The organism is Microcoleus sp. PH2017_05_CCC_O_A, from assembly GCF_020738785.1.
Taxonomy (GTDB): Bacteria; Cyanobacteriota; Cyanobacteriia; order Cyanobacteriales; family Microcoleaceae; genus Microcoleus.
This window is the reverse complement of sequence record NZ_JAEQCB010000004.1, coordinates 1-57671: the sequence shown is the minus strand read 5'-3', so window position 1 is coordinate 57671 and position 57671 is coordinate 1. Positions and strand designations below refer to the sequence as shown.

The window sequence follows — 57671 nt, the reverse complement described above, 5'->3', positions numbered from 1 at the left end:
CCTTAGCAATTCGTCCCAAGGTGCTGATTTTAGACGAACCCTTTGGTGCTCTCGACGCAATTACTAAGGAAGAATTGCAGGAAGAGTTGCTGAAAATCTGGAACGATCACCGCTGTACCGTGTTGATGATTACTCACGATATTGACGAAGCGCTGTTTTTGGCTGATCGACTCGTGATGATGACTAACGGCCCATCAGCAACGATTGGCGAGGTTTTGGAGATTCCTTTCCCACGTCCGCGCGATCGGGTACAAATGATGGAAGATCCCGAATATTACAACTTGCGGAACTACGCCCTAGACTTCCTCTTCCGCCGCTTCGCTCACGATCACGACGCTTAAACCCTTGGAGATTGGGGATTGCTGGCAAAATAAAGCTCCAGCATTTCCCCACTTGCAGGGAAACATCGCTGTGTGCGAAATTTTCCCGATCTGCTTGGGTAAACTGGAGCTTAATTGTTGAGGATAAGTTTTTCCGGAAGATTTGGATCTTTTTCTCAACTTTTACGTCAATCGGCTAAGAGACCCGATTGCCTAGCTGTCTGTAAGCTGGCATGAATTTAGCCCACCTTTGACTGAAGGCGGGCTTCTTTCTTATCTTATTAACAGTTTTTCCTAAATTGATGGTTTGTGCATTCCACCATTTTAAGTGGCACAGGGCCAATGTTGATTAGTGTTTTATGGATTAAGTTTTTGGCAAAGATATCAGTTTTCTGTAGGGAAACGGCACTGCCGTGTCCTGCGCGGGGATCTGCCACTGTTAAGAATTGGTCTAAGATTGATGATTCTAGCAAGACTTTTTTAAATTCGTATTAAATCAATTAATTTTCAACCAATTAAACAACTCGGCTGCGGATAACTGCCAATCGCCCAACACGCTAAGAACAGATAAAATATCCGTATCTGATTTAACCTCAGGCAATTGATTCGGTTGAAAAACTATTACTGATTTATCGCTCGGATCGGCAAACCAACCCAATTTAGTACCGTGATTGATCGAAAAAATTATTTTTTTTATCACCTGATTTGGAGATTGGTCAGGTGACAAAATTTCAATTATCCAATCCGGTGGAATTTCAAAGCGGTTGGCAATTTCTCCATCTTCATCAACGGGAATGCGAGACCACTCAAAAACAGCAATATCGGGAACAATTGACCAATCCGCAAAAGTACAGCACAATTCTGGAAGAGCACAGACTAACTTTTGGGGTTCCCCAACCTCAGAAATAGTCAACAATAACTCACTTTGAAGTTTGCTATGTTTTCCTTGCGGCATAGGTTTTTGATAGATTTGACCGTCTGTGTACTCGCTTGCGGGTTTAGTTTCGGGCAACTGCAAAAACTCTGCAAGAGAAATCGTTGATTTTGTTGCAACTACCATATATCGTATCTCCTGAAATCATCTTAACGAACAAATAATCTAAGGTTCTTGTATTTCTGCTGCTTGCATTCAAGTTTGCACGGAAAAATCTTCTGAGTCAATGTCCCAGTTTACCCAGCGAATTGCCTCTTTTGCTGATACTACATTTGGCGGCACTCGCAACGAATGAATGTGTCCGGTGCTCGGACAGGTCATTTTTAACAAATGAATCGGCTCGACATCGGCGTTATCGATTTCTAAGAGCGTGTATTCTTGCCAATTATCTAATTCTACGGCTTGGAGTTGTTGGCAAATGCGATCGCACCCGAGGCATCGAGATGGATTGTTGGTAGTTGATGTGATTGATTGTTGAGTGGGATGATTTATTTGAAGGAACGAGGCAGAGCCTTTGGATATGCGTTCCCAGGCAGAAGAGCCGGGGAACGAGGGATATCTAAAAATGCAGGATTTAATTACCAGCCAAAATTTCTTCCAGAGCTAACTTCAGCATCGGATACTGATATTGAAAACCGCTAGCCAAAGTTTGTTTCGGCAAAACTTTCTGCCCTTCCAAAACAACTTTAGCGCCGTCTCCCAACAGCATTTCTAAAGCAAAACCTGGCACCGGCAACCAAGAAGGCCGACTTAAAACTTCCCCTAAAGTTTGGCACAATTCATTCATCCGCACTGGATTCGGTGCTGTCGCATTCAAAACGCCTTGAACTTGCGAATTTTGCAAAGAATACAAAATTAAATCAACCACATCCTCGCGGTGAATCCAAGAAAACCACTGTTTTCCTGTGCCAATTGGGCCGCCTGCAAATAGTTTAAAAGGTGGCAGCATTTTTGCTAGCGCGCCTCCCATTCCCAAAACTATTCCCAAGCGCAAAATTGCTAGCCTTGTGCCTGCATTTTTGGCAGGTTGGGCCGCAGCTTCCCAGTCTTTGCAAACTGCTGCTAAAAAATCGTTTCCCGCAGGGCTGCTTTCGTCAAACTCAGCGGTTTCGCTGGTTCCGTAATAGCCGATCGCCGATGCGCTCACAAACACCGATGGTTTAGGATTAGCATTGACGATCGCCTCTACCAATTTTGCCGTCGTCAATCTGCGACTGTCGAGAATCGCTTGCTGGCGCGCCTCCGTCCACCTTTCCTCCGCAATCGGCACCCCAGCTAAATTAACCACAGCGTCGCAGCCCGCGATCGAATTTTGCCAATCACCAGACTCCGCCGGAGTGTAGGCGACAACTTCCAAATTCGGATAAGCCGAAGCTGGGAAAACTCGCCCAGCTTTCGCCGCATCTCTACTCAAAACCACCACTTGATGTCCGGCTGCTTGCAGCTTCTCCACCAGCCGGCTACCTACAAATCCCGTTGCTCCCGCGATCGCTACTTTCATATTTCTTCCCGCACTTCATCTCAACAGCAGTTTACACGATCGCCCAAACCCGTTTTAAATTGTATAAAAATAAATAGCAAGCTCGATCGGCTCCCCACAAGCCCAGTGGATTTTCATTAAACTGATAAAGGACGCTAGGATCGAAAACAATGCCTGCAAAAAAACCAAAGCTTCTAATTGCTGCCGCCATCATTGCAGCAGGTAGCGCCGCGGTGTACCTTTACTTCCACGGTTTGAGCCAACAAGTCTCCAACCCCCAAGACAGCGCCAAAGTTGTACCCGACGAAGCAATGATGGCCGCCTTCATCTCCCCCAATCCCCAAGCACTGTCACAGTTGCAGCAATTCGGCACCCCGGGCGCTCAAAAGTTGGTCGGTGCGGGTTTGAAGGCCTTTCAAGAACAAAGCTTGGCAGGCACTCAAATCGACTTTGAGAGAGACTTAAAGCCCTGGCTGGGGGGCGTGATGGTGGCTTTGTTACCCCCAGATGCTACCGCTAAAACAGAGCCTCCTAAACTGCTCGTTGTAGTCAGTGTCAAAAATAAAATTAGTGCTTGGAATTTTGCTAATAAATTAAAATCTCAGGAAGGTGCCACAACTCAAGAAACTGAGTATAAAGGAGTTAAAATTTCTGAGATTGCAGAGCCAACGGGCAAGCGCTACAGTGTGGCTTTGTTGGACGATCAATTAGTGATGGCTCCTTTGAGAAAGCCTGTGGAAATGGCGATCGATACTTTTAAAGGACAGCCCTCCCTCGCTACCCAGAAGAGTACAACTAAGTTTTTTGCAGAGAGTGCTGGCGTACCGAATCCGATCGCAACTATTTACATTGCTGATTATCCTGCTGCAATCGAGCAATTAAAAACTAATTTGCCCGATGATTTTCAATTGCCTTCGACAGTGCTTTCACAGTTTAAACAAGTCAAGTCTTTGGTAGCGGGAATAGGGGCCGACAGTTCGGGATTGAGGGTGAAAACTATCGCTCGGTTAGATCCTAAATTCGGACAGCAAAAGCCGCCAGTCGGATCGAAATTGTTGCCCAAATTTCCCGGCGAAACCATTGCTTTAGTAGGGGGTAAGGGACTCGATCGCATTTGGTTGCAGGCGACGGCAGAGGCAAAAGATAGCCCGGAAGTTGACAGGGGCATTCAGCAGGTGAGAAGTAGTTTTAAACGCTTGGATTTGGATGCCGATCGTGATGTTTTTGGCTGGATGAATGGGGAATTTGCGATCGGGGCGATCGGTTCGGAGCAAGGTATTTTGTCTCAGTTGGGGATGGGGGCGGCGATGATTTTTGAAACGAGCGATCGCCCCGCAGCGGAAGCCACCCTCAAAAAACTCGATGCGATCGCCAAAAGCAATCCTACAGTCAGCGTCGCCCCCAGACAAGTCCAGGGAAAAGAGGTTACAGAGTGGCAAATACCGCAGCAAGGCACTTTATTCGGGCACGGTTGGCTGAATGAAAATTCTGTATTTGTCGCCTTCGGCGGCCCTTTAGTTGATGTCATCACCACAGCGCCACCGCAACCATTAAGCAGCAGTCCGAGTTTTCAGGCGATCGCCACTGCTGTACCGCAGGCGAACCAAGGTTACTTTTATATAGATATGGAAAAAACCATGTCATGGGCGAACCGTTATTTGCTCGCTGTACAGCCCAATTTAGTTTCGCCGCCCGTTGCTGAAGTGCTCAATTCTCTCCGAGGAGTCAGCGTAGCCACAACTTCGACAGAACCGACAACTGCTCAGCTCGATCTGCTTTTTGCCTTCAAATCTAGCAATTAGGCGATCGGGAATTGGTCAACAGTTGACAGTTGACAGTTGACAGTTGACAGTTTGAGATCGACCTCTACCTAGAAGGAACAGGATTGAAACAGTGAATAATTTTGTTTTATTTCCTCCTCGAACGAGGAGGCTTTAAACCCATTATTCTTGGTAATCGGTAATTTGTAATTTTTCTATCAAATCTAGCAATTAGGCGATGGGGAATTGGGAATTGGTAATTGGTAATCGGGAATTGGGAATTGGTAATTGGTAATTGGTAATTGGTAATTGGTAATTGGTAATTGGTAATTGGTAATCGGTAATCGGTAATCGGTAATCGGTTATTGGGAATTCTATCCGTTACATCCGCTACACAACCCGTTGCCGAACTTCCTTACATTGGTTAGATCTCAATACGGTTTACTTAACGTTTTTTGTCATTGCGAGCGTCTTCGCGAAGCAATCGCAGGGTCTGTTTGTCAAATCGTTTTTCCTGGTGTACTGTCTTAAGTGAACTGTATTGGGTTAGATCTAGTACACTTCTGACTGATGACTGATGACTGCCCGACGGCAGGACTAATGACAACTGACAACTGACAACTGACAACTGACAACTGACAAAAAAAAGTTGCTGCCTCTCCAGGGAGGGCAGCTACTCAAATAAAGCATTTTAATGTCTCTCAAAACTTCTGGATTAACCTTCAGACATTCCCGACTTATTCGGCAATTGCAAGTCATCAGGATCTACATAATGACAAACTGCTTTGTCCATGCAAATCAAGGCCCAGCCGGATTTATCGATGCTCATCAATTTGTAAGAAGCAGGCTGAATAAAGAAACCTTTGTGGTTGCGGGTTGCTGGTTTGATGTTAACGTGGCTGTCAGTGCTCATGTTCTTACAACTCCTAGTATTTATGGTAGTCAAGTCTGAAAACCGCTGTGCCGGTTTGTCGATCGTCTAAGTTTTCAAATACTAGCACTGACTTCCTGAGTTTTCCATAAAGTTATTTATTGATTTATTACGAGATCGTAATAAACCACAAACCCGATTTCCTTGATCCCCGCCCCCAAATCGACATTGTTTGCGGGCTTACGCTTCCAGAAGCCACTGTTTCACGCGGGCGAGACTCTTCCAGTCCGGTTTGCGGCTTAATCCTTCTTCAAAATTTTTTGTAACTTCCTCTAACAACTCTTCGGAAGCCATCAGGAGTTGCTGAGCAACTTCTACGTGGGGGCGCACCCCTTTTTCTTTGAGATCCAGAATCGCGACTGCTAGGTTGATGCGAGCTTGGGCGTCGTGAGGGTTCAATTTAACCGCTGTTTTCGCTGCTTTTTGAGCCGATCCGGGTTTATTTTCCAAAAGGTAGAGCCACGCGAGGCTAGCCCAGGCATTGCCATTTTTGGGAGATTTCTCGCACAATTCTTTGAACACGGGGATCAGATTAGCAGGGGCTTCGCCAGCTTGGTAGCGATCGAAACCGTCTTTAAACATTTCTTCAGGGGTCATTCGATTTTGGATTTTGGATTTTAGATTTTAGATTGCTCGAAAGCATGGGGTGCGGGACAAAGGAAGCGCATCCGAGGCTAATTGTCGATCGCGATTGTCAGCAATTAGCTGGAGACCAATTACCAATGCCCATACCCATGCCCCAAGCAATTTTCCCATTTAAGCAGAAAAAGAACTGCCGCAGCCACAAGTTTGAGTAGCGTTGGGGTTGGTGAACTTAAAGCCACCGCCGATCATCGAATCGCTGAAGTCGAGCACCAAACCGTAGAGATAAAGAATGCTCTTGCGATCGCACACTACCTGAAAACCCTCGTAGTCGAACACTTCATCGTCAGATTTCACAGTGCTGGGGTCTGCGAAATCCATCACGTAAGACATACCAGAACAGCCGCCCTGCCGCACCCCTACGCGCAAGCAGAGGTCTTTACCTTGTTTTTCTCGAAGAGCTAAAACTTGACGAACAGCAGAGTCCGTCATTTGAATGCCCCGCTGTTGGGAAATCGCTTGAGTCATAATCTGTCGAACTCCTGAGACTGTCGAATGTTAAGAGTTTAATCTTATACCTCCATTGTACAGGGAAGGAAGAAGGAAGAAGGAAGAGGGAAGAAGGAAGAGGGAAGAAGTCATTAGTCATCAGTCATTAATTAGTGCGAGCGTCCCCGAAGAGCGAACGTTATCAGTATCAGTCATCAGTCAGTCACCTACTTTCCTGCCAACTGCCAACTGCCAACTGCCAACTGCCAACTGCCAACTGCCAACTGCCAACTGCCAACTGCCAACTGCTTTCGGAGTCAACTGTCAACTGTCAACTGTCAACTGTCAACTGAACGTTGAAGGCAGAATTTTTAGCCGGAAATTTTTAATTACGGTGAGACCTCATTTCCAAGCTTGATGTCCTCTCCCCCTATAGGGTTTATGATTGAGAAGCAGCGGTTGACCCTTTGTGGCACCGCAACAATGCTTCACCCAACGGGCTTACTCTATGGCAGCGCTGAATCGCTCTACTCTTCGTCGGCTACAAAACTTACCTCAAATTCCCAGCGTGTGGGAGGGCGACCGCCGACCGTTATCAAATGCTGACTCGCACATGATGCTAGAGGACGACGACGATCCAGAAGCTGGTGGCGAGTGTATTCTCTGGGTGGACGGCTCTGAAGGCATCGTCAGAGCAATGGACATGGTAGGCCCAGATGCGGGCCCAGAGGCGATCGTCCGCGCTCTCCTGCGGGCAATGGAACATCCCCAAAGTCCGGCCCCCGCAGTCCGCCCCCAAAAAATCGTAGTCAAAAATCGAGAAATTCAATTTTACCTGCGGGGAATACTTCAAGATTTAGGTATTTCCATTGACTACGTACCGGAATTGCCCTTAATTGATGAAATCTTTCGGGGCATGGAAGAGGTCGCTGTGAATCGGCCTCCCGAATTACCGCCTGAGTACGCCGAAGTGCTAATGGAAAAAGCCGCTCAAATTTGGCACGATGCTCCGTGGCGGACTTTGAGCGAACATCAAATTATATCTATTGAAATCAATCAGTGGGATGTCGCCAGCCTCTACGTATCCGTATTGGGCCAAGGGAGAATGGATTACGGAGTTTTGCTGTACCGATCTCTAGAATCCTTGAAGCGGTTTCGAGAGCGAGTTGTCAACGATGACTCTTTTGAAGATTTAGAACAGGCTTTTTTAGGGCAAGACTGTTTGTTTCTCACCTTTGAAAGCGCCGGCGAGCTTGATGAGGATGACGATGACGAAATTGATTTAGCCGATTTGCCTCCATCGGAAATTGAACCGAATTTTGGCAACCTGCATCCTTTAGAAGGATTGCGATCGATTCTTTACGAAGAAGAAGCCCTGACGATGTTAGTTGCTCTCGAAGCATTCCACCGCTTTTTCCACAACGGCCGCCGGAAATTGGCAGCAGACACATTTCCCGCTCTCAACAGTCGCTACCGCATCCCTGTTCCGCAGTCTGATGGAGAAATTCAACAGGTATCGGTTAAAGTTTCGACGATGCCTGAGGTGTCAGACGAATTATTACAGATGCTGGGCGATGACGATGACGATGAGGATGATGAATTTGAAATGCCACGGCTGCGGGACGATTTGGTGCCGCAAAATTCATTCTTGAGTCTGGGTGTCGTACCTTGGGAAACGGTAGATTTTCTACGCGGAAGTGTCCAGTTTCACGAAGGTGCAGAAGTCGATATTAATACCGCCGGGGATGGTTTGCCTGTAGTGATGATTCAAACTTCCAATCCCAAGGCTAAAACTATGATTCAAGATTTGAAAGAAGCTGGAGGGGTGAAGGCAATTTGTTTTAATCCGGGCGAAGATCCTTTTCAAGACGAGCAATACGACTTGGGTATTTTGCAAACAAAAAATGGGGAATTGTATTTGTTTGGCGAGTTTAATGAAAACGACCCGGTGCATCAGGAAGCTCGCAAAAAGTGGGAGCGCCGCTGTAAATCAACTAACGGTTGGTGCGGTTTGGTGATTGCTAAAGGGTTGATGGGTGCTTCTCGCGGTCAGCCTCAGTTTAAGGATATGGTCGCTTTGTTTGAGGTGCGCTGGGTTTCTCCTAAAGACTTAGGAATTGGGCCACTTCAGTTGATGCCGATGTTTTAAAGTCAGTTGTTAGTTGTTAGTTATTTGTTATTTGTTATTTGTTATTTGTTACTCGTGTGATGCTGCTAATAACCAATAACTAACAACCAATGATATTAGTCGCCAGTCAACAGTTAGCAGTCATTTTTTTTATTTGAATTGGCAAGGAGAACGAACGTGTCAAATTCTACTCAAAAGCGAGAAGTGTTGGTCGCCCTTGATGCCGAGTTTGCTGATAAAATAGACCAGCTTACCGATAATTGGACGGAGGCGATCGAACAAGCTCTCCGTCTCTGGTACGCCAAGCAAATAGAAGATAAATTGCGGAAATTTTATCTCAACCGCAGTCAAGAAGATATTCAGGATGAAAAAGAGTGGTTTGATTTTGTAGAAGAACAGATAGAGGAAGCATGGAACGCCGATGGACTCTAATTCAATAACTACAACTTATCCCAGACAAGGGGAGATTTATCTTTCAAGGGCTTTGCGTCAGTTAGGAGATACAAAAAAAAAGACCTGTAGTTGTGGTTTCTCCTGACATCCGCAACGAGTTTAGCGATTCTGTGATTGTTGTTCCTTTCACAAGTAACCTTACAGGCGTAGATAATCCTAATCGCATCTTAATTCCGGCTGGTGAGGGAGGATTACAAGCTGATTCTTTAGCTGTCTGCGAAAATGTGTCTGCTTTGCGCCAGACTTATCTGGAACAAAGCCCTTACGGTGCAATTAGTGCGGATTTTTTGGCAAGAATTCAGAGAGGGGTGCAAGTGCCGATCGGCATTTACGCACTTTAGAATGTTTCGGAAACTCTAAAACTTGTTACAATTTGTAAAAATACTGGATAAGGATAGGTAAAATGCGGGTTGCGATCGCAGGTGCGGGACTGGCTGGAATGACCACAGCAGTCGATTTAGTGGATGCCGGCCACGAAGTAGAAATTTTTGAGTCCCGCCCTTTTGTCGGCGGCAAAGTCAGCAGTTGGGTAGATCCCGACGGGAATCACGTTGAAATGGGTTTGCACGTATTCTTCGGCTGCTATTATAACTTATTTGCCCTAATGAAAAAGGTGGGAGCTTTTGACGATTTGCTCCTCAAAGATCACGTCCACACTTTTATCAATCGAGGCGGCGAAACTGGTTCTTTGGATTTTCGCTTTCCCGTGGGTGCTCCTTTGCACGGTTTGAAGGCATTTTTCACTACATCCCAGCTAACGGTACAAGACAAAATTCAAAATGCGATCGCCCTGGGAACTAGCCCCATCGTCCGTGGTTTGATCGACTTTGAGGGAGCAATGAAAACTATCCGCAATTTGGATAAAATTAGCTTTGCTGACTGGTTTCGCAGTCAAGGCGGCAACCAAAACTCCCTCAAAAGAATGTGGAACCCGATCGCCTACGCACTAGGTTTTATCGACACTGAAAATATTTCAGCCCGGTGTATGTTGACAATATTCCAATTCTTTGCATCAAAAACCGAAGCCTCTGTCATGCGGATGCTGTCCGGTTCTCCCAACGAATATTTGCACAAACCAATTGTCGAATATTTGGAAAGTAAAGGAACCAAAATTTACACGCGGCGCCGAGTCCGAGAAATTCAGTTTGAAGAAGGCACAGAAACGCGCGTAACAGGTTTGCTAGTAGCTAACGGCGAAACTGAAGAACATATTACCGCAGATGCCTACGTTTTCGCCTGCGACGTGCCTGGAATTCAGAAAATATTGCCTCCAGCTTGGCGCAAATGGTCGGAATTTGACAACATTTATAAGTTAGATGCGGTACCTGTTGCGACAGTACAATTGCGGTTCGACGGTTGGGTAACGGAACTGGAAGATGAAGCCAAGCGCAAACAGTTGAGCCACGCTGTAGGCATCGATAATTTGCTATATTCAGCAGATGCAGATTTTTCTTGTTTTGCCGATTTGGCGCTGACAAGTCCTAAGGATTATTATAAAGAAGGACAAGGTTCTCTGTTGCAGTTGGTGCTGACACCGGGCGATCCGTTTATCAAACAAAGCAATGAGGCGATCGCCCAACACGTACTCAAGCAAGTTCAGGATTTATTCCCCTCAGCACGGGAATTAAATATGACTTGGTACAGTGTGGTTAAGCTCGCTCAATCTCTGTATCGGGAAGCGCCGGGAATGGATCTTTTCCGCCCTGCTCAAAAAACTCCTGTTGCTAATTTCTTTTTAGCTGGAAGTTACACTCAGCAAGACTACATTGATAGCATGGAAGGTGCGACTCTTTCCGGTCATCAAGCGGCTAAGGCTATTCTGGAAACTTACAGTTAGTTGGCAGTTGATAGTTGGCAGTTGGCAGTTGGCATTAGTCGCTCCAGTGAAAAATGCTAAAAGCTAAAAGCTAATGATTTTCTCTCGTTTCCAGGCTCTGGCTGGGAATGCCTTGGAGGAGGCTCTGCCTCTGATATTCGCTTTTGAAAACCGAGGCGGAGCCTCTGGATATGCGTTACCAGGCCGAGCCTGGAAACGAGAAGAAACAATTCTTCAATCTAAAATCTAAAATCTAAAATCTAAAATCGAATGACTGATTGGTTAGAGCATAGTGTACAAGTAGAAGTGGCAATTCCTATCGAATTAGCGTGGGAACTTTGGTCTGACTTAGAGCAAATGCCGCGCTGGATGAAGTGGATAGAATCAGTTCGAGTTCTCGAAGAAGATCCAGAATTATCGCGCTGGAAACTTGCAACCGGGGGGTTAGAATTTAGCTGGCTTTCTCGGATTCTCAAATTAGTGCCGAATCAGATAATTCAGTGGGAATCGGTAGATGGTTTGCCCAATCGGGGTGCGGTGCGGTTTTACGATCGCAAAAACAGCAGCATTGTCAAACTAACCGTGGCTTATGGAGTTCCCGGCTGGCTGGCAACATTGATGGACAATTCATTTGTAGGGCGAGTTGTTGAATCGACTATTCAGGCTGACTTGGAAAGGTTTAAAGAGTATGCTCTGAATGTTAAAGCTAGAGCTTAAATGCTGCGGACTGAAGTCCTCACTACAAACTGGTTTGATCGTTCGGACTTCAGTCCTTTAATTTTAAATTGTAACGCGAAGGTCGATCGCCCTTTTGGCTCAGTATCATAGAAATATGCTGCTGATTGCTTCCCGGTTCAGTTATGAGTTATTGCCTAAACCCCGCCTGTCAAACCCCCCAAAATGCCGATCGAACTCAATTCTGCCTGAATTGTGGCACAAAACTGTTGCTGAGAGAGCGTTACCGCGCCATCAAACCCCTCGGGCGCGGCGGTTTTGGCCGTACTTTTTTAGCCGTTGACGAAGACAAACCCTCAAAACCGCGCTGTGCAATCAAACAGTTTTTCCCGCTATCCCAAGGAACCAGCAGCGCCGAAAAAGCAGCAGAATTATTCAACCGAGAAGCGGTGCGGCTGGACGAATTGGGAAAACACCCGCAAATTCCCGAATTGCTGGCGCACTTTCAGCAGGAACGATATCAGTATTTAGTGCAGGAATTTATAGAAGGTCAAAATTTACAGCAAGAATTGGCGGGGGCTGGGGCTTTTAGCGAAAATCAGATTCTCGGTATGCTGAATGATTTATTGCCAGTATTGCAGTTCGTGCACGATCGCAATGTAATTCACCGAGACATTAAACCACCTAACATTATCCGCCGCCGCGTTTCTCAAACTCCGATTATTTATACTTACCCAACACTAACCGGGGAATTAGTTTTAGTTGACTTTGGTGCTGCAAAACTTGTGGAGGGTTTGAGAGAAACAGGTACAGTGATTGGTTCGCCTGAATTCGTGGCGCCGGAACAAATTCGAGGTCAAGCGGTTTATGCTAGCGATTTGTATAGTTTGGGCGTAACTTGCATTTATTTACTGACTCAAATATCTCCGTTTGATTTGTTCGATATCAATCAAGATGTTTGGGTTTGGCGAGATTTTTTGAAGGTTCAAATCGATCCGAAATTAAGCCGCATCATCGACAGAATGATCGAACCGAGTCTCAGTCGCCGCTACAAATCTGTAGCTGAAGTTCTCCAAGATTTGCAGCCGCAGCAGTCGGGGGCGGGCACGCACCATCCACCGCCCCTACCAGCGCCTGCAATTCCCGTGCCACAGAGGATGCCTGCGGTGCAGAATGCCGTGCCACCAACGGTTGCAGGCACTATTATACCTGTGCCACCGATGCAGCGGGTTGTGCCAGCGCGCGCGCCTACTTGGAGGTGCGTTCATACTTTGGTAGGTCATTCCCATGCTGTTACGTCAGTAGCTTTCAGTCCTGATGGCGCGACTTTAGCTAGCGGGAGTGAGGATAAAACGATCGAGATGTGGAATTTGCACGGGGGTAAGCGGTGGTATACTCTCACGGGTCATTCTGACTGGGTGACTTCTGTGGCTTTTAGTCCTGATGGGGCGACTTTGGCTAGCGGTGGCCGGGATAAAACTATTCAAATTTGGGATTTGAATAAGGGTAAGTGGTGGTATGCTTTGCGCGGTCATGAGGATCGGGTTTATGCTGTGGCGTTTAGTCCCGACGGTCAGGTTTTGGCGACGGGGAGTCGGGACAAGACTGTGCAGTTGTGGAATTTGAATAAGGGTAGGCCGATGTCGGCTTTGAATGGTCACGTCGGTGGGGTGGAGGCGGTGGCTTTTAGTCCTGGTGGGGAGTTTTTGGCGACGGGGAGTCGGGATAAGAGTTTGCAGTTGTGGGATTGGCGCAATGGTCGATCGATTTGTACTTTAGCAGAGCACGGGGATTGGGTGCGGGCGATCGCCTTTGCTGCGAACTTCCCCAGCCAGGGCGGGCACGGGGGCACCGCCCCTACAAGGGGGGGAGTAGGAGAAGGATCGATTTTGGTTAGTGGGAGTCGGGATGGTACAGCGAAGCTGTGGCGGGTGGACGCACAGGGGCGAGGTACGCTGCTGCGGAGTATGAGGGACAATTCTGGGGATGTTTTGTGTGTGGCGTTAAGCCGGGATGGTGGGTTTTTGGCGACGGGGAGTCGGGATGGTTCGATTTATTTGTGGGATACGGCTACGGGGGGTTTGCTGGAACTTCTGACGGGACACGGGGGGGAGGTTTTGTCGGTGGCCTTTAGTGCTGATGCGGGGTGTTTGGCTAGCGGTTCGGGCGATCGAACTGTGAAGATTTGGCGGGTTGGGAATTAGGGCGGTGGCTGTGGGTGGCTTGAAAAATTTTATATTTATGCTTGACAATTCATCTAATGTTCTGCTACATTGGTAATTCGTGAGGACGCATAGCTCAGTTGGTTAGAGCACTACGTTGACATCGTAGGGGTCACTGGTTCGAGTCCAGTTGTGTCCATAGTTTTTTAAGCCTTATGGCTACGACATTTAGGACTCTGACTTAATGTATAGTAACAAAATATTTATCACTGATAACATACTTAATCGCGCTGGCAGCGATCGACTCTTGTTGGTCTGTGGGTTTGAGCTTTGAAATACTGGCAGCGCTCAAACGCCTTTATGAGAAAGAACTGGAGTTTACTCACCCTGCTTCAGAGATAAGGAAATGGATTTAGAAACATTACTCGATCGCATAAACCTTGGAGAAGACCAAGACATTGAATTTAAGTCTGCTGACGGTGGTTTTCCCAAAAGTAGTTGGGAAACAGTATCAGCATTTGCCAATACAGATGGTGGTTATATTGTTCTAGGTGTCACGGAAAATCGAAATGGGTTCGAGATTTCAGGTGTCCGTAACCCCAGTGTACTATTAAAAGAATTTTGGAACAATCATAACAATCTGCAAAAACTCAGCACTCCTATCTGTTTTAACTCCGATCTAGAACAACTAGAGATTGAAACTAATAAGTTAGTCATTATTAAAGTGCCAAGAGCGACTCGGACACAGCGACCAGTTTATATTAACAATAATCCCTTAACAGGCACATATAAACGCAATTATGAAGGGGATTATCGTTGCACTGATGCTGAAATCCGTCAAATGTTGCGCGATGCCAGTGATGCACCTCAAGATATCCAAATTTTAGAAGGTTTCGACCTTAGTGATATCGATACAGAAACATTAAAATCCTTTCGTCAACGGTTTAGCTCTAGAGAACCAGATCATCCTTGGCTGGCATTACATGATTCGGATTTGTTGCGTCAGTTAGGGGGATGGAGTCGCGATCGCAGCACGGGTCAAGAAGGGTTAACTATTGCTGGTTTGCTCATGTTTGGTCGCGAACGTAGTATTTTAGATGCACTGTCTCACTACCAACTTGATTATCAGGAGCAACTTTCTGACGATCCAGAAACACGATGGACTTACAGACTAACACTTGACGGCAAGTGGGAACCTAACTTGTTTAATTTTTACTATCGTGTTTATACTCGTGTAGTTAATGATTTAGAAGTTCCTTTCCAACTCGACAAAGATGCCATACGTCGTGGCGAAACTCATGTCCATGAAGCATTGCGAGAGGCTTTGGTCAATACTCTTATTCATGCCGATTATCAATCTACTCGCCCTTTAAAAATTACCAAGTATAAAAATGGTTTTTCGTTTTCCAATCCGGGTCGTCTGAGAATTTCTATTCAGCAGCTTTACGAAGGCGGCGTTAGCGATCCTCGCAATCCTAATTTGCAAAAAATGTTTCAAATGCTTGGCTTAGGAGAAAAAGCAGGATCGGGCTTTAGAAAGATGATCCGCGCATGGATAGAGCAGCAATGGTTTCCTTTGGTATCAGAGAAATTAGAGTTAGAGATGACTTTGGTTGCTTTACCAATGGTGAGCATGATTCCCGAAAATGTCGAAACAGAGTTAAGGGAAATTGTGGGAGATGACTATTGCGAATTGACCGAATTAGAGCGGATTATTTTGATACTGGCACATCAATCAGGAGAAATTAGCAATGCTGACATTCAGTGTTATAGTCGAGAACATCCCAGAGATATAGGGGAATGTCTCAAGCAATTCGTAAATAATGGTTGGTTAGAGCGCTCTGGTCGTGGTCGCGGAACTCAGTACGCTCTACCAAATAAAAGTCAACCTGATTTACTTTCCTTGATTCCAAGCTCCGTGCATAATGAGCCAAGCTCCGTGCATAACGAGTCAAGCTCCGTGCATAATTACTCAAGCTCCGTGCATAATGAGTCAAGCTCCGTGCATAATGATGAAAATTTCTTTTTACTAGAAATAGCTGCTCCGGTTCGAGAAAAGCAACGGGCAAGTCCAGAGTTGATGAGAAACACGATTCTGAAACTTTGCTCGGAAAGATATTTAACTGTCAAAAGATTAGCTGAACTATTGAATCGCAGTTCTGAAACAATTAGGACTCATTTTATTAATCCAATGTTGTCAGAAAAATTACTAGAACTCAAATATCCTGATGAACCAACTCATCCTCAGCAAGCATACAGAACTTTATTGTCTCAAGGAATCAGCAATATTTCTGATACTCCGCCATCTTTTTAAACCTCACAAAACCTCCTTGACACCAGCCATCCGCCCACAACGCGGGAATCTTAAACTTCGCCCCACAGTTGGGACATTCCGATCGGTACGCCTCTAATCGCCGATTTAGCGGACAAGAGTGGAAAACCCATACATATAACCATCATTGCGGTGAACAGTTTTGCAGTATTTGTGACGCACAGGGCTAATTTTTCCCCAAGCTGTCCTCAAATCAAAGACTCCACTCTCTCTAACTGCCAACCTACCAACGTGAGTACCTGCAAATTTCCCGATCGGCAAAACTGCTTTCACCATATCTCCAGTCTGGAACCCAAAAAAAGTCTTGCACCTGGTTCTGTGTTTGCTGGGAAACCCATATTTATTCGGCGTACACATCTGACGGTTGCCCCATCCTTTGGCAGTTATCAGTAGTGGTTGCCTTGTCAGTATCACCAGTTGTTTGACTTTACCTACACAGGCAGCATCCAGCCAGTGACTTTTAGGCAGTCCCATTCGAGTTCGATTGTACTGAGTTTGCCCTCCCGTACCAGTTGTTACTGGCAAGCCTGTTTGTTGGAGTTTCTCAAACAGCACTCGTCGAGTAGAATTCACGGCTGCTGCATCCTTCAATGGCAAGCAAGCAAATTTTAAAACCCTTGATAAAATGTCGGGTTTTTCCGAGAGAAAATCTGTGATGTCTCTATTACCTTTAGCCAGATTGCAGTTTCTACAGGCCAGAGTCAGATTCGACACCCGCGAACTTCCTCCTTTCGATTTGGCGTGAATGTGTTCGACTTCTAAAGGCGTATTCTTGATGCCGCAGTAAGCACATTTCCTGCCCCATTTTTCTAACAAATATTGTCGGATTTCATAACCTGCTAGTTCGCCTTGAGTGTATTCAATTCCTGATATTTCAGGAAATTGCATTGCTTGGGTGTCGAATTTAACTAATTCTTGAGATATAGCTGTTACAGGAACATACCGTCGCAATCGATTCACCCAAGTCACAATATTCGATACTCTTGAAGCTAAACTCGGTGGCAACCATCCGGGAGTGCGAGTACGATTGAGAAACCTAGGTTGACGGTATCTAGTCTTACGATTCCTGCGGTTGCGACGGATTGCGGAGCGGGAGGCTAAGTCACAAGTGATGTGATTTCCCCGATGAACTAACTCGGCTGCCCAGATAATTTTGTCACCTTGCAGTACGGCTAATCCTGTGGTTTTCGAGCCTGGATCAATCTTAATTTCGTGCGATTTGGTAAGCGGTTTGTCACAGGAATAGTTGAGGATTATTGTGAACGGATAACGTTTGTAAACTGCTGCTTTACCTTGATTTAACATCCGTCTGGCAAGACCTGGAGTTACTGGCTCTAACGGTTGTTTGTTTGTGTCTAAAACGAAGACAAAATTAGACATAATTGTCCTCCGATTGCTCGGGTAATGTTTTCCTCGCCAATGTTTTCAGGGCTTGTTGAGTCAACCGCACTTCTTTAACCAAATACAGATGTTTAACGATTGACGACAGAGCTGCAAGCTGGAAAGTACCTGTAGGTGTCATCACCCTCAAAACGTAGTTGTAACTGAGGCTGGCTATCTCTTCACCTTTAGGTACTGGTTGTCCTGTTATGTCCGGTGATTGGTGGATAGCACTTTTAACCAATCTCGATACTAATCGCGTAAGCGAAGGAGACCGAAGGTATCGCCCCAACATCCCCAAATCATGACAACTCCCATCACCCAGTAGGGACACGACACAACGCCGTGTCCTTAATCGTAGCTTATCGGCGACAGCCTTCGGCGATCGCCCTTAACACCGCTAGCCGCACTTCAGGATGCGATTTTTCAAGGCCGTTAGCCCGAAAAATCCAGTGTCCGCCGCCCGCGTGCTCGATCGCAATCTTCTGTCCGTCAGGCAAAACGATTTGCCACCAATTCAACACAGTGGCTTTAATCAGTTGGCACTGAATCTGGGTCAATTGAGCCTCCATCAGCTTCAGTTGACGCATGATTGGGTTTTGGGCAGATGACTTCATTATTTTGTTCCTGAAATAAATTGGATAGTTTCTCGACTGGAATTTCTGTTTGCTTATTTTTCAGCTTATTTTCACTTGGAGAGCTTTTCGCTTTTACTTTACCTTCCGAACTTTTCGCCTTCACCTCCCTTTTACCACCTTTTGGCTCATTTTTTACTCCAAAACCTTTAGATTTAACTTTGGCTGGAGCAGAATTTGAAATCTGTTCCGCTGCGGGCTTCTTAAACTCCGCGTCCAATTGGTCTAAAATCTCCTCTTGTTCGGGAGTGTGTTCCGCCGGCTGCTCTACAATTCTGGGGTTGTATTCGTCAACCAGCCGCCCCAAAAATTCCGAAATTGACATTCCCGCAGCGGCTGCTTTTTTGGTCAACAGGGCGTAGGTGTCGGTTTTAATCCGAATTTGTTTTAACCTGAGGTTGGGATTGTTGTCAACTGTTTCGGCTATCGTTATTGCTGTAATCCTTTCTTTGGGGATGACATCCACAACTTCTTGCCACTTTTCCTGTAAAGCACAGTCGCCGTATTGATCTGTGACTGCGTGTTTGAACAAGGGGACAACTTGAGCGACGCAGCTAGGCAAAATCTCAAATCCGGCTTTTATTAAGCGCAGGCAAATTGCCGCAGATTTGATAATTTGCGTGCAATAAAAATACTGTCTGCCTAAGGCTTGTTCGCAGTAAATTTTGAAAGTTTTGAACTTGTCTTTGTACAAGCGCAGTTTTCGGATCGCGTCCAGCATGATCCCTTGTCGCACGTAGTCGAGGAATCCTCTTTTTATTTCGCCTGTCAGATACTCTAAATCGTGAAAGGGCGATTGATTCTGGATTTCTTCTTCAAAGTCTAGCAGCGGGCCTGCGAAGTGAAAGTTGGAGGCGATATCGCCTAGGTAGAAGTTGTCGGTAGATGTGGTCATGATCGGGAAGGGGTCGAGAAAGGGAACGATAGCACGGAAGTTGGGCGATCGCAAAGTGGAATTTTTGGTCGGGATTTTTGGTACAATTTTGAGTTGGGCTGTGTTGTAAGGTCGATCGACCTTTTACATCGCATCACCTCAAGGCGGCTATTCAAACTTGGACGTTTGGACTGTTCGGCCTGACCGACCGACTTGTGTTATGTCGCTTTTGTCTCATTATGAGATGTCGATTTAATTTTGTCAAGTATGACATCTCAATTTGAGATTTTATGTTACAATGTCATCAAGAAAAGAACGAAGACAGGAGGGCAATTCACCATTGGAAGCCCTAAGAATCAACAAAACAGACTTATCACAAGATGAGTTTGCTTTTAGATGCGGGATTCCGCGGGCCACATATCATAGATGGATATCTGGAGCCACAGAACCAAAATTTTCTCTCTTTCAGTTGAAAGCTATTTGCCGAGAACTAAAAATAGAAAAAATAGATGAACTTCCAGAGAGCTTTGGGCCGAATTAGCAATTAAATTAAACCAACAGATACAATTTTGAGTTCGGTTGTGCTTTCAGGCTTGCCGGCTGCTTGCTATGCCTTTATTCGTAGTTTAGTCAGGCTTCCTGTCTTTGTCAAGGGTAAACTACGAAATTTTCTGCACAATGAATCAAGAAGTACGGGATTTATACGAAATGAGCCTTGCGGAAATTAGAGAATACAGGGGCTTTAGTCGCCGTGAGCTTAGCCTGCAACTGACGGGGAAAGTTTCTGAAGATACTTTGTATTCCATAGAAAAAAGAAAACAAAAACCCAGAGTTGATACTGCAATAGCCATTTGTACAGCCCTAAATATTAGCTTGAAACAGTTCTGTCACTCGATCGGGCTAGATGTGTCAGGACTTGTTGATGATTACGTGCCGCCGAGGGACAGCTAACCAACAGAGCGAAGTTTTGGTCGGGATTTTTGGTACAATTTTGAGTTGGGCTGTGTTGTAAGGTCGATCGACCTTTTACATGGCACCACCTCCTCGGAGTTCAGAGAAAGGGGCTTAAAGTATGCACTCAAACCCCAAAAATAGGCTCTTGTATGCCAGCACAATTGATAGACAGCACAAGCAAGGCGGTTATTAAAACCTGCACGTTTTGAACTTGAAGGCTCGCCGACCACCTTCTGCCATGTCCGTCACTTACAACTTTAGTTGGACAATTCTAATTTGTCAACTAAAGTTGTATAACTTTAGTTTAAATGAATCAAGATATAGACTATCTCAAACCAGAAACTATTCAAGAAGCTATCCAATTGGCTGAAGCTACGCAGGAACAACTAGCCCGAAACCTAGGAGTTTCTCTAAATACAGTGAATTCCTGGGTTAATTGTCGGAAAATGCCACGGGCGGATAATTTTTTCGCCCTATGCAGGGAGTTAAAGCTTTCGCCCAAAACCGTCGCTAGATTGCTACGCATCGATATCTCCAACATTCCTGACGATATCCCTTTGGTAAAATCGCCCTCACGATCGGACAACTAACAAGCACAGGGAAGTCATGGTCGGAATCTTTGGTACAATTTTGAGTTGGGCTGTGTTGTAGGTCGATCGACGATTGACATCGCATCACCTCCTCGGAGTTCAGGGAAAGGAGCTTGAGGTATGCACTCAAGCCCCAAAAATACTAAGGGTTATGCAGGTGCATAATTGATAGACACTACAAGTGAGGCGGTTATTCAAACCTGCATTTTGATCGAAGGAGGCTTGCCAGGCCGCCTTTGTTTTGCCTATCTACTAGCAGTTTAGTGCCAGATACCAACTTTGTCAAGCACTATTTTGCTAGCAATTAATTGCTATAGTTAATGGAAGCTGAAGACCGAGAAACGATAACCTTGAAAAACCTGAGAGAAAGTGCAAATTTGACCCAACCCGAACTTAGTCGTCGAATGGGGGTAGGAATTCGCATTATTGGTGATTGGGAACGAGGAGAAGCCATTCCTCGCTTCGATCGCGTCATTGCTCTGGCGCGGGAGCTAGGCGTACCTCTAAAAACACTTGCTAGATGTATGGGATTAGACGTAGCCAAAATTCCCGATGACCTACAAGCATTAAGTGTACTTCATCTTTCGACGGAGGTCAAGAAGCCAGAATCAGTGAAACAAGCTTCATGTATTAGGGAAGAAAATTCGCAAGAAAAGGAAAAGTCTCCATTAAGGCTTCTCAGAGAACAAGCTGGGCTAACCCGCCCTCAAGTCAAACAACATATCGGCGTTTCTGAGCGGATGCAAGCTGACTGGGAATCAGGAAAGTCTATGCCAACTGTTGAAAACGTGGCTGCACTGGCTAACCTATACCAAGTTTCTCTAAAAACTATGTTTGAGCTTTTAGGATTAGACGTAACTAAAATTCCCGATGACTTATCCAGTAGATCGCGAGGGCGATCGGACAAATAACGCGCAGGGGTTAATTCTTAGGTACGTAGTTGCGCTTCAGCGCTCTTTTTGGGATATCGGAAAGAGCGCTGAAGCGCAACTACGTACCTGGGAGCCCTTTGATCCCTCAATCGGTAATTTTCCCTCTCAGAGCCTTAATCTGCCCTCGCTTGGTTTTGCTGTCAAGACGCTTGCGCTGGGAACTACGAGTCGCTTTGCTGGGTTTGCGCCTTTTCGGGATGACGATCGCACTTTTGATCAATTCTTGCAGCCGCCTCAAAGCCTCCTCGCGGTTTTGTTCCTGGCTGCGGTGCTCCTGTGCTTTGATGATAATCACACCTTCGGAGGTGATTCGCCCATCGTTGAGTTGCAATAAACGCTCTTTGTAGCGATCGGGTAATGAAGAAGCTGGGATATCAAAGCGCAGGTGAATAGCACTCGCCACCTTATTTACATTTTGTCCGCCCGCGCCTTGGGAGCGAATGGCGCTAATCTCAATTTCGCGATCGGCAATAAATACTGTGTTGGAAATTTCTATCATGATTTATTGATAATTCTTAGCTGTCAGGATGAATTCGATGAGTTTTTTTCTATCCCATAACTCTACGTCGTTAGATTTGGCAAGTTTGCAAGCATTTTCTGTAAATCTGTTGTTGGTGATGACTCTGCCTTTATTTCCGTTGTAATGTCTGACGGCTCCTGCTACTTCTTGAACTGCTTTAATCCCAACTGGATTTTTGCTTCTTTTTGCTTGAACTACTGTTTTCGATCCGTCTTTGTACAAAATCAAATCTGCTCCATAATCTTGACTGTCTTGAGTTAAAGTGACGCTATAACCACAGTTTCTAAAATGGACAGCTAGAAATTTTTCAAACTCTTTGCCAGTCATTGCATCCACTTCGAGAATACCGCTGTCTGATAAAAGTTTTTTTGATTCTTCTTCTTTAATTGTATCAAATACCAATGCTGCAATATCACCGATAATGGCAGCGGCTCTTACTAGAAAAGGTTTCATAAAATTACACTTACTTTAAAGAGATATCTATAGTTTATAATACAAAGTGGCGAGTTGTTCGTATAGACGAGGTTGAAGACTATGACGAAATCGCATGATATCATTCGAGAACAAGACCGGAGATTGGGAGAATTAATGGCGATCCTCTTCGAGGGCTTCGCTAACGTCCGTCAGCGATTCCTGGATGCAGGCGGCGATCCCCGACACCCGCCATCAGGTTTAAAAGGCGATGATTACATGACAGACGCAGAAAGACAAAAAGCACTCACGATCGCCCGATCGCTCTTTAACGACGAATATATTAAAAGCTATCTCAAAAACAAACGTCAAAACAATTTGCAACCCCAGATTAATTAGTAAGGTGCGCCGAAACGCACCCTACAAAAACTAATTAATCAGCAGTACCAGTTTGCAGCGACTCTTTAGCAGCCTGAGTCCACTCTGAGTGGAAGAATTCACCGCGCGGTTTGTCGGTGCGCTCGTAGGTGTGAGCCCCGAAATAATCGCGCTGAGCTTGCGTCAGGTTTTGCGGGAGTCGATCGCGCCGATAGCTGTCGAAATAGTCCAGGGACGCGCTGAAGGCCGGTACAGCGATACCCAGCAGGCTAGCCGTAGATAACACTTCGCGCCAAGCTGATTGGCGATCGAGAATGCTCTGTTTAAACTCTGGCGCTAACAGCAAATTCGGCAGTGCGGGATCGTCCTTGAAAGCTTTTTTAATCTTGTCCAAAAATCCAGCCCGAATGATACAGCCGCCCTTCCAAATGCGGGAAATTTCGCTCAAACTCAAGTCATAATTATACGACTTTGAGGCCGCGCTCAACAGCGCCATACCTTGGGCGTAGGAGCAAATTTTCGAGCAGTAAAGAGCATCCCGAACTTTGTTCACAAACTCTTTAGGATCGCCTTCGTACTTGGTGGTAGGCCCCGTCAGTTGTTCCGAAGCTTTGACGCGCTCTGCTTTGTAAGAAGACATGATTCTGGCATTCACAGCAGCGATAATTGTGGGAATGCTCACGCCCAATTCCAAAGCACTCATTACAGTCCAGCGACCAGTACCTTTTTGACCGGCAGCATCCATAATTACCTCAACTAAGGGTTGCTTAGTTTCCGGGTCAATGTATTTGAAAATATTAGCCGTAATTTCAATCAAAAACGAGTTGAGTTCGTCAGTTGTATTCCATTCGGCAAAAACTTCCTGCAACTCCTGGCCGCTGAGTCCACCGACGTTTTTTAGCAAATCGTAGGCTTCAGCAATGAGCTGCATATCCCCGTACTCAATACCGTTGTGCACCATTTTCACATAGTGACCGGCACCGCCAGGGCCGATGAATGTGACGCAGGGGCCGTCATCTACTTGAGCCGCTATTTTGACGAGAATTGGCTCTAATTCCTTGTAGGCTGCCAGCGTGCCACCGGGCATCATGCTAGCGCCATTCAGTGCGCCTTCTTCGCCGCCGCTAATGCCCATGCCGACAAATCCCAGTCCGGCAGCTTCTAAATCTTTGGTGCGACGTTCGGTGTCATCGTAGAGGGAGTTGCCGCCGTCAATAATCATGTCATTGGGGTCTAGCATGGGTTTGAGCTGGTCAATTACCGCATCTACGGCTTTGCCAGCTTGTACCATGACTAAGATTCTTCGAGGACGTTCTAGAGCTTCGACGAATTCCGCCAGAGTCTTGGTGGCTACAATGTTTTTGCCCTGGGCCCGTTTTGCCATGAATTCGTCGGTTTTGGCTGCTGTGCGGTTGTATACCGCTACGGAGAAGCCTCTGCTTTCGACGTTGAGGGCTAGGTTTTCGCCCATAACTGCTAGACCGATTAAACCAAAATTTTGCTTTGCCATAAAAATACTCGGTAAGTGGGAAACTCAGAGTCTTTAGACCTGAGAGGGAATTTACTCTTTGTGGAACAGGCCGGAAAGCCTGTTAAGCGAGCATGATGCAAGATGTCAGTTTAAGTGTATTTTTATATTCAAAAAATTGATGTTTGGTGAATCACTAGGGTTTTTTTAAGATTTAAGCGATATTAGCGATATTAAAGAGAGCGGTGAGGGATAATGAGACGGATATTAATTCGATCGCAGTAACGATAGATACAGATAAGCGGACATTTTGAGGAAAATTTAGGAGACTGTTGTAATTATGGAAGATTTGCAGTATCTGGCAGCCTGGGTGAAGGAGCAACACGCTCGGGAGTATATTTTGACTTGGCTGCTGAGTCAACAGGGGCTGTGGTGGTCGGATGGAGAGATTTATCAGGCGGTTTTGCAAAAGTCGGGAAAGCTGTTGAAGGCTTACGTGCAAAAACGGCAGGCTGGAGAGTTGTTTGAGGGGATTTCTGAGAAGTTGGTGGGAGATGAGAATTGGGATGATTTGGTGATCAGTTTGGGGCGAATTGTTGCTGTTTATCAGGAGGAATTGGTGAAGTTGCAAGAGCGCGATATGCGGGGGGATGGGCTAAAAAAAAAGTCAATTAGCCAACCTGTAAGTGGAGATTCTTTGTCGGTGTTGGAGGTGCAGCAAGCTTTGCCCGATCCTTATGCGGATACGCTGACTGGGAGATAGTCAGTTGGCAGTTGGCAGTTGGCAGTTGGCAGTTGACAGTTGGTGATTAGTTATTGGTTATTGGTTATTCGTAGCAGGCAAAAAATAACAATAATATCGTTTCTGGTTGCATCGGAATAGTCAGTGCTGTCCCCGCTCGCTACCCCAATAGCGAGCGGGGACAGCACTACATAATTCGGATGTCACCCGATTTGATATACAAAATAACCAATAACTAATAACAAGCAACCAATAACCAATATCTAAATATAGCTGCTAGCTTGACGGGTAAACATTGAATGGTATATTTCGCCCAATTCTATCAATTCGTCGTGAGTTCCGATTTCGACTATTTTACCATTTTCCATCACGGCGATGCGATCGGCAATTTTGGCCAATCCCAACCTGTGGCTGATGACAATCGTGGTTTTCCCGGCGGCGATTTGGCGGAAGATGCTGTAAATTTCGTGTTCTGTCTTGGGGTCGAGGGCGGCGGTTGGTTCGTCAAAAATTAGGACTTCGGCTGTATCAAGCCGCATTAAGGCGCGGGCGATCGCAATTCTCTGCCACTGTCCCCCCGATAAGTCTATGCCGTCTTCTAATTGTTTCCCCAACGGTGTCTCTAAACCTGCGGAAAGACTATTGACTTTTGCGCTAATTCCTGCTTCGGAAATAGCTTCGTTAATTGCGGTGTCATCCGACAGTGAAAGCAAGTCGCCAAAACCGACGTTTTCGCGCACTGTGGAGGGGAAACGGGCGTAATCTTGCATGACAACGGCGATGCGCGATCGCACGTATGCTAGAGAGTACGATCGCAAATCTTTGCCATTCCAGGCGATCGTACCACTTGTCGGGTCGTACAGGCGACCGAGGAGTTTGCCAAGAGTCGTCTTACCCGCGCCATTTTCCCCGACAAGCACTAGCATTTCACCCGGATTAATGGTTAAGTCGATATTTGCGATCGTGCTTTTAGTGCTACCGGGATAGCAAAAAGATAAATCCTTAATCTCGATACCAATTTTATCTTTTGTGGCACGGGCATCTTGCCCGTGATCTGATACTTGATTTGTGGCACGGGCATCTTGCCCGTAATCTTCTAAACTAGGCAAGCGAGATGCCACATTCACCAGCGGAGACTGCAACTCGGGTTTGAGATCCAAAAGTTGAAAAATCGGACTGACGCCGAGGGAAATATCGTACAAATTAGTGTAATTCCCAATCAGCAATTGCAAACTGGTTTCTACTTGAACAATCAAACCAGAATACAGCGCCAAATCCCCCAAAGTATAGCGCCCTCCCAAAGCTCCCATCACCACATAAACAAATGGCAAGGCTACACCTATTCTACTAAATATCGACCACAAAAGTACAACAATCGCTCCTTTTTTTCGCACTTGCTGCATCTCGCTAAAAAACTGCAAATACTGACCATTCCAACGTTTGAGCCAAAGTTCCTGCAAGCCAAACAAACGCAATTCTTTAGCATATTCTTCCCCTGTCAATACCGTAGCGGATAAGTTCATCTCGCGAGTGATTTTAGCTTGCTTTTTTTGAACTCTCCAGATAAGTTTGAGATATTTTCTTTCAATGTGAATTGAGGGAAGTGATGACACCACCATCACCACAGGAACCCACCAAGCTATTGATGCAGCCAGGCCGATCGAGGGAATGAAGATACAAATTCCCGTGATTGTCATGCTGATGGTGAATGCTAGTTGCTGTACTTGTTTAACTCCGGTTTTGGCAAGTTCTAATATGTTTAATAGTTCGGGGTTTTCAAACAGGGCGATATCGTCGAAATTGGCGACTTTTTCGAGGACTTGTCCTTCAACTCCGCCTTGCACGCGATCGCGCAAAGATGTTGCTGCAAAAGAACTCATGGTTTCGATAGAATCGCTGACTAACTTGAGAGTTAAGACTCCGACAATACTCCACAGCAAGATTGGATGGGAAAGCATCAAAGCTAAGGGCTGTGCTGTTTGGCTTCGCAACAGCAACCGAGATACTTCATCAATGATTAGTTTATCTAAAACAAGCACGCCAGATGGGGCTGCACCGCGGATGATGTTGAGTATGATTAAATTGCGGAGTTCGATCGGTGCGGCTTTGATTATCAGGCTTAGGCTGCGCCGCAAAGCTTGGAATGTGGTGATTTGGATGGGTTGCATAGTTTGTGGGTAGGTGTCGGGTCTACTCATCCCCTCCCGTTATATTATAGTAACTTTATCTCAACTAAACAGTGCAGCTTTTTCCAAGATTAAGCGAACATCAGCCGGATTTCTCGATACATCATACTGCCAATGACCAAAGCCACCATACTGGTTAACAGCTTTAATCCACTGATCTAGAAATCCCCATTTAGCTTCATCTTGGCGAGTTGATTGCCCTTTGGTTTCCAAAATCAAGAAATTGTCATTTTTTAGACGAACTATAAAGTCGGGACGATATTTGCGAACAACTCCGTCAAAAATATAGAGAATCTCGAATCCCAGGTGGTCGTTTTTTACCCAAGCATCCACAATACTATCGTTTCTTTCTCTGTCAAGTTCATAGGCTTCGCTGGCTTCCCATGTACTATCAAAGACGCAGCAGTTGATGTGAGATTTACGAGTGTAATCACAGGGTTTACCTGTATACCAGGAACGCATATCACCTGTAGATCGGATTGGATGAACTGGATCGAATACTGGTTCTATTGCTTCTGTATTTTCTAAATAAATAGCTTGCCAGATGTGTTCAACTACTTTTCTCAGATTCAGAGTGATTAGGATACGCCGTCGAATCTCCTCTTGATTGAACAATGGCGGAGTAATTTGGATAAAATCTGAGTGGATAAATTCTTCGACTAATCGAATCAGTTTTGCTAGTAAGTATTCTCGATTGCCTTGCCAACCTGGTTGCATTTGATCGAAAATATCTCTAGCAACCTCAAAGGTGATTTTTTGCATCCGCTGTTTGCGACCTAAATCTTCTAGGTCGATCGCCTTTATTTTCGTGACATCAGGTTTGCTATCTACAATAGGAGCCAGTTCTGCTCGTGTACTATTGTCAAAAGCATCTAACTCTAAAGGTTCAACACGACTTAAATCGAGTTTGAGTTCGGGCTTATAAATGTAATCAATGCGGACGATATTTGGAAAGCTGATCTCAAATTCCTGCTTTTCTGGATCGGGTCTAATTTCAGTTTTAGGGCTAGGGGGCGGAGGCGGAGTTCCCTCATCGGATTCGTGGGGAAGAAATGTGAAAGGAACACCAAAAATATTGACATATTCGGCTTCAAGTAGGTTTGTTTCTGGGTTGATGTCGTAAGCAGTTCTCCGCAAACCTCTACCTACCACTTGTTCGCACAAAAGCTGACTGGTGAATGCGCGAATCCCCATAATATGCGTTACAGTTTTAGCGTCCCAGCCTTCAGACAGCATCCCAACTGAGATGACATTTTGAATTTGTTCCCCAGGTTTCCCAACTTGACCAACCGTATCCACCATTTGCCGTAAAAGTTCTGCTTGTTCTTTCTTTGACAGTTTGCGAATCGGTTCATCATCAGAGTTATCTTCTTCGCTAGTCTCTGGGTTTGTGTCTTGGATATCGGTGCTTTCTGCTTGGGATTCTGCCATTTTTAAAACGTTAGAATCGATGTGTAAGGTATATTCTGGAATGCAGAGTTCTTCGACTTTAATTCTATTATGGTCAAAGGCGTATTTGATTCTGGCAGCAGTTTCGGTACGGTTGGCGATCGAAATCATTGCCGGTGGAACTTTATGCCCCGATTCTTTCCATGCTTTCGCAGTTTCCAGCCAATCTTTTCCGAGTAAGAAGTAGCCGTTGTTTAGCAAATCGGGCAGCCGTTCATTGGGTTTGGCTTTATGATTGACATCTTCGTAAACTTCTGGATCTCGATAAAGATGGTAAAGACGGGATTTGTAATCTTTTGTGAGTTGGCCATCATCGCGAATGACAACGCGAGGGGTTTTAACTAAGCCGGATTCGATCGCATCATTTAAACCAAAATCGCTGACAATCCAGCCAAAGAGAGCTTCCTCTGAGCTTTTTTTACCAGACGGGGCAAAGGGTGTGGCGGAAAAGTCAAAACAGGTGAGGATTTTTCTAGCTTGGTGAATGCGATCGCACCCACCAACCCACTTGGTTGCCTCATCTAAGTCTTCTTTGCTGACACCTTTAACTTTGGATTCAGCCGGGATGCGCCATGCGTGGTGTGCTTCGTCGTTGATCACAACTATATTGCTGGAGTTGGCAAGTTCGCCTAAAACATCCCGTGCGTAGGCTTCGTTACTTTTTGCACCACGTTTATCAACTCCTTTTTTCTTTTTAATTTGTTCCTCTGTTTCCCAATTGAGGGTGTGCCAGTTACGGATCAAAACCTTGCCTTGACGAAGTTGATCGAATAAGCCAATAGGCACTATATTGAAAATTTCGTAGTAGCTATTTTCAGCAGAGGGAAGTAGAACTTGCAGACGATTCTTAACTGTAAGTCCGGGGGCAATTACAAAAATAGCTTTGGAAAAGCGGGAGTCTTGGGGATAGGTAACTTTATTCAGGATTTGCCATGCAATTAACATCCCCATGACAATGGTTTTGCCGGAACCTGTTGCCATTTTGGAACAGAGGCGTTTGAAGTTTCCCCCATCTGAAGGAATATCAATGCCAACTTTTGCAGATGCTGGGGATTCCGTTAGCCAGATTAGGGTTTCTATGGCTTCTAACTGACAGAAAAAGAAGGGAAAGTCGCGTTCTTCGGAATTGTGCCAGTGTTCTAGCAGACGTTTGGTAACGCCTGTAACTCCGGGGTATCCTTCATCGCACCAAGCTTTGACGCGGGGACGAATCTGGTTAACTAGAGGAATTTCGACAAATTTGCCTGGATCGTCGAAGGTTTTGGAGCTTTCGGAAGCAATGATATAGCCTGCGGGTCTTCTTCCCTCTGCACGGTTGAAGAGGCGAGAAGTGCGATCGTAGTGCCAATATTGTTTCGGTTCTTCGTAGGGAGAATTGATGATGAGCTGGTCAATAGTAGTTTTTGAATTCATCTGTGCCTCGCTTAATCAGAGTTTTTTACTAAAGGGTAAACATAGACTTGATGTGCTTCTAGAGATGTGAGGATATCTGTTTCCTCATGCTTAATGTGTGTTTTAATTGCTGCCTTAACCTCTTCCATCCTACTCGATGTATTTTGCTGACGTTTTTTAGAACTATTATTACTTTGCTGTTTTCGTTCAGGATTCTTATGATTTTTTTTCTGCTTCTTACCTTTACCTTTTTGTGACAGTTTATCAGAAAGTGTATAGTCACTATCGTTGGTCACTAAATCACATTTATTAAGAGCTGCCATGTGAACAAAAATACAATCTGTAGTTTCAGGTTGATCGTCATCATTTAAAATGATGGTTTTGAGAATCTTGTCCATAGGAAGATTAATCTCCTGCTCAGTAAAATGATGAGTGTTAAGAACTATCCAATATCTCAAAATTTGAATTTCATCTCTTTCGTCACTAGAATCTTTGATTCGCTGGATGAGTCTATGCTTATATTCCTCTTTTATTCTCTTTTGCCGATCCATACAAAGTTGATACCCTTGACTTTGAAGAACCTTTAGCAGCTTATTGATATGCTTTTCTTCTGTTTTAGTTGCTAAATCACCCAAAATAATATTTTTTTCATCATACAGTAGATGTTCAAATATATTAGTGTCAATCACAATTAAATACAATTTATTATCATCTATTAACCCATCGCTGTCTATCATAGTTACTCTATTATATGGACTATTTATTTTTTTACAGTTCAAGTGCTTCTATCACATCGGCTCCAAAAAACTCCATTGGCAATCCTTTTTCTAAACTGCCATCTGGTCTAATATCTAAATTTTTAACTTTAACTATTTCATCCTTAACATAAAAGTATGCAATCGAAATATCTTCGCATCTCAAATCGCCATTAGAAACCAAACGTCGCAGGCGGAGAATAATATTTGAGCTATGAGTTTCAATTAATGACGGAATGTGGCGGTCATTCCATAAATCAGCGAAAAAAGAACCCATTTCCAGTTGTGCTGTTGGATGGATTTGCGCTTCTGGCTGTTCAACTATTAAAAGTTGTCCTTTATTGAGTAATGCTCCCTGAACAAAGATAGGGATACACTGGCTGACCCCAAATCCAAAATCAGCCAGGTAAGATTCAGCCCCAGTTAGTTTATTTCTGGCTCGAAATTCAGGAATAAATCCTTTTGATTGTGGCTTAAACTTCAAATCATGAATATCGATAACAGATTCAATGTGTTGCAAAGCAAAATTAGATCTTTTAAGTCCTTCCTCAGTTTTTTCAGTGAGGAGTTTTTGTAAATGAGGCATTGAATATTCTCCTCTATGTCCTACATCATCAGGAGGTGGACTACCTAGTATGACACTTCTCTCTGATTCTTCTCGAATTGGCGAGAGATGTCGCATAGATATAATTTCATGTCGGATACCATCAAGGTAAAGATTATCAAAAGCAGATTTAATAATTTCTACAGGATTATTGGGTAATGGAAAGCTGAGAAATCTAGTCCGTCGAATGTTATTTTCTTCTTTTTTAAGGACTTTTTTTCCTCCTATTTTACAAGTAACAGTATGTTCCGCTTTTGTACTTTTTCCGTAGGGTATACTTCCGAAAACGCAAAACTCAGCCGTTAATTCGGCGGCAGGTACAGTGGAATCAACTCTAACTCTCGTTTCAGTTTCTTCCGTTAGGGGGTCTTGAGCAACAATAGTTGAAGATGTTGTTAACCTGATGTTTAAGTCTGTAATATCACCTTCTAAGCTTTTGACAGGTTTGCTTTGTTTGAGTTGTTCTCTAATTTGTTGAATTGCAGGATCTGGTAAATCATTAGTTTGAATTTCCAAGCTAAATTCAAATTTGTTACTGCGGGATAGAGAGTTTTTCAAATCGCTGAAAGTTCCAAGGCTAACGTGCCGTCCTTCTGTAGCAAAAAAATCACCTTCGCTAGATTCAAGAGTTTGCTGGAGCATAAGTAAGAACTTAATGAGTGTAGATTTTCCAGCACTATTACGACCGATCAGAATTGTGATTGGTCGGATGCGAACATCTATCTCTTCGCGAAAGGCTCGAAAATTTTTCAGCTTGATCCTGGTCAACATATATGACGTTTACCTGATTAATTTCTTAACTGAGTCGAATAATCTTCAAACTCTCAATGCCTCTATCGTCCACAATTTTAACAGCAACACGCTGATACTCGCCGATTTCAAAAGGTAACGAAACAGTCCCTTGATAAGACTCGATTAAATCCTCATCAATTTCAGCTTTCAGATTGCGGGCGAGGCGAGACCAAGCATCCTTTTCTCCTGCCATCGGAAAGAAAACCTGACGGGGGAAAACACTTCTGCCATCATAATCGATATCTAACATCCATACGGCAATTTTTTCGACGCTGCCAGACTCGATATTTCCAGTTTTGGTGTTGTAATAATCGAAGCCGTGAACTTCTACTTCCCACTTGCCTGCATCTTCTCCTCTGTTGATGCGACGCAGGGCGACATCTGGTTGACCCATCAGCCAGAAGCTATCGTTACTAGCGCGTTTTTTCTTAAGGTCTTCTGTCTGCATATCCATGTTCATTTGTGCTTTCAAAAGCGTGACACCCGGCCAGTTGGTTTCGTCGATGTCTTTAGCAGCTTCCGGGTCAAATTGGAAGGCGGCAAAGATAATTAATTTAGGTTTTGGTACTAAAGTTTGTGCTTCTTCAATAGCTTGGGTAACATGGCGTTGTTCTAGGGGAGCGTGTTCTGGGCCGAAAGAAATAACCGTTCGCATTGGTTTATCATAAGTGCCGCCAGATTCTTTGACAGTATTTGCTCCCAAATCGTTAGGTTTAGTTTCGGCATCGGCATGAAGCCAACGAGTACCGGGTAAAGCTTCGACTCGCGAAAACAGAATGTATTGCCCGTTTTTACCGCGAATTCCTGTTTTTAGCATTTCATCACGCCATTCTGATTGCCGCAGAGTCTCACCAGAACGGGCAATTGATTGGTCAGCAACGGGTGGATTGATAAAATCATCAATTGGTTTGACTATGGGGGCGGGGACTGCTTCAACTGTAAATGGGCCAGTAACTCTGACTCTGGATTTATCTATCAATGGTTGGTCGTAGAGGGTTTCTTCGTCGGCATATTTATTAATAGCTTGTTCGATTTCTATGCGGTTCATGCCTTCACGAATTTCGGGATTATTGGCAATAGATTTGAGGGTGATGTGAGGGACGGTTTTATATTTGAAACCACTGCCTACGCCTTCCTGGGAATTTGCGAGTTGATAATAGTCAAAGGTGGCGGTCATCAATCGTTGTCTTGCCAGCGTTATTGCTACCCGCGATGTATCGCAAGTAATCCATCTACGTCCCCATTGTTCGGCTACGTAGGCAGTTGTGCCGGAACCGCAGGTGATGTCAAGGACTAAATCACCTGGGTCGGTTGTCATTAAAAGGCAGCGTTGGATGACTTTAGTGGCTGTTTGAACTACATATAATTTATCGGTTGCTCCCATTAAATCTATCCAAATATTGCCTAATGTTGAAACTGGAAAATCATCCAAATATCTGACATAGCGAATATTAGTTCCAGATTTTATAATCCTTCCTTGTTGTGCTAAATTATTTAAACCTTCAAGAGTAGTTTTCCAATGACAATTTTTAAGTGGCGAATATTTTTTATCTTCAAATTCAAAAGGTTTAGAAAGAGTCTCACTATACCCTGAAGACTGTAGAGACGTTGCTTGATATACTTTTGCATCTTTGGGTATAAGATTAGGATTAGCTAGTTCTTCGCTACTTATTGATCGATTAGTCCCATCTGAAAATATTAAATTTTTATAAGATGTTCCAGCACCTATACCGACATTTTTATCTAAAAAAAGTTGATTATATTTAACAAGTGAAGCATCTTTAGAATACCAAATTAAATAGTCTGATAAAGTTCCAATTACTTCTGTACGAGCTTGAGGACTACTCACAGCAGCAGTTTTTTGAAAAGTAATTAAACTACAAAAATTATCTGCTCCAAATACCTCGTCCATCAACTCTCTAACATGATGCACATTCTCATCAGAAATCTGCACGAAAACACTACCACTTTCCGACAATAACTCTCTCGCCAATAACAATCTATCTCTTAAATAACTCAAATAAGAATGAATCCCCAATTCCCAAGTATCCCGAAATGCCTTAATCGTTTCCGGTTCTTGAGTTAAATCCTCATCTTTCCCATCTTTCACATCCCGCTTATTCACAAACGGCTGAAAATTTGAACCATATTTAATCCCATAGGGCGGATCGAAATAAATCATCTGCACTTGTCCCGCCATTCCCTCTTTTTCTAATAGGGAATTCATCACTAACAGCGAGTCTCCAGCAACTAAGCGGTTACTCCAATTATGCTTGTGCTTGTAAAATTCGATCGCCTGTCGAATCGGCGGATTTTCCTCTGGTTGCTCAAATAGAGATAACTGTACACCTTGATTTGGGTTACGCTTGCGGACTGCTTCAATGATGCTGCGCGGATCGATGCGTTCATGAACGTGCAGCGAGACTGTTGGTACTTCAAAGCTGGTATGTTCTGCTTTGCCGGCCCAAACTAACTGAGGATCGAGGTGAGGATCGTAGGCATATTTTTTGCTATCCCCATCTGGATCGGTGTCTGGCGTAACCAGTCCGACAGGTGGGTTATTGACTCTTTGTTGGTTTTCGTGCTTGTACTGCTCGATCGCCCTTTGGTCAGGTTTCTTTTGCCTCGCCATCCGACTTCCTCTACCCTCAAAACCTTTACCTTACAATTTATCCCACACCTTTGCCAAATTTGTTAGATGTTTTTTGGGATTGCTCTAGTCTGCTAAGTAAAAGGAAGAAGGAGGAATGCTTATACAGCAACCTTTTTAAAGTTGAGCTCTTGGTGTCTTATGTTAGTCCAGTGAAATAAGACGGCTGAATTGAAATCTTATTATAGTAAAACGCTTTTTAGTATAATAAGAACCTCGCGCGATCGCTGAGCCACCGTTAAAAATTAGCTGTGTCGTGACTTTCAAAAAGATCCAGATAGGGTTTGTAACGATAAAGTCTGTTGCGTTGCCAACCTGTGACTTCATCAAGCAAAGCAATTTCTACAAATTTATCGACTATTTTCCTAGCTGTTGCGTAACTACATTGCAATTCGTTTTCTACTAAACGAATATTGACGATTGGGTGCTGGAAAAGTATATCTAGCAAGCGCAAACCATAACTGCTACTGGAAATTTGCTGACCGATAATTTCGCGGTGATTTTCGCGCATTTCCAGAATAGAACGGGCTGTAGTTGTTGCTGACTGGCTGACTTCAAAAATACCTTGAAGAAAAAACTTTAACCATCCTTCCCAATCTCCATGAGTGCGAATTGCCATCAGGCGATCGTAATACTCTATTCTGTGAAACTTTAGATAATGACTGAGGTATAGTAAAGGCTTTTGTAGGATTCCTTGCTGACAAAGCAGAAAAGTAATTAGCAATCGTCCAATCCGTCCATTTCCATCTAAAAATGGGTGTATTGTTTCAAATTGAGCGTGAGCTAATCCGCAATGAATCAGTACAGGTAAAGAATTGGTATCGTGCAAAAATCTCTCTAGGTTGTCGAGAGATTGGTGCATTTCTGCAACTGTTGGAGGTACATAGGCCGCAGTACCCAGGTTACAACCTTGAGGGCCAATCCAATTTTGACTTTTCCGAAATTCTCCCGGTGTGCGATCGCTTCCTCGCACGTCTTTGAGTAATTCTGTATGAATTTCTCGCAGCAAGCGCAGACAAAGTGGAAATTCTTGAAGCCGCTTTAAACCGTAGTTCATGGCGTTAACGTAGTTAACAACCTCTTGCACATCTTTAAAGCGTTCTTGACCTTTGACATCAATTTCATATTGAAGTACGTCCTCTAGGGTGCTTTGCGTTCCTTCAATTTGCGAACTAAGAACGGCTTCCTGACGGACGTACATCGCTACGAATAGGTCAGGGTTGGGCAAAATAGAGGTAGCACCGTCTAGTCTTCCTAAAGCCCGATCGGCATTGGAGAGCAAGCGATGAAGCTCTGCGTCCATTTTAATGGGCGGTTCGGGAGGGAGGGGCGCTGGAATGAAGGCGCTGTATCCTTCAGTTTGTTGGACGTATCGACCAGATCGCATCATTGGGTGACGGAGGGACAAAGGTTGAGGTCTTGTTATCTTATGTTATTCCAGTGAAATAAGACGGCGGTCGCGGAATCTTATTATAGCAAAAGTCTTTTTAGTATAATAAGATTGCCAGGACAGGCCAACTCGATCGCAATACGAGGATACAGCAGTGCTGTGTCCCTACGGATATGGTTGAGACAGGAGGACACAGCAGTGCTGTGTCCCTGCGGATATGGTTGAGAACCTTGCGTGACATACCCGGCACTCATTTTGTAAACAAATAGAGTGCAGGCTTCCTCTTTCAACGGGAGAGCCTCGACGCGAGCCATCTCTAAGCTGGTCTTATCCTCCCTCCGTAGGTTTTACTCACCTTTATTTTATGTGGTACTTACTAGCAAGATAATTACTTATCTTTTCCGGCAGACTCCCTGTGTCCCAAGGAGTAGAATTGTTGATTTTTTCACCCATCCATCAGCTCTTTTATGGCTTAGCGGGATATTGGGGCTACCAGTCAGAAACTGATAGGTGGTGTCTAGCCTTTATACAACGGAAAGTTCGCCCACCACGGCTACTCTTGTCATCTCCGGTTAGTTCGATCCTATCATGGATTCGCTATCGCTCAATTTCTTTGCTGCTCGTTTTCATCCCGTCACTCATCCTGTAAACGGATAGAGTGCGGGACTTCCCACTCGTATTAGTTAAAATATCAAACGCCGCACCGTGCCATCATCTGTAAATTGCTGTTCCCCAATCCCCACAACTTCGACAGTAATTTCGCGCTCCGAAATCGCAAATTCCCCCTCCCGCGCCGCAATTTCAACTATCATTTTTCGCCCTTCCAAATACACCTTGTAATTAGTCGTAGCCCAGACAGCTTGTTCGTACTCAAAACTGTGTCCATCGTCCTCATAAAGCGTCCATTCACCAGTTCCGGGCCAAATTCGCATTTTCAATGAATCGATCGCCCTTTCCTCAACAAATTGCCTCACAGGCGCTAACGCAATTATCCCCCCACCGCGCGCGTACAACGGCATTCTCTCCACAGGTGCATCAGCCAAAATGTGCGTCGGGCCCTGATAGCATTCGCCCGTCCACCAATCGTACCAAGTCCCCTCCGGCAAATACACGGCGCGATGCTCAACTCCCTGTCGGTAAACGGGTGCAGCCATCAGCGATGGGCCGAGCAATACTTGATCGTAAAGGTGATAAGTTGTACGATCGCGCGGAAAGTGATAAAGTAGCGGTCGCAAAATCGGTGTTCCCGCGATCGCAGCTTCCCAAAAAAGCGTGTAAATGTACGGCAATAACTGATAGCGTAAATTGATGTATTCGCGGCAAATCTGCTCGGTGCGATCGCCAAAAACCCACGGTTCATGTTGCGCTGTCGTCATCGCCGAATGACCGCGCATCAACGGATACAGCATCCCCATCTGCATCCACCGCGCGAACAATTCAGCCGTTGCATTCCCCGCAAAGCCGCCGATGTCGCAACCGACAAAGGCGACGCCGGAAAGCCCCATGTTGCAAAGCATTGGTAGCGACATTTCTAAGTGTTCCCACTGCGATTGATTGTCGCCCATCCACACGGAGGAGTAGCGCTGCACCCCCGCAAATCCCGATCGCGTCAACACAAAAGATCGATCGCCCCCTCGGACTTTTTGCAACCCTTCCGCACAAGCTTTCGCCATCATCAACCCGTACAAATTGTGGGTTTCGGCGTGAGTTGTGCGATCGAATTCCGGGCCCTGCGGTGCATCCAGCGGAAACCAAATGTGTTCGCCACCATCGCCAAAAGGTCGATCGGCGATCGCAGGTTCGTTCATGTCGTTCCAAATCCCCGCAACGCCCATATCTGTCAGGCTTTTGTGCAATTCGCCCCACCACTGGCGCACGTCGGGGCGCATGAAGTCGGGAAACACGGCTTTGTCGGGCCAAACGTAACCGTGGAAAAGCTTTCCGTCGGCGGTGCGGACGAAATAGTCGTTTTCCACACCGCGATCGAATATTTCATAATCTGCTTCCGGTTCGTACTTGACACCGGGATCGACAATTGTGACAACTTTGAAACCGACTGCTTTTAAGTCTGCGATCAGTTTCGCCGGATCGGGGAAACGCTTTGGGCTCCAAGTAAAAACCCGGTAGCCGCGCATATAGTCAATGTCGAGGTGGATGACATCGCAGGGAATGCTGCGATCGCGAAATTCCCGCGCCAACTCCCGCACAACGTCCTCGGATTCGTAGCTCCAGCGGCACTGGTGGTATCCCAGCGCCCATTTTGGCGGAATCGGCATCCGGCCGGTCAACTGCGTGTAGGTGGCGAGAATTTGGGCGGGTTCCGGGCCGTAAATGATGTAGTAGTCGAGTTCCGTGTCTCTGGTTTCCATCCGCAAAACCCCTGGTGTTTCCGCGCCGATGTCGAATTGACTCCAAAATGTGGTGTTGAAAAAGATGCCGTAAGCGCGATCGGGATTCAGGGCGATGTAAAAGGCGATCGCCTGGTACATTTCATCTGTCTGCGAATTGTAGTCGAGGGAGTCTATCGTCCAGTTTGTCTTGACTTCGGAGAGTTTGTCGAGAAAGCCGGTGCGTTGGCCAAAACCGTAGAAGTGCTCGTCTGTTTCGATGCGCTTCCAGGCGGCGGTTGCACCTGTGCGCCATCCCATCGGGCGATCGCAGTCGCTAGCAAAGGGTTTTCCTGATTTGTCAAAGCATTCGATGGCAGGGCGATCGCGCTTGACAGAAATTGTTATTTGTGCTGTTTCAATTTCGATTTTTTCCGCTGTTTCTCGCACTTCAAAAGGCGCGATTTCCCATTGTTCGTCGGGGAGAGTTATTGAGTGCGATCGATCTTTAAATTCACCTGTCGGTGACATTCGTACTCGGATTAAGTTTGGGGCGAGGATGGTGATTTTGAGAGCGGAGTTGCTACAGTTGAAGTGAATTGTGCGTGAAGCGCAGCTATCCCGTAGGGAATCGGTCTTACTTAGAGATTGTACTGATCCGATAATTGACCAAGGCTGTTCGGTAGTTTGGAGTTTTCCGAAGTATTGTGGCATATACTATGACTCGAAATATTATAAATTGTCGTTTGATGAGTTAAGGGTTGTCATCTGGCAAAAGGAAGAAACAAGTAAATTAACCTCATTAAACATAAAACTCTCTCCCTATTAAAAACCCGATCTACCTGCTAAATACTTGCAAAATTTTCTGCACTCCGTTCTTTTCTAGCCTCTCAAACTGCTGCCGTTCATCAGCAGTAAAAACAGTTGTAACTTCCCGTTTATCCGACATTTGTGCTTCCAAAACTCCACGGTTGAAGAAAACAACTTCACCCGTACCAAAAAAGACGATCGCCCTTACCCGATCGCCTTTTAGCCAAAATCCCACTCCATCTCCCACTTCCACCAGGGCTTCCGATGCACTGACAATGGTTTTACCGCCATTGGTAGAACACATGATGTAGCTAATATTTTTGACGGTTTTTGTGGCTTTTTGACAGGGTTGAGCCTGAAGTTGTTTCAATTCTCGATCGTAATTTTCCCGATTCATGACAGGCTTAATTTGATTTAGCAAACAGCGATCGGGTATACCATCACCATCATCATCCATGCGGATGTCGTCCTGTTGTCCGTCGCGATCGCAATCAATCGCCGGCCCGATGATCTGTCTGCTGGGTTTCGCCGATTGTGCTAGTGCACCGCCACTGATGGCAGAGCTTAATAATAGCAGGGCGATCGGCAATAATTTGAAAAGCATCATATTGAAAAAATATCCTCGGTCAAATTTTAGCACCATGCTGTTTTAATAGCTTAATAATTTGCAGATTAGAAGATTTATCGGCAATACTTAGGAATGAGAATTAAATAACTTACAATTTTTATTGTTCTTGTGGGATGGGCGTCCCGCCCGTCACGAAAGGACGGGCGGGACGCCCATCCCACAAATATGTGTAAATTATTTAATTCGCGATCCTTAGATGCTATCTCTTCATTCATGTGCTCGATAACCACCAAAGTAATATCATCAAACACCTTGACTAATAAGTGATGTTTGTTGAAGTATCTTCACAGGATACTAAGCTTGTTCGTTGATAGTTGCTGTTAACTCTGCCGGCAATTCAAACTTGCCATCGGCACCGGGTTCAAACTCAAAAACTTGCAACACTGCATCCACATTCAGCGGCCCGTAAATGTGCGGGTAATCCTCACCGGCGGCAAATTCATACTTAAGTTCAGATTCTATTTTTTCCGAGTCAATCCACAGCAGCAGCAATCCTGTTTGTCCTACAAAAAATTTATTGGCAGATTTCAAAACTTGCGGCAGAGTCGAACAGTGGATAAATCCTTCTGTATCTAGCGTATCTCCGCGATAGGATTGCACTTGTTTTGCTTCTTCCCACTGTTGGCTGCGGGTGATGTGAAAGATAACGCTCATAGTTTGATGGATTTTAAGTGCGATCGCCAATTGGCAGTAAAATCTGAGAAGGACAACTCCCGCCACAACTTACTGTCAGCGTCATAATTTTAGCATCAATTAACCGCGCTGCACCCGGAGGCGCACAAGTTCCCGGATTCACGTCATAAGCTGGAAAACAAGCGGCACTCAAACTCAGGCGCATTGAATTGTGAAACTGGCATCTTGCCCGTTCCTACCTATTTCTGCAAGAGGTATACTGAAGTCCGAACGATCTAACTTAGCGCGTTTAGCTGTTTATTTTGCGGACTGAAGTCCTCACTACAAACCTAGCACGGCACGAGTACATCCGATCGCCCGAGAACCCTCATATCTTCCTCATCGAGTTCGACTGGTGTACCGCTGCGAATTAGTTCCACAAAATCCTCGTTTGGCACCATAATGCACAAAGTGTAAAGACGTTCGCTGCCCGTATTTTCAATGACGTGAGTGCCAGTTGGAGGCACTAACAAACTATCACCCGGTTTAATACTAACTGTTTTGCCGTCGCAAGTCGCTTGCCCTCTTCCTTTGAGTACAAAAAACATTTCTACCGCAAATTGATGGCGGTTGGGAGGAGTTTTTCCGCCCGGATCGAAAATCTCGATGCAAACAGTTAATGAGGCATTCGCGGTTGCCGGATCGAAAACTATGGCTAATCTATTAGTATCCCCCGGGCTGATGCGAAATGCTTGGTAGTCTTGAGGCGATTTCATCACCGGAATCATGCACTGGTTTGTCATTTTTTTATTCTTAGTTGTGAGTTGTTATAGCTGAAGGAAGAAGGAAGAGGGAAGAGAGAAGAGGGAAGCAGAACCCAGGATTTTAGCAATTAAGAACTTCCTAACCGTCTCGGACAGTTGCTATATGTTTCGGGTGCATCTCAATGAATGCAAATATACTCGTAGGGGCGAAGCATTTCGGCAGTAAATCTCTGATTCTGGTTCATAAATTATGTGCCGAAATGCTTCGCCCTTGCCAAAATGAGATGCACCCTATGTTTCTGCTGTCATTAGTGAGCATTCAGAGTCATTAGTCCGTGGCTCAACCTCCCCAGTTTATTGCTAATGACCAATGACTAATGACCAATGACCAATGACCAATGACTAATAACTAATGACTAATGACTAATGACTAATTCCCTAGTTATTTAATTGCTTCTAACATAGCCTGAGAATCAGACAAAAACCCAAAACATTGTTTAACGTTATAAAGAGTAGCCTGCCAGCAATACTCTGGAGATGTGGTAGCTGTACAATCTTTGACTAAAATGCAGTCGTAGTTTAGAAAACAAGCATCTTGTAGGGTAGCCATGACACATTGATCGGCGTTGACTCCGCCAAAAAAAAGTGTAGTTCTTCCCAGGTTCCGTAGGATACTATCTAAAGGAGTATCCCAAAAGGCACTCATGCGATATTTATCAATGCAAATATCCTCTGGTTTCTGTTCTAATTCATCAACAACGGCGGCCGCCCAACTCCCCGCCATCAAAACAGATGCGCCGTTTTTGGGTAGCGGATCTCCCAAACCTACGCCCTCGCCCGTGGGATTGTAAACGTGGCGCGAAGCTGCGCTAATATTGAGCAAATCGGGGCGGTTTCCCCAGTTTATCCAAATAATGGGTACTGCGTGCGATCGCAATTTTGGCAGCAAATTTTGCAAAGGATTAATTGGAGTGCGCGCAGGTGTTACATCGACGCCGATGTGTGATAGCCAACCGTCGGGGTGACAGAAATCGTTTTGCATATCTATCACTAGCATCGCTGCTTTTGCTAAGTCCAATCGCAGGGTTTTCGTTTCTGTTTCTAGGGTAACAGGTTGAGGCGCGATCGGCGATCGGGTGATGTCGGCAATTTTAGCATCAACTTTCCAAGCATTTGGCGCAACGCCCAAGGTGCGGAGGCTATCTGGATTCATATTAGATTGCGACTGAAAAACCACTTCAATTTTATAACTCTTTGATTGTTGCTAACTTGCGATATCTTAAATCTTTGCTAAGATTAAGTCTCAGTATCAAACGTAACTGTTTCGATCTACTTGATGCTTTATTGAAATTAACCAAATTTAGGCAAAAAGTTTCTAGTTTCCAGGCTATTTTATCGTTCCCAGCCATAGCCTGGAAATTCCTTGCAGGAGGCTCTACCTCCAGTAAACCACAGGCGAGGCTCTTTCTCGCTTATATGCATTACCAGCCATAGCCTGGGAACGAGATTAAACGATATTTAAAAGGCTGAGAACGAGATAAAAGAAGATGATCTAGTCCTAAAATAGAAATAGATGTGAATTCACCAGAAAAGCTAAATCTATGAGTTTTACAATCCAAAATGCTTTGATTCCGGTTGAGAGTGGTTATGAAACCGCAGACGTGCAAGTGGCGAATAATTGCATAAGTGCGATCGCGCCCAATTTAGCTCCTACAGAAACAGCAATCGATGGCAAAAATAAGCTGCTGCTTCCCGGTTTTGTCAACGCGCACACGCACTCTTCTGAAATGTGGCAGCGCGGGATTATTCCGCCTTTACCGCTGGAGTTGTGGATTGGCGAACTGTACGATTTCACGCCTCTCGATCCGGAACAAGTTTACTTGAGTGCCTTGGGAACTGCGGTAGAAACATTGCTCTCGGGCGGCACAAGCGTAGTCGATCATTTAGTTTTGATTCCGGGGCAAGAATTAGAGACAATTGCTGCGGCAGTTCGCGCTTATCAAGAAATCGGCATCCGCGCTTTTATCGGGCCGTTAATTCAAGATGAATCCCTGACAGCGGGAATGCCTGCGGGCGAGGGTGGCATCGAGCACGCGGCTTACATTCGCTCGACAAATGCAACTTTGGAACTCATGGAAGCAGCTATCAAACAGTTTCACTATCCAGAAAAAGGTGTTAATATATTGCTGGCACCGACGGGAATTCAACTGTGTTCTGATGCTTTGTTTGAAGGCTGCATCGATTTGGGCGATCGCTACAATCTTTGCCTGCACGCCCACCTCTTAGAAACGCCCGCTCAAAAACAGTTAGCTCGCGAAAAATACGGCTGTAGCGCTGTCGAACATTTGCAACAAATCGGTTATTTAAGTCCGCGCACTTCCTTAGCGCACTGCGTGTGGCTGGACGATGCCGACATTGCAATTATGGCAGAAACTCAATCGACTGTTGTACACAATCCCCTCAGCAACCTGCGCTTAGGAAGCGGGATTGCACCGATTTTAAAATACCGCCAAGCTGGAGTAAACGTATCTTTTGGCTGCGACGGCGCCGCTAGCAACGACTCTCAAGATTTGCTGGAAGCGATTAAAATGGGTTCAATTCTGCACAATATTACGGATTTGGATTACCGCCACTGGATTACACCGCGCCAGTCTGTAGAAATGGCATCGCTGGGGGGAGCAAAAGGCTTGAATCTCGGCGATGAAATTGGTTCGCTAACTGTCGGCAAAAAAGCGGATTTGGTGCTGTACGATTTAACCAGTTTATCATTGTTGCCGCGCACCGATCCGATTGGTTTGCTAATTTTGGGACGCCCGACAAATACGGTAGATAGCGTTTGGGTAAACGGCAAACAAATTGTCGCTGAAGGTAAGGTGAAAACCATTGATGTTGATGGTTTGAGGCGGCAATTATTCGATCGCAGCGAGTGGAGTAGCAAGCGCCAATCGCCGATGGTGGGCGAGATTGAATCGCACTACCGCCAAGTGATGAAATTGCCACTCGGCGGTTGAAACCGCGACTAGACAGACAAAACCCGAGGAGGCGGGTTGAAGAAAGACTCGGCGGTTGAAACCGCGACTATACAGACAAAACCCGCCTCCGCGGGTTCAAGAAAGTCAGGTTTGCAGTGCGAACGTTACAGTATGATATTAGATTGTGGTGTTTGCGAAAAATTGATGATTAAACTGCACAAATGGCGGCGGATACTGGCTTTAATAGTTGTTTTTGCGATCGCCCTTACCTCCGCCGCAATTTTCTCCCCCCGAATGGAAGCTCAAACTGCACCCAAAACCCCAACCACCGAATTGCGCGGCATCTGGCTGACTAATATTGACAGCGACGTTATTTTCTCCCCCAGCAACATCATTGACGCTGTAAATCGACTGGACAAACTCAACTTTAACACCATTTATCCTACGGTTTGGCAAGGAGGCTATACGCTTTATCCCAGCGCTGTAGCCAAACGAGTATTCGGAAAGTCGATCGACCCATCACCAGGATTGCAAGACCGAGACATTCTCAAAGAAATTATAGCACAATCCCACAAAAAAAGTATAGCAGTAATCCCGTGGTTTGAGTTTGGTTTCATGGCTCCCGCCGAATCGGAATTAGCCAGACTTCACCCTGACTGGCTGGCGACGCGACGCGACGGTTCAACTATTTGGAAAGAAGGCACGCACGATCGAGTTTGGCTGAATCCTTTTCATCCGGAAGTTCAGAAATTTATCTTAGATTTAATCTTAGAAATCGTCGATAATTACGATCTAGATGGCATTCAATTTGACGACCATTTCGGTTTGCCCGTAGAGTTTGGCTACGAGCCGCAAACAGTGTTAATGTATGAAAAACAAATCAAAAGTCCTCCCTCCAATGACGCCCGCGAAACCTTCTGGATCCGCTGGCGCGCCGACAAAATCAACGACTTCATGGGGCGAATTTCCCGCGCCATCAAATCCCGCAAACAAAAATGTATTATTAGTTTATCTCCCAATCCGTTGCACTTTGCTTTACCCGCCCACTTGCAGGACTGGTTTAGCTGGGAAAGACGCGGTTACATCGAAGAACTTATAATACAGGTGTATCGCAATGATATCAAGCGTTTTAATGCCGAACTGGAACGGGAAGAAGTCAAACTCGCCAAAAAGCACATTCCAACTGCGATCGGTATTTTAACAGGTTTGAAAAACAGTTCTATTCCGCTGTCACAAATTCAAGAGCAAGTGCAAGCAGTCCGAAAGAGAAATTTTGCAGGGGTTTCCTTCTTTTTCTATGAAAGCTTGTCAAATTGGGCCAGCGAAACTCCCGAACAGCGAAATTCTGCCCTGCAAGAATTCTTTCCCACAAAGATGCAACGCCCGCCTGTTTAAAACCGTTCGTAGTGAGGACTTCAGTCCTTCTTCTTCTTCGTTCGTAGTGAGGACTTCAGTCCTTCTTCTTCTTCGTTCGTAGTGAGGACTTCAGTCCTTCTTCTTAAGATTATTAAGGACTAAAGTCCTCACTACGAACCTTGAAAATAGATATAATGTTTAACACTAAATTAATTTACCGCATTTGTATTCTTAATTTATGTCTGATTGCTATCCTTGCTGCAATCGGCTACCTGACTCCCCGAAAGTGGGGAGAGTCCTCGCAAAAAAATTGCACAGTTAGCGTACAAGTTTCTAACCAAGGCATCCACACCGAAATCATCGTTCCAGTTAAAAATCAATACTTTGACTGGAATCAATATTTACCAATTACACAAATAGGACGAGAGGCAAATTATGATTATAAATATTTGTCTTTTGGCTGGGGAGATCGAGCTTTTATGCTGGAAAGTCCCACCTCAGCAACCATCAACCCAGTTATAGCTTTCAATGCTCTATTTCTCCCTACTCCGTCTACCCTCCACGTTCAAGGTTATCGAGTTTTTCCTCAAGATATAGAAACCAAATGTGTTAAAATTAGTGGGAAAAATTATCGGAGGCTGGTAAATTTCCTTAAAAATACATTCCAATTAGACGCAGCAGGTAATAAAATAAAAATCAGCTACGGCTACTACAACACTGACAGTTTTTATGAAGCAAAAGGCAGTTACTCTATTTTGAGAACTTGCAATGACTGGACGGCTGAAGCTTTGCGAGAAGCTGAGATTGATACTCCTTTGTGGTCAACTCTATCGTCATCGATTATGTTTCATTTAAATAGCGGTTGTGAAGGTATTTAAACAGTTGACAGTTGACAGTTGACAGTTGACAGCAGTCAATTACCAATTCCCAATTCCCAATTCCCAATTCCCAATTCCCAATTCCCAATTCCCCAATTCCCCAATTCCCAAATATTATGAATGTAATTCCAGCGATCGACCTTTTGGACGGAAAATGCGTCAGACTCTATCAGGGAGACTACGCCAAGTCCCAAACTTTTAACGAAAATCCCGTCGAAGTCGCCAGACAGTGGGTAAATGAAGGCGCCACAATGCTGCATTTGGTAGACCTCGATGGGGCAAAAGCAGGTCATCCTGTAAACTTAGCAGCTATTGAGGCGATCGTCCGCGCAGTAGACGTTCCCTGTCAATTAGGAGGCGGAATGCGCGATCGCCCTTCTGTCGCGGCAATTCTCAAATTAGGCGTTCAGCGCGCCATTCTCGGCACTGTCGCCGTCGAACAACCGCAATTAGTCGGTGAATTGTGTGCCGAATTTCCAGGTCAAATTCTCGTCGGAATCGATGCCAGAAACGGTAAAGTTGCTACCAGAGGCTGGCTGGAAACTTCCGAAGTTTTAGCGACAGAATTGGCGCAAAAAATGGCAGAATTAGGGGCGGCTGAAATTATTTACACCGACATTCACCGCGACGGCACCATGGAAGGGCCGAATTTGGAATCTTTGCGGGAAATTGCTAGCGCCATCTCGATTCCGGTGATTGCTTCCGGCGGCGTCAGTTCGATCGCAGATTTGTTAAGTTTGTTGGCTTTGGAACCAATTGGTGTCAAAAGTGCGATCGTTGGTAGAGCAATTTATACCGGCGATATCATGCTAAAAGAAGCAATTCAAGCAGTAGGACAAGGAAGATGGCAGGATGTTCCCCCAGATTTGGGTTCTTCAAGTTTTGCTTGATACAGCAAATTCCACATTTATGAAGTACACCCGCCTATCGCTCAATCCCCGTAGGGACACGGCAATGCCCATTAGTGTCAACTTAACGTCAAACCCATTCAGAGACTATTGTTTGACGATTAAAGCCAGATCCCCCCTAACCCCCCTTAAGAAGGGGGGGACAGGAGTCTTCTCAAAGTCCCCCTTCTTAAGGGGGATTTAGGGGGATCTGGACTCAGGTAAAAACGAGACTTATCAAGGGTTGTAGTCATAAGTTGACACCTATGGGCACGGCGCCGTGTCCCTACTACACTTCATAAATTCAATCATCAATCAGCGTAGAATCATCTTTATTACCATCACATCACTCATGTTTGTGAACCATACAATTACAGCTTTCAGTTCAGGGATAGCACCGCTAATTGCTCCCATACCTTTGCTAGCAACAGTCGATCCCGAAAATTCGCCGATCGTCCTCAGCGGAGTTTTGCTCAGTTTAGTAGTGATTTATATCGCCAGTAAATTAGGCGCAGAAGTAGCGAGAAACTTCGATTTACCGCCCGTATTGGGTGAATTGGTAGCAGGGGTAATTGTCGGGGTGTCTGCTTTACACCTGATCGTTTTTTCCGAAAGCGGGCTGTCAGCTTCAGACTCCGGGATTATGAGTGTTCTACAATCGCTCAACCATCTATCCCCTGCCGCCCTTACCAGTGTCTTTGAATCGCAGAGTGAAATCATTTCTGTGCTGGGCGAATTAGGCGTAATTATTCTGCTGTTTGAAATTGGCTTAGAGTCCGATCTCAATCAACTAAAACAAGTCGGAGTTCAAGCCGTCGTTGTCGCCTGTGTAGGCGTGGCTGTTCCCTTTGCCGCCGGTACTGTTGGCTTGATGGTAATTTTCCACACTCCAGCAATTCCGGCAATTTTTGCAGGTGCGGCTTTGACAGCAACCAGCATCGGAATTACCTCGAAAGTGTTGTCTGATTTAGGACAACTGACATCTAAAGAAGGTCAAATTATTGTCGGTGCGGCAGTGATTGATGATGTGCTGGGAATTATTGTCCTAGCTGTTGTCGCTAGCTTAGCTAAAACTGGTGAAATTGATGTTGTTAATGTCATCTATTTAATTGTCAGCGCCACTGTATTTCTGTTAGGTTCGATTCTGTTGGGCGGTGTCTTCGACAAAACCTTCTCGGCGGTGGTGGGCCAACTCAAAACTCGCGGCAATATTATTATCCCGGCCTTTATTTTCGCCTTATTCATGGCATTTCTGGGCAACGCAATTCATCTGGAAGCGATTTTGGGTGCGTTTGCGGCTGGTTTGGTGTTGGATAAAAGCGATGCGCGCACAGAGTTGGATGAATTGGTGAAACCCATCTGCTTTCTTGATTGTGGTGGCGATTATTGGCAAAATTGTTACAGGTTGGGTGGTGTTTGGTGTGCCCGGAATCAATCGATTGGCGATCGGAGTTGGGATGATTCCTCGGGGCGAAGTCGGTTTGGTTTTTGCCGGAATTGGTTCGGCGAGTGGGGTGTTGGATAAGCCGTTGGAAGTCTCGATTATTATCATGGTGATTCTGACGACTTTCTTGGCTCCGCCTTTTCTGCGGATTGCTTTTGGCGATTCAGTAGTACCTCCTGGTACGGGGGAACCCGCGAGCAAACAAATCGTTTGATTGATGAGGGAATTTGAGTTTGGGCGATCGGCTATTCTGAAAACACAAATGTCGATCGTCCATCCAAATTTGTTCTCCCTAAGTTCTAAGAGATGTTAAACTATGCCTCGCAAATCTTCCGCCCTATTTTTTGCTTTCTTATTGCTATTTCCCACTGCCACAATTGCTCAAATCATCCCCGATCGCACTTTAGGAACTGAAAACTCCCGCACAGTCTCCGACAGCATCAATAACCTACCATCAGACCGCATAGAAGGCGGTGCAAGTCGCGGTTCTAGCTTATTTCACAGTTTCCGCGAATTCAACGTCGGTGAAGGTAGAGGCGCATATTTTGCCAATCCTAACGGCATTGCTAACATTTTTACCCGCGTCACAGGTAGCAATTCTTCCAATATTTTAGGAACATTAGGAGTACAAGGAAACGCCAACTTATTCTTACTCAATCCGAAAGGAATTATCTTCGGCCCCAATGCTCGATTAGATTTACGCGGCTCATTTATCGGTTCAACCGCTGATAGTATTGTTTTTAATAACGGCTTTGAATTTAGCAGCGCGAACCCCAGCGCCGTGCCGTTATTAGCGATTAATATTCCTGTGGGCTTGAGATTTCGAGACAATCCCGGTACAATTGTCAACACTTCCCAAGCAATGGGCCCCACACCAACCTTACCACCACTACCGATAGAGGTTCCTGTTTCTAACAAACTTGGTTTAGCCGTAGACCCCGGTCAAACTTTAGCCTTAATTGGTGGAGACATTCAACTAAACGGCGGCAATTTAACAGCTTATACCGGACAAATATTATTAGGAAGTGTGAAAACTCCAGGTTTAGTACAATTTGAACCAACAGCTTTAGGTCTGAATTTAAACTACAGCAATATTCAGAACTTTGGCAACATTGAAATGAACGGTGCATTGATAAATACCAGCGGATTAGGCGGTGGAAAAATTGACATCAGAGGTTCTAATGTCACCGTCAGTAGTTCAGGAATTTATAGCCTAACACTCGGAAATCTTGATGGCAGAAGTATTGATATTAATGCCCAAAACTTGCGAGTAGATAAAGGGTCGCAAATTCTCAGCGCCACACTCGGAGATGGGAAGGGGAACAATTTAAACATCCACGCTACTGACTCAGTAGAAATGAGCGGGCTGGGAATTGAAGGCTATCAGCGGGTTTATAGCCAATATCTAGCCTCTGGAGCGTTCAACCCTTTTGACCCGCAAATTATGCTGAGTGCTGGTACTGCTGGTAGTGGAGCCGCTGGAAATATTAACATTGACACTCCTCGGCTGCTGCTGCGCGATGGGGCACTGGGCGGTACCAGTACCTTTACTGCTGCAAATGCCGGAAATCTGAATATCCGTGCTAACACCGTCGAATTGATCGGTTCAGTGCTCAACAGCGGCACAACTCGTGGAAGTACCGGCCAAGGCGGAAGTATCACTGTTGACGCACAACGGTTAATCATGCGCGATGGAGCCAGTCTGATCGGCATCAGCCGTAGTGATGGAGCATCGGGGAATATCGCGATTAAAACGAATGAATCTGTAGAATTGTCGGGGAGTCTGGGTGGAGGTACGGGGCAAACTACTCTGGCTACTAGCTCTTTCGATGGAAAGGGGAAAGCTGGGGATATTACGATCGACACTAAGCGGCTGACTGTTTCTAATGGAGCTGTAATTACTTTATCGACGGGTACGATTATTGGTGAAAATGTGTTTTCTACCGGTGGGGGGCCAGGAGGAACTTTAACTATCAGAGCTTCAGACTCGATCGAAGTGAGCGGCGTGTCTGGAGTTTTGACAGGGGGGAATGCGGGCTTCGCACCGAGTGTTCTTGGCACTCAAACTACAAGCTCTGGTAGAGGTGGAGATATCCGCCTTTCTACACCCAGGCTCACTCTGCGGGATGGGGGCATTATTACTGCGGGTTCTTTGAGTGCAGCAGATGCGGGAGATATTACGATTAATGCCGATCGCACAGAAGTCCAAGGCAGTGGGAATAACGGTCGGTTCAGCAGTAGAATTGAGGCTTCGGCTGGCAGGGCGTTTAGTTTTGTCAATCCCAACGCTACGGGGAATGCGGGCTCGTTGAATCTGAATGTTAATCAATTGATTATTAGGGATGGGGCAACGGTCAATGTGGCAAGTATTGGATCGGGACGCGCTGGCAATATCAACGTTGTTGCTGATGCGATCGCCCTGGATAACAAAGCCAGCATTGATGGTACAACCGTATCTGGTACTGGGGCAAATATTAATCTGCGATCGCGATCCATCCAGTTGCGGCGCAATAGCAGAATTACCACCGATGCTGGTATTTCTGAAGGTGGAAATATCAGAATTAATAGCGATATTTTGTTAGCCCTCCCGCGTGAAAATAGCGATATTACAGCCAATGCTCGCACAGCCAGGGGCGGACAAGTTACAGTCAATGTACCGAATATATTTGGTTTTACGAGCATTAATCGCGAAGCAGCTAGAAGCACTTTAGGATTGACTGATGCTGAATTTGCTAACTTACAAGTGAATCCAACTTCTTTAATTCCCACTAGCGACATCGCGGCTATTTCTCAACAGGCTGGCCCGGCTTTGCAAGGGGCAGTAACGTTTAGCACTTCTGGTGTCAATCCGGCTCAAGGATTGGTAGAATTGCCACAAAATGTTATCTCTCCAGAGGCGTTAATTGTAGCTAATCCTTGCACTCAAGGGGCGGGAAGTGAGTTTACTATTACTGGTAAAGGAGGAATACCTGCGAACCCAAATGATTTGCTCAGCAGCGATTCTACCCTGTTTAGTTGGGTGGAACCGGCCGTCGGTAGCAGTCAAAATCTACAGGGTACAAAAGCAGAAATAGAAATTCAGCCCCAGCCAGTGATTCCCGCTCAAGGTTGGGTGATAAATGCTGATGGACAAGTAACGCTTGTAGCATACAATCAAATGGCTCAAGTTCCGCAGCGATCGAAGCCTGCTTTGCCTGTTTGCCGGGAGCGCTGAAATCCGGTTGATAGCAACTGTAGGGCGTTGATTAAAATAAAGTTTTTAACCATAACATCAAAGGAGACGGCAGTGCCGTGTCCCTACCCGAAAATAATATTGTAGGGACACGGCATTGCCGTGTCCCCACAAATCTCACCAGAAATTAACCAGGTTTGCGATTAAGCACAAGTGCATTGAAATTGTATAGTCAAGTTTAAGAAAAGTCTTGTGGGGTGGGCCAGAAAGCCCGCCCCAAAAATACAATTTAGATGCCCAACAGCTTACTTAACAAACAGCATTTCTTGATAAGTAGGAAGCGGCCACAAATCATCAGCCACTTCAGCTTCCAAAGCATCAGCATACTGACGAACCTCATCCATCAAAGGACGAATGGTTTGCGAAGCATACTGCATATGCTCTTCAGTTGTAGCAAAATCGTGCTTGCTCAAAGCATCACTCAACTTGCTCGCAGTATCCATCATCGACTTAACCAGCGTCGCGACTTGTTGAGCAGTTGCCTTTTCTAATTCAATGCCAATCTCTTTCAAGCCAGCAATTGTGTTAGAAAGATCCGACAAATATCTCACCGCTGCCGGATAAATCATTGTTTTGGAAATGCTGCCGACCAATTTTGCTTCGACTTCAATAGCCAGTATATACTGCTCTGCATACACATCAAAACGGCTTTCCAATTCAACCGGAGTGAGAACACCTGTCTTTTCAAACAAGTCCTCAATGTATTCTGCCTTCAATACGGGCAAAGCATCAGCGGTAGTCCGCAAGTTAGCTAAACCGCGTTCTTCAACGGCCATTTTGTGCCATTCTTCAGAATAGCCGTTGCCGCCAAATACCACAGCACCATGCTCGTCCATCACTTCTTTCAGAACTGTTTGGATGGCAGCATTCAGGTCAGTTCCGTTGGTCAAAGCGCTTTCTAATTTGTTAGCAACCCAGTCCAAAGAATCTGCAAGAATTGTATTCATCGCGACCAGCGGGCCGGAAACAGATTGACCCGAACCTACTGCGCGGAATTCAAAGCGGTTTCCAGTAAAGGCAAAGGGCGAAGTCCGGTTTCTGTCGCCGGCATCTTTGACGAAAACAGGCAGTGTTTCTACGCCTAAATTCATGATTCCGCGACCTTGGGAATCCTTAATACCCCCCTTGCTAATTTGATCGAAGATATCTTCTAATTGGGATCCCAAATAGACAGAGATAATTGCTGGCGGAGCTTCATTGGCGCCCAAGCGGTGGTCGTTGCTAGCAGTTGCAACTACGGCGCGCAACAAGGGGCCGTATTTGTGAACGCCGCGAATTACAGCGCCGCAGAAAACTAGGAACTGTATGTTGGAGTGTGGTGTATCGCCTGGATCTAATAAGTTGCCTTGGGTGGCGTTACCGACTGACCAGTTGACGTGTTTGCCGGAACCGTTGATTCCTGCGAAAGGCTTCTCGTGCAGCAAGCACATAAAACCATGTTTCTTCGCGGTGTTGCGGAGAATTGTCATGGTTAATTGTTGGTGGTCGCTGGCGACGTTTGCTGCTTCAAAAAAGGGTGCAATTTCAAACTGACCTGGTGCTACTTCGTTGTGGCGAGTTTTGGCAGGAATTCCCAGGCGGTACATTCTTTCTTCTACTTCTTGCATGAAGACTTGAACGCGCTCTGGAATTGCTCCAAAATAGTGGTCGTCAAATTGCTGACCTTTGGCAGGAGGCTTGCCAAACAGGGTGCGACCTGCTAATAACAAATCGGGGCGGCTGTTGGCGAAGTTGGAATCGATCAGGAAGTATTCTTGCTCGGCACCGCAACTGGAATTTACGGGAGCGACTTCGGTATTTCCTAGCAGTTTTAAGACTCTGGTTGCTGCTTTGTTCATGGCAGCAATGGAGCGCAAAAGCGGGGTTTTCTTGTCTAGGGCTTCACCTGTCCAGGAGATGAAAACAGTGGGAATGCACAATGTCATGCCGTTGTCTGTTTCCATGACATAGGCGGGGCTGGTGACATCCCAGGCTGTGTATCCGCGAGCTGCTGCGGTGGAGCGAATGCCACCGTTGGGGAAGGATGAACCGTCGGGTTCGCCTTGTACTAGCAGTTTACCTGCAAATTCTGAGATGACGGAGCCGTCGCTTTGGACGGAGATGAAACCGTCGTGTTTTTCGGCGGTGCTATTTGTTAGTGGATAGAATACGTGGGCGTAGTAGAGGGCTCCTTTGGAAATAGCCCAATCTTTCATTGCTACTGCAACTACATCGGCTACGGAAGGATCGAGTGTTGTACCTGTTTGAATGGTATTTTTGACTGATTTAAAAATGCTTTTGGGCAGGCTTTCTTGCATTTTGCTCAGACTAAACACGTCTGTTGCCCACATTTCTTCTAACCGCTTGGGAGGCTTTGCAGGAGTTATTTGGCGGTTGACGATTTGAGAAATTGCTTGAATGCGCGATTCGTTTCCACTCATGGTTATTTTTATGCGAATTAAGGACGAGTAGCTGTGAAAAAATATAGGTTAGTGCAATTCTAACCGTTGACGAATATGTTGGATTTACCAACATTTTTAGTCTGACCTAACTTTTTGGAGAATGCCTTGTTTGGCTGGCTCTCAAAGATTGGAGGAGCGAGGCGGAATCTCTTCGCCGTCGGTGTTGGTGAGAATCCGGTGTTCCATAGATGCGGTTGGATTTCGATTATTAGCAAGCAAATAGATGACTGGAGACTGTACTAATTTGAGTCAACATCGTAGATGTCGGCGCTGCACAGATTTGCTGGCTAATTTTCACCCTGGTAAGCTCAAAAATTTTGTGCGAGTTAATTCCTATGAATTCTGGTCAAAACTACTTATGGTTTTTAATGGTTCGACGATCGATAAATCGCTGTCCACCAAACAACGCACTTGTTTAGGGTTTTGGGGAATTATGGAGAGTACACAATCTACACTTGGAAATTGTAAACAATGATTAAGAAAATAAATGTATCGTAGGCTACAAAAGTTTAGTTTTTTTGGCGAAGGGGCGATCGCCCGATCGCACATAACGGCAGAATTTGAGTTGTAGGGTGTGTCAGCAGCGGGTTATTTTGTCAATAATTGAGAGTTCAAAGCTGACGCACCCTACTAGCTACTAGCTCATTTCATGTCCGTTGAATTGCGCGCGAGCTAATTTTGTCGCGTGGTGGGGGCGGGTTTATGAGATTGTTGGTTTGAGCCATAAATTGTTGGTTAACCCGCCCCTACAAGCATTTTGATTCATTCACTGGATCAGATATCAATTATCGAATAAACTTCACTTATTCTTTGCTTTCGCCGCCCGAGACTCGATTGTAAATCCGGGAATATCTTGTAATTCTGTGGCGCTCAAACTGTACTGTTCGCAAACCAAACTTAAGCGAGTTCCGCTACTTTTTACGGCGTTGACTGAGTGTGTCAAATCTCCTTGAAAATAGATCAGTGAATTGACTTGTGGCTTAATCTGTCCGACTTGCTGTTTGTTGCGCCGGAGTATCAACTCTCCGCCTTGCAAATTTGGGGGAACTTGTACGTACAAAACGCTGACGGCGGCGGGAGGTTCAACCGTTTTGCAGTACGATCGCAAAGATCGATCGATATGCGGATCGACGCGGGAACCTTCGCCTAGAAGCAGGGGATTGAGGTAAAAAGCGTTGCATTCCGGCTGTAATGCTTGGTCTAGATAGGGTTTGAACAACGGGAATCGGCGCTCGACTTCGGCGATTTGAGCGCGCCCAAATACCACGGAAAAGCCTTTTGTGCCGATGAAATCGCGGTTGAGGTTGTTGGTTGCAAAGTAAGGTGAGGCGAGAATTGCTCCTCGTAAGTCGTTGAGATAGTCGATCGAGAAAGCGTTAGGATGTTGGCTGTAGTATTTCAAGGCGCTCAAAAATCATCAAACTATTCGGTAAGTGAGAAACTCAGAGTCTTTAGACCTGAGAGGGAAACAACCCGGGCGGTTTCAACCGCCTTGAATCTTTCTTGCCATTACCGCCTTGGAGTTGCTTGGTTTGGTGTACTTTTGTAATGCACTTTCAACGGGACAGTTACCGTTTCAAACCTTGCAACCCTGTACGCATAATGTTTGCTCTTGTGGAGCCTCCCTTGCGGGGTAATGTTCGCCTCGCCAATGTTATAAGGGCTTGTTGGGCTAGCAGCACTGTTTCAGTGACCTTAAAACTGTTTAACCACTAGCGACAGAGCAGGAGACTGGCGTCGCATCCACAGGGTGTCGTGACCCAAATAACGTAGTCAGTGAAGACTTAGGCTGGTCAGAATGGCTTACTTGATTTCTCTTGCAAGCCCAATCTCTTTAGAGTTGGGTTCCTGACCAAAGTTTAACGGAAACAGCGGATAGGAATGCAGCAATTGCTCAGACTTGGGAAAAGCTTAGTTCCTCGCCGAGGATATGCGGAAGTTTCGTAACTCAGTAGTAACACGAAGGGAACAACCAGCACAAGCTCCAACGGGAATTCCCGGGCTTTGCTGGATGAATGTTTTTTCCTGAGTTGTTGTAAATTGTCGATCGAGAACGACCATTACAACTCTAGTCTAGCTTGCAGTAAATTTTGCCGATCGTCCAAAAGTCGCTCTATCTGGCGTCACCATGCTGCTGAAAGATTTGCAGGTGCGATCGCGATCGTTGTTTGCTAATTCCCAAAGTGCGATCGACCGACATAGGTTAAAAGTTATATAGCAATCCTAAATCATTTGTAAATTTCTTACTCCCTCCCCTTAATAAGGGGAGGGTTGGGGTGGGGTAAAAAACTTTACGACTCATTTAGCACTGCTATAGTCGATCGCATAAGCTACCTTAAGATAATTATGCGTTTCTTTCGTTTTGGCTGTCTTGGTATTTTAGGCTTGTTAATTATCCTCTCCGTTGCCCCCCGACAAATTATGAAATTGGGTATTCGCACGGCCGAATTTAGTCCTGATGGCAAATATTCGATCGCGATTCTCAGATATCCGATGCTGTTTTCTATGCCCGGTGGAGGAAGCGATGCCCCCTGCGATGTATTTCTGTTGGATGCGGCTGGAAAAGAGTTGAATGGTACAAGTGTTGACATGGTGCAACTTGTGTCTGTGCATTGGCAGGGCGATCGGGTGAGAATTGGGGATATGTTAGATGAATGGGAATTGCCGAAAATAGATAATATCAACATTTTGCTGTTTAGTGCTGCTTACACGGGCGATCGCGCAGCAGTCGAAAATCTCTTGGCAAAAAATGCAGATATCCATTTCAAGACTTATTTAAACCAAACACTGTTACACGCGGCTGCTTTTGGCCCAAATCAGGCAATTGTACAGTTGTTTCTCCAAAAAGGATTGGATGTAAGGGCTCTCGACAAATCAGGACAAACGCCCCTGCACGCGGCGGCTGCTGGACGGGGTAGCGGGGCGATCGACCTTTTAATCGCCAGCGGTGCAGACATGGAGGCGATCGATCTCCCCCGTCACGATACTGGACAAACAGCACTCAACATCGCAGCAGAAAGTGGCAATTCTCAAGCAATGAAAGCCTTGATCGAGCGAGGCGCCAAGGTGAATGATAACACCTTTTTTTCTGTAATCAATAGGTTTGAGTCTGAAAAAAAGAAGCAAGAGATAATTGAATTACTTCTCAAGAATAAA

Annotated in this window: 47 protein-coding genes, 1 tRNA gene and 2 pseudogenes (1 of these 50 running past the window's edge); 24 read left to right on the top strand and 26 right to left on the bottom strand. The window is 45.4% G+C overall.

Annotated features, from left to right (window positions below; genetic code table 11):
* Window positions 1-341, top strand: partial view of a nitrate ABC transporter ATP-binding protein gene (locus tag JGK20_RS01320; protein ID WP_293176947.1) — the 3' end only. The gene continues 505 nt to the left of window position 1, outside the view; 341 of the gene's 846 nt are visible here — the last part of the coding sequence; the start codon falls outside the window, past its left edge; its stop codon occupies window positions 339-341.
* Window positions 342-816: 475 nt separating this feature from the next.
* Here JGK20_RS01320 and JGK20_RS01315 read toward each other — a convergent pair whose 3' ends face one another.
* From JGK20_RS01315 to JGK20_RS01305, 3 genes and pseudogenes are all read right to left on the bottom strand, one after another.
* Window positions 817-1380, bottom strand: coding sequence for a Uma2 family endonuclease (locus JGK20_RS01315; RefSeq protein WP_293228977.1), 564 nt, complete (start codon window positions 1378-1380; stop codon window positions 817-819).
* Between the two features lie 69 nt (window positions 1381-1449).
* Window positions 1450-1686 (bottom strand): annotated as a pseudogene (locus JGK20_RS01310) (leucine-rich repeat domain-containing protein); the annotation flags it as partial.
* 142 nt (window positions 1687-1828) lie between these two features.
* Entirely contained in the window at window positions 1829-2755 is a 927-nt protein-coding gene (locus JGK20_RS01305; RefSeq protein WP_293176945.1) for a TIGR01777 family oxidoreductase, read from the bottom strand.
* Between the two features lie 149 nt (window positions 2756-2904).
* Between JGK20_RS01305 and JGK20_RS01300 the strand changes: the two genes are divergently transcribed.
* On the top strand, window positions 2905-4536 hold the full coding sequence (locus JGK20_RS01300) for a DUF3352 domain-containing protein (protein WP_293197202.1): 1632 nt from the start codon (window positions 2905-2907) through the stop codon (window positions 4534-4536).
* 673 nt (window positions 4537-5209) lie between these two features.
* On the opposite strand, the gene JGK20_RS01295 is transcribed toward JGK20_RS01300, so the two are convergent.
* From JGK20_RS01295 to JGK20_RS01285, 3 genes are all read right to left on the bottom strand, one after another.
* The gene (locus JGK20_RS01295; RefSeq protein WP_006632682.1) at window positions 5210-5407 is read right to left on the bottom strand and encodes a hypothetical protein; all 198 of its coding nucleotides are present in this window, start codon (window positions 5405-5407) and stop codon (window positions 5210-5212) included.
* A gap of 198 nt (window positions 5408-5605) precedes the next feature.
* Window positions 5606-6022: a tetratricopeptide repeat protein gene (locus tag JGK20_RS01290; RefSeq protein WP_293186825.1), complete on the bottom strand. Its 417-nt coding sequence runs from the start codon at window positions 6020-6022 to the stop codon at window positions 5606-5608.
* Window positions 6023-6181: 159 nt separating this feature from the next.
* Window positions 6182-6535, bottom strand: coding sequence for an iron-sulfur cluster assembly accessory protein (locus JGK20_RS01285; protein WP_265238087.1), 354 nt, complete (start codon window positions 6533-6535; stop codon window positions 6182-6184).
* A gap of 55 nt (window positions 6536-6590) precedes the next feature.
* Between JGK20_RS01285 and JGK20_RS01280 the strand changes: the two genes are divergently transcribed.
* The 9 genes from JGK20_RS01280 to JGK20_RS01240 all read left to right on the top strand — a co-directional run bounded on the left by JGK20_RS01280 (window position 6591) and on the right by JGK20_RS01240 (window position 16044).
* Window positions 6591-6914, top strand: a complete 324-nt coding sequence (locus tag JGK20_RS01280; protein WP_293186824.1) for a hypothetical protein — start codon at window positions 6591-6593, stop codon at window positions 6912-6914.
* Window positions 6915-7004: 90 nt separating this feature from the next.
* Window positions 7005-8645, top strand: coding sequence for a hypothetical protein (locus tag JGK20_RS01275; RefSeq protein ID WP_293186823.1), 1641 nt, complete (start codon window positions 7005-7007; stop codon window positions 8643-8645).
* Between the two features lie 156 nt (window positions 8646-8801).
* Complete coding sequence (locus JGK20_RS01270; protein WP_293192321.1) at window positions 8802-9056, top strand: hypothetical protein; 255 nt, start codon at window positions 8802-8804, stop codon at window positions 9054-9056.
* 92 nt (window positions 9057-9148) lie between these two features.
* Window positions 9149-9418, top strand: a complete 270-nt coding sequence (locus JGK20_RS01265; protein WP_293192319.1) for a type II toxin-antitoxin system PemK/MazF family toxin — start codon at window positions 9149-9151, stop codon at window positions 9416-9418.
* Window positions 9419-9480: 62 nt separating this feature from the next.
* Window positions 9481-10914: a 9,9'-di-cis-zeta-carotene desaturase gene (gene zds, locus JGK20_RS01260; RefSeq protein WP_293192316.1), complete on the top strand. Its 1434-nt coding sequence runs from the start codon at window positions 9481-9483 to the stop codon at window positions 10912-10914.
* A gap of 249 nt (window positions 10915-11163) precedes the next feature.
* Complete coding sequence (locus JGK20_RS01255; RefSeq protein ID WP_293210965.1) at window positions 11164-11610, top strand: SRPBCC family protein; 447 nt, start codon at window positions 11164-11166, stop codon at window positions 11608-11610.
* Between the two features lie 143 nt (window positions 11611-11753).
* Complete coding sequence (locus JGK20_RS01250) at window positions 11754-13772, top strand: serine/threonine-protein kinase (RefSeq protein ID WP_293210963.1); 2019 nt, start codon at window positions 11754-11756, stop codon at window positions 13770-13772.
* A gap of 83 nt (window positions 13773-13855) precedes the next feature.
* Window positions 13856-13929: transfer RNA gene (locus JGK20_RS01245), tRNA-Val, on the top strand.
* Between the two features lie 207 nt (window positions 13930-14136).
* A complete protein-coding gene (locus tag JGK20_RS01240) occupies window positions 14137-16044 on the top strand; it encodes an RNA-binding domain-containing protein (RefSeq protein ID WP_293186817.1) in 1908 nt (635 codons plus the stop codon).
* A gap of 105 nt (window positions 16045-16149) precedes the next feature.
* Here JGK20_RS01240 and iscB read toward each other — a convergent pair whose 3' ends face one another.
* The 3 genes from iscB to JGK20_RS01225 all read right to left on the bottom strand — a co-directional run bounded on the left by iscB (window position 16150) and on the right by JGK20_RS01225 (window position 18972).
* A complete protein-coding gene (iscB, locus tag JGK20_RS01235; protein ID WP_293228974.1) occupies window positions 16150-17442 on the bottom strand; it encodes an RNA-guided endonuclease IscB in 1293 nt (430 codons plus the stop codon).
* Between the two features lie 362 nt (window positions 17443-17804).
* The gene (locus tag JGK20_RS01230; RefSeq protein ID WP_293176862.1) at window positions 17805-18002 is read right to left on the bottom strand and encodes a hypothetical protein; all 198 of its coding nucleotides are present in this window, start codon (window positions 18000-18002) and stop codon (window positions 17805-17807) included.
* Window positions 17974-18972 carry a hypothetical protein gene (locus JGK20_RS01225; protein ID WP_293176864.1) on the bottom strand — a complete coding sequence of 333 codons (999 nt, stop codon included), beginning with the start codon at window positions 18970-18972 and terminating at the stop codon, window positions 17974-17976. The genes JGK20_RS01230 and JGK20_RS01225 overlap by 29 nt, the downstream gene beginning before the upstream one ends.
* Window positions 18973-19249: 277 nt before the next feature.
* Between JGK20_RS01225 and JGK20_RS01220 the strand changes: the two genes are divergently transcribed.
* From JGK20_RS01220 to JGK20_RS01205, 4 genes are all read left to right on the top strand, one after another.
* Window positions 19250-19492, top strand: a complete 243-nt coding sequence (locus tag JGK20_RS01220) for a helix-turn-helix transcriptional regulator (protein WP_293176868.1) — start codon at window positions 19250-19252, stop codon at window positions 19490-19492.
* A 137-nt stretch (window positions 19493-19629) separates the two neighbouring features.
* Window positions 19630-19902: a helix-turn-helix transcriptional regulator gene (locus JGK20_RS01215; RefSeq protein WP_293176870.1), complete on the top strand. Its 273-nt coding sequence runs from the start codon at window positions 19630-19632 to the stop codon at window positions 19900-19902.
* A gap of 311 nt (window positions 19903-20213) precedes the next feature.
* Window positions 20214-20495: a helix-turn-helix transcriptional regulator gene (locus tag JGK20_RS01210; protein WP_293176872.1), complete on the top strand. Its 282-nt coding sequence runs from the start codon at window positions 20214-20216 to the stop codon at window positions 20493-20495.
* A gap of 320 nt (window positions 20496-20815) precedes the next feature.
* Complete coding sequence (locus JGK20_RS01205; protein WP_293176874.1) at window positions 20816-21406, top strand: helix-turn-helix transcriptional regulator; 591 nt, start codon at window positions 20816-20818, stop codon at window positions 21404-21406.
* 106 nt (window positions 21407-21512) lie between these two features.
* Here JGK20_RS01205 and arfB read toward each other — a convergent pair whose 3' ends face one another.
* Both arfB and JGK20_RS01195 read right to left on the bottom strand, forming a co-directional pair.
* A complete protein-coding gene (gene arfB, locus JGK20_RS01200) occupies window positions 21513-21926 on the bottom strand; it encodes an alternative ribosome rescue aminoacyl-tRNA hydrolase ArfB (protein ID WP_293176876.1) in 414 nt (137 codons plus the stop codon).
* Window positions 21927-21929: 3 nt separating this feature from the next.
* On the bottom strand, window positions 21930-22400 hold the full coding sequence (locus JGK20_RS01195) for a restriction endonuclease (protein WP_293176878.1): 471 nt from the start codon (window positions 22398-22400) through the stop codon (window positions 21930-21932).
* A gap of 81 nt (window positions 22401-22481) precedes the next feature.
* Here JGK20_RS01195 and JGK20_RS01190 point away from each other — a divergent pair, with 81 nt between their 5' ends.
* Window positions 22482-22757 carry a hypothetical protein gene (locus JGK20_RS01190; protein ID WP_293210957.1) on the top strand — a complete coding sequence of 92 codons (276 nt, stop codon included), beginning with the start codon at window positions 22482-22484 and terminating at the stop codon, window positions 22755-22757.
* A 34-nt stretch (window positions 22758-22791) separates the two neighbouring features.
* Here the strand turns inward: JGK20_RS01190 and gnd are convergent, their stop codons facing one another.
* Window positions 22792-24246, bottom strand: coding sequence for a decarboxylating NADP(+)-dependent phosphogluconate dehydrogenase (gnd, locus tag JGK20_RS01185; protein ID WP_293176882.1), 1455 nt, complete (start codon window positions 24244-24246; stop codon window positions 22792-22794).
* Window positions 24247-24544: 298 nt separating this feature from the next.
* Between gnd and JGK20_RS01180 the strand changes: the two genes are divergently transcribed.
* Entirely contained in the window at window positions 24545-24967 is a 423-nt protein-coding gene (locus JGK20_RS01180) for a hypothetical protein (RefSeq protein WP_293176884.1), read from the top strand.
* Window positions 24968-25209: 242 nt separating this feature from the next.
* Here the strand turns inward: JGK20_RS01180 and JGK20_RS01175 are convergent, their stop codons facing one another.
* From JGK20_RS01175 to JGK20_RS01120, 12 genes are all read right to left on the bottom strand, one after another.
* Complete coding sequence (locus JGK20_RS01175) at window positions 25210-27114, bottom strand: ABC transporter ATP-binding protein (RefSeq protein ID WP_293228971.1); 1905 nt, start codon at window positions 27112-27114, stop codon at window positions 25210-25212.
* A 60-nt stretch (window positions 27115-27174) separates the two neighbouring features.
* The gene (locus tag JGK20_RS01170) at window positions 27175-29994 is read right to left on the bottom strand and encodes a BPTD_3080 family restriction endonuclease (protein ID WP_293228969.1); all 2820 of its coding nucleotides are present in this window, start codon (window positions 29992-29994) and stop codon (window positions 27175-27177) included.
* 11 nt (window positions 29995-30005) lie between these two features.
* Window positions 30006-30710, bottom strand: coding sequence for a hypothetical protein (locus JGK20_RS01165; protein WP_293228966.1), 705 nt, complete (start codon window positions 30708-30710; stop codon window positions 30006-30008).
* Window positions 30711-30741: 31 nt separating this feature from the next.
* Window positions 30742-32103, bottom strand: a complete 1362-nt coding sequence (locus tag JGK20_RS01160; RefSeq protein WP_293228963.1) for an AAA family ATPase — start codon at window positions 32101-32103, stop codon at window positions 30742-30744.
* Window positions 32104-32128: 25 nt separating this feature from the next.
* Window positions 32129-34756, bottom strand: a complete 2628-nt coding sequence (locus JGK20_RS01155) for a site-specific DNA-methyltransferase (RefSeq protein ID WP_293228960.1) — start codon at window positions 34754-34756, stop codon at window positions 32129-32131.
* Window positions 34757-35012: 256 nt separating this feature from the next.
* Window positions 35013-36164 carry a Fic family protein gene (locus JGK20_RS01150; protein ID WP_293228957.1) on the bottom strand — a complete coding sequence of 384 codons (1152 nt, stop codon included), beginning with the start codon at window positions 36162-36164 and terminating at the stop codon, window positions 35013-35015.
* A 683-nt stretch (window positions 36165-36847) separates the two neighbouring features.
* On the bottom strand, window positions 36848-39205 hold the full coding sequence (locus JGK20_RS01145; RefSeq protein ID WP_293228954.1) for a glycoside hydrolase family 31 protein: 2358 nt from the start codon (window positions 39203-39205) through the stop codon (window positions 36848-36850).
* 124 nt (window positions 39206-39329) lie between these two features.
* On the bottom strand, window positions 39330-39908 hold the full coding sequence (locus JGK20_RS01140) for a hypothetical protein (protein WP_293205524.1): 579 nt from the start codon (window positions 39906-39908) through the stop codon (window positions 39330-39332).
* A 315-nt stretch (window positions 39909-40223) separates the two neighbouring features.
* On the bottom strand, window positions 40224-40583 hold the full coding sequence (locus JGK20_RS01135) for a DUF952 domain-containing protein (RefSeq protein WP_293176898.1): 360 nt from the start codon (window positions 40581-40583) through the stop codon (window positions 40224-40226).
* Window positions 40584-40596: 13 nt separating this feature from the next.
* Complete coding sequence (locus JGK20_RS01130) at window positions 40597-40767, bottom strand: hypothetical protein (protein ID WP_366025916.1); 171 nt, start codon at window positions 40765-40767, stop codon at window positions 40597-40599.
* Between the two features lie 124 nt (window positions 40768-40891).
* Window positions 40892-41344 carry a cupin domain-containing protein gene (locus JGK20_RS01125; protein ID WP_293146325.1) on the bottom strand — a complete coding sequence of 151 codons (453 nt, stop codon included), beginning with the start codon at window positions 41342-41344 and terminating at the stop codon, window positions 40892-40894.
* A 403-nt stretch (window positions 41345-41747) separates the two neighbouring features.
* Window positions 41748-42518, bottom strand: coding sequence for an isochorismatase family cysteine hydrolase (locus tag JGK20_RS01120; RefSeq protein WP_293176900.1), 771 nt, complete (start codon window positions 42516-42518; stop codon window positions 41748-41750).
* Between the two features lie 388 nt (window positions 42519-42906).
* Here JGK20_RS01120 and JGK20_RS01115 point away from each other — a divergent pair, with 388 nt between their 5' ends.
* From JGK20_RS01115 to JGK20_RS01090, 6 genes and pseudogenes are all read left to right on the top strand, one after another.
* Window positions 42907-44316 (top strand): amidohydrolase, encoded by a 1410-nt coding sequence (locus tag JGK20_RS01115; RefSeq protein WP_293228951.1) that lies wholly within the window; start codon window positions 42907-42909, stop codon window positions 44314-44316.
* Window positions 44317-44481: 165 nt separating this feature from the next.
* Window positions 44482-45672 carry a glycoside hydrolase family 10 protein gene (locus tag JGK20_RS01110; protein ID WP_293228949.1) on the top strand — a complete coding sequence of 397 codons (1191 nt, stop codon included), beginning with the start codon at window positions 44482-44484 and terminating at the stop codon, window positions 45670-45672.
* Between the two features lie 155 nt (window positions 45673-45827).
* Window positions 45828-46511: a TIGR02117 family protein gene (locus JGK20_RS01105; RefSeq protein WP_293205532.1), complete on the top strand. Its 684-nt coding sequence runs from the start codon at window positions 45828-45830 to the stop codon at window positions 46509-46511.
* Between the two features lie 116 nt (window positions 46512-46627).
* Complete coding sequence (gene hisA, locus JGK20_RS01100; RefSeq protein WP_293176908.1) at window positions 46628-47401, top strand: 1-(5-phosphoribosyl)-5-[(5-phosphoribosylamino)methylideneamino]imidazole-4-carboxamide isomerase; 774 nt, start codon at window positions 46628-46630, stop codon at window positions 47399-47401.
* A gap of 349 nt (window positions 47402-47750) precedes the next feature.
* Window positions 47751-49056, top strand: a pseudogene (locus JGK20_RS01095) (cation:proton antiporter).
* A 102-nt stretch (window positions 49057-49158) separates the two neighbouring features.
* Window positions 49159-52056 (top strand): filamentous hemagglutinin N-terminal domain-containing protein, encoded by a 2898-nt coding sequence (locus JGK20_RS01090; RefSeq protein ID WP_293228947.1) that lies wholly within the window; start codon window positions 49159-49161, stop codon window positions 52054-52056.
* 263 nt (window positions 52057-52319) lie between these two features.
* On the opposite strand, the gene JGK20_RS01085 is transcribed toward JGK20_RS01090, so the two are convergent.
* On the bottom strand, window positions 52320-54494 hold the full coding sequence (locus tag JGK20_RS01085) for a glutamine synthetase III (protein WP_293176914.1): 2175 nt from the start codon (window positions 54492-54494) through the stop codon (window positions 52320-52322).
* Window positions 54495-55314: 820 nt separating this feature from the next.
* Window positions 55315-55926 (bottom strand): 2OG-Fe(II) oxygenase, encoded by a 612-nt coding sequence (locus tag JGK20_RS01080; RefSeq protein ID WP_293176916.1) that lies wholly within the window; start codon window positions 55924-55926, stop codon window positions 55315-55317.
* Between the two features lie 935 nt (window positions 55927-56861).
* Here JGK20_RS01080 and JGK20_RS01075 point away from each other — a divergent pair.
* On the top strand, window positions 56862-57671 hold an 810-nt coding region (locus tag JGK20_RS01075), incomplete at its 3' end, for an ankyrin repeat domain-containing protein (RefSeq protein ID WP_293228945.1).

Bases quoted from the DNA above. Each gene is read 5' to 3' on its own strand.
- JGK20_RS01315 (WP_293228977.1), bottom strand. From the start codon at position 1,380: ATGGTAGTTGCAACAAAATCAACGATTTCTCTTGCAGAGTTTTTGCAG.
- JGK20_RS01305 (WP_293176945.1), bottom strand. From the start codon at position 2,755: ATGAAAGTAGCGATCGCGGGAGCAACGGGATTTGTAGGTAGCCGGCTG.
- JGK20_RS01300 (WP_293197202.1), top strand. From the start codon at position 2,905: ATGCCTGCAAAAAAACCAAAGCTTCTAATTGCTGCCGCCATCATTGCA.
- JGK20_RS01295 (WP_006632682.1), bottom strand. From the start codon at position 5,407: ATGAGCACTGACAGCCACGTTAACATCAAACCAGCAACCCGCAACCAC.
- JGK20_RS01290 (WP_293186825.1), bottom strand. From the start codon at position 6,022: ATGACCCCTGAAGAAATGTTTAAAGACGGTTTCGATCGCTACCAAGCT.
- JGK20_RS01285 (WP_265238087.1), bottom strand. From the start codon at position 6,535: ATGACTCAAGCGATTTCCCAACAGCGGGGCATTCAAATGACGGACTCT.
- JGK20_RS01275 (WP_293186823.1), top strand. From the start codon at position 7,005: ATGGCAGCGCTGAATCGCTCTACTCTTCGTCGGCTACAAAACTTACCT.
- zds (WP_293192316.1), top strand. From the start codon at position 9,481: ATGCGGGTTGCGATCGCAGGTGCGGGACTGGCTGGAATGACCACAGCA.
- JGK20_RS01255 (WP_293210965.1), top strand. From the start codon at position 11,164: ATGACTGATTGGTTAGAGCATAGTGTACAAGTAGAAGTGGCAATTCCT.
- JGK20_RS01250 (WP_293210963.1), top strand. From the start codon at position 11,754: ATGAGTTATTGCCTAAACCCCGCCTGTCAAACCCCCCAAAATGCCGAT.
- JGK20_RS01240 (WP_293186817.1), top strand. From the start codon at position 14,137: ATGGATTTAGAAACATTACTCGATCGCATAAACCTTGGAGAAGACCAA.
- iscB (WP_293228974.1), bottom strand. From the start codon at position 17,442: ATGTCTAATTTTGTCTTCGTTTTAGACACAAACAAACAACCGTTAGAG.
- JGK20_RS01225 (WP_293176864.1), bottom strand. From the start codon at position 18,972: ATGACCACATCTACCGACAACTTCTACCTAGGCGATATCGCCTCCAAC.
- JGK20_RS01220 (WP_293176868.1), top strand. From the start codon at position 19,250: ATGTCATCAAGAAAAGAACGAAGACAGGAGGGCAATTCACCATTGGAA.
- JGK20_RS01215 (WP_293176870.1), top strand. From the start codon at position 19,630: ATGAATCAAGAAGTACGGGATTTATACGAAATGAGCCTTGCGGAAATT.
- JGK20_RS01210 (WP_293176872.1), top strand. From the start codon at position 20,214: ATGAATCAAGATATAGACTATCTCAAACCAGAAACTATTCAAGAAGCT.
- JGK20_RS01205 (WP_293176874.1), top strand. From the start codon at position 20,816: ATGGAAGCTGAAGACCGAGAAACGATAACCTTGAAAAACCTGAGAGAA.
- arfB (WP_293176876.1), bottom strand. From the start codon at position 21,926: ATGATAGAAATTTCCAACACAGTATTTATTGCCGATCGCGAAATTGAG.
- JGK20_RS01195 (WP_293176878.1), bottom strand. From the start codon at position 22,400: ATGAAACCTTTTCTAGTAAGAGCCGCTGCCATTATCGGTGATATTGCA.
- JGK20_RS01190 (WP_293210957.1), top strand. From the start codon at position 22,482: ATGACGAAATCGCATGATATCATTCGAGAACAAGACCGGAGATTGGGA.
- gnd (WP_293176882.1), bottom strand. From the start codon at position 24,246: ATGGCAAAGCAAAATTTTGGTTTAATCGGTCTAGCAGTTATGGGCGAA.
- JGK20_RS01180 (WP_293176884.1), top strand. From the start codon at position 24,545: ATGGAAGATTTGCAGTATCTGGCAGCCTGGGTGAAGGAGCAACACGCT.
- JGK20_RS01175 (WP_293228971.1), bottom strand. From the start codon at position 27,114: ATGCAACCCATCCAAATCACCACATTCCAAGCTTTGCGGCGCAGCCTA.
- JGK20_RS01170 (WP_293228969.1), bottom strand. From the start codon at position 29,994: ATGAATTCAAAAACTACTATTGACCAGCTCATCATCAATTCTCCCTAC.
- JGK20_RS01165 (WP_293228966.1), bottom strand. From the start codon at position 30,710: ATGATAGACAGCGATGGGTTAATAGATGATAATAAATTGTATTTAATT.
- JGK20_RS01160 (WP_293228963.1), bottom strand. From the start codon at position 32,103: ATGTTGACCAGGATCAAGCTGAAAAATTTTCGAGCCTTTCGCGAAGAG.
- JGK20_RS01155 (WP_293228960.1), bottom strand. From the start codon at position 34,756: ATGGCGAGGCAAAAGAAACCTGACCAAAGGGCGATCGAGCAGTACAAG.
- JGK20_RS01150 (WP_293228957.1), bottom strand. From the start codon at position 36,164: ATGATGCGATCTGGTCGATACGTCCAACAAACTGAAGGATACAGCGCC.
- JGK20_RS01145 (WP_293228954.1), bottom strand. From the start codon at position 39,205: ATGCCACAATACTTCGGAAAACTCCAAACTACCGAACAGCCTTGGTCA.
- JGK20_RS01140 (WP_293205524.1), bottom strand. From the start codon at position 39,908: ATGATGCTTTTCAAATTATTGCCGATCGCCCTGCTATTATTAAGCTCT.
- JGK20_RS01135 (WP_293176898.1), bottom strand. From the start codon at position 40,583: ATGAGCGTTATCTTTCACATCACCCGCAGCCAACAGTGGGAAGAAGCA.
- JGK20_RS01130 (WP_366025916.1), bottom strand. From the start codon at position 40,767: ATGCGCCTGAGTTTGAGTGCCGCTTGTTTTCCAGCTTATGACGTGAAT.
- JGK20_RS01125 (WP_293146325.1), bottom strand. From the start codon at position 41,344: ATGACAAACCAGTGCATGATTCCGGTGATGAAATCGCCTCAAGACTAC.
- JGK20_RS01120 (WP_293176900.1), bottom strand. From the start codon at position 42,518: ATGAATCCAGATAGCCTCCGCACCTTGGGCGTTGCGCCAAATGCTTGG.
- JGK20_RS01115 (WP_293228951.1), top strand. From the start codon at position 42,907: ATGAGTTTTACAATCCAAAATGCTTTGATTCCGGTTGAGAGTGGTTAT.
- JGK20_RS01110 (WP_293228949.1), top strand. From the start codon at position 44,482: ATGATTAAACTGCACAAATGGCGGCGGATACTGGCTTTAATAGTTGTT.
- JGK20_RS01105 (WP_293205532.1), top strand. From the start codon at position 45,828: ATGTTTAACACTAAATTAATTTACCGCATTTGTATTCTTAATTTATGT.
- hisA (WP_293176908.1), top strand. From the start codon at position 46,628: ATGAATGTAATTCCAGCGATCGACCTTTTGGACGGAAAATGCGTCAGA.
- JGK20_RS01090 (WP_293228947.1), top strand. From the start codon at position 49,159: ATGCCTCGCAAATCTTCCGCCCTATTTTTTGCTTTCTTATTGCTATTT.
- JGK20_RS01085 (WP_293176914.1), bottom strand. From the start codon at position 54,494: ATGAGTGGAAACGAATCGCGCATTCAAGCAATTTCTCAAATCGTCAAC.